At 74.2% G+C, this 55,328-nt stretch carries 57 protein-coding genes and 1 pseudogene (1 of these 58 only partly in view); 28 read left to right on the forward strand and 30 right to left on the reverse strand.

Translation table 11 applies throughout. From position 1 onward, the window contains the following. Positions 1 to 555, forward strand: the final stretch of a protein-coding gene (locus QSK03_RS26100; protein WP_285658212.1) for an LLM class flavin-dependent oxidoreductase. 588 nt of this gene lie to the left of the window's left edge; 555 of the gene's 1,143 nt are visible here — the last part of the coding sequence; the start codon falls outside the window, past its left edge; the stop codon is at positions 553 to 555. Beyond that, on the forward strand, positions 552 to 1,682 hold the full coding sequence (locus tag QSK03_RS26105; RefSeq protein WP_285658214.1) for a cobalamin-independent methionine synthase II family protein: 1,131 nt from the start codon (positions 552 to 554) through the stop codon (positions 1,680 to 1,682). The genes QSK03_RS26100 and QSK03_RS26105 overlap by 4 nt, the downstream gene beginning before the upstream one ends. 45 nt (positions 1,683 to 1,727) lie before the next feature. Here the strand turns inward: QSK03_RS26105 and phtC are convergent, their stop codons facing one another. The 7 genes from phtC to QSK03_RS26140 form a co-directional block, all read right to left on the reverse strand. After that, positions 1,728 to 2,441, reverse strand: coding sequence for a 3,4-dihydroxyphthalate decarboxylase (phtC, locus tag QSK03_RS26110; RefSeq protein WP_285658216.1), 714 nt, complete (start codon positions 2,439 to 2,441; stop codon positions 1,728 to 1,730). Further along, the gene (gene hcaB / locus QSK03_RS26115; protein ID WP_285658218.1) at positions 2,438 to 3,214 is read right to left on the reverse strand and encodes a 3-(cis-5,6-dihydroxycyclohexa-1,3-dien-1-yl)propanoate dehydrogenase; all 777 of its coding nucleotides are present in this window, start codon (positions 3,212 to 3,214) and stop codon (positions 2,438 to 2,440) included. Before hcaB ends, phtC begins: the two co-directional genes overlap by 4 nt. Further along, a complete protein-coding gene (locus QSK03_RS26120; RefSeq protein WP_285658220.1) occupies positions 3,207 to 3,452 on the reverse strand; it encodes a dihydrodiol dehydrogenase in 246 nt (81 codons plus the stop codon). Before QSK03_RS26120 ends, hcaB begins: the two co-directional genes overlap by 8 nt. Next, a complete protein-coding gene (locus QSK03_RS26125; protein WP_285658222.1) occupies positions 3,449 to 4,021 on the reverse strand; it encodes a 3-phenylpropionate/cinnamic acid dioxygenase subunit beta in 573 nt (190 codons plus the stop codon). Before QSK03_RS26125 ends, QSK03_RS26120 begins: the two co-directional genes overlap by 4 nt. After that, entirely contained in the window at positions 4,018 to 5,385 is a 1,368-nt protein-coding gene (locus tag QSK03_RS26130; protein ID WP_285658223.1) for an aromatic ring-hydroxylating dioxygenase subunit alpha, read from the reverse strand. Before QSK03_RS26130 ends, QSK03_RS26125 begins: the two co-directional genes overlap by 4 nt. A gap of 79 nt (positions 5,386 to 5,464) precedes the next feature. Continuing rightward, positions 5,465 to 6,244: an IclR family transcriptional regulator gene (locus QSK03_RS26135; RefSeq protein WP_285658225.1), complete on the reverse strand. Its 780-nt coding sequence runs from the start codon at positions 6,242 to 6,244 to the stop codon at positions 5,465 to 5,467. A gap of 95 nt (positions 6,245 to 6,339) precedes the next feature. Further along, a complete protein-coding gene (locus QSK03_RS26140; protein ID WP_285658227.1) occupies positions 6,340 to 7,725 on the reverse strand; it encodes an SLC13 family permease in 1,386 nt (461 codons plus the stop codon). Positions 7,726 to 7,797: 72 nt separating this feature from the next. On the opposite strand from QSK03_RS26140, the gene QSK03_RS26145 reads away from it, so the two are divergent. Then, entirely contained in the window at positions 7,798 to 9,474 is a 1,677-nt protein-coding gene (locus QSK03_RS26145; protein ID WP_285658229.1) for a thiamine pyrophosphate-binding protein, read from the forward strand. A gap of 96 nt (positions 9,475 to 9,570) precedes the next feature. On the opposite strand, the gene QSK03_RS26150 is transcribed toward QSK03_RS26145, so the two are convergent. Beyond that, the gene (locus QSK03_RS26150) at positions 9,571 to 10,254 is read right to left on the reverse strand and encodes a TetR/AcrR family transcriptional regulator (protein ID WP_285658231.1); all 684 of its coding nucleotides are present in this window, start codon (positions 10,252 to 10,254) and stop codon (positions 9,571 to 9,573) included. A 59-nt stretch (positions 10,255 to 10,313) separates the two neighbouring features. Here QSK03_RS26150 and QSK03_RS26155 point away from each other — a divergent pair, with 59 nt between their 5' ends. The 4 genes from QSK03_RS26155 to QSK03_RS26170 all read left to right on the forward strand — a co-directional run bounded on the left by QSK03_RS26155 (position 10,314) and on the right by QSK03_RS26170 (position 13,958). Beyond that, entirely contained in the window at positions 10,314 to 11,048 is a 735-nt protein-coding gene (locus QSK03_RS26155) for a DUF998 domain-containing protein (RefSeq protein ID WP_285658233.1), read from the forward strand. Positions 11,049 to 11,158: 110 nt separating this feature from the next. Beyond that, positions 11,159 to 12,034, forward strand: coding sequence for an MBL fold metallo-hydrolase (locus QSK03_RS26160; RefSeq protein WP_285658235.1), 876 nt, complete (start codon positions 11,159 to 11,161; stop codon positions 12,032 to 12,034). A 58-nt stretch (positions 12,035 to 12,092) separates the two neighbouring features. Then, complete coding sequence (ppk2, locus tag QSK03_RS26165; protein WP_285658236.1) at positions 12,093 to 13,055, forward strand: polyphosphate kinase 2; 963 nt, start codon at positions 12,093 to 12,095, stop codon at positions 13,053 to 13,055. 54 nt (positions 13,056 to 13,109) lie between these two features. Next, positions 13,110 to 13,958: an SAM-dependent methyltransferase gene (locus QSK03_RS26170; protein ID WP_285658238.1), complete on the forward strand. Its 849-nt coding sequence runs from the start codon at positions 13,110 to 13,112 to the stop codon at positions 13,956 to 13,958. Positions 13,959 to 14,073: 115 nt separating this feature from the next. Here QSK03_RS26170 and QSK03_RS26175 read toward each other — a convergent pair whose 3' ends face one another. Continuing rightward, entirely contained in the window at positions 14,074 to 14,517 is a 444-nt protein-coding gene (locus tag QSK03_RS26175) for an SRPBCC family protein (RefSeq protein ID WP_285658240.1), read from the reverse strand. A 38-nt stretch (positions 14,518 to 14,555) separates the two neighbouring features. On the opposite strand from QSK03_RS26175, the gene QSK03_RS26180 reads away from it, so the two are divergent. The 4 genes from QSK03_RS26180 (at position 14,556) to QSK03_RS26195 (ending at position 19,105) form a co-directional block, all read left to right on the forward strand. Beyond that, the gene (locus tag QSK03_RS26180; protein ID WP_285658242.1) at positions 14,556 to 15,791 is read left to right on the forward strand and encodes a cytochrome P450; all 1,236 of its coding nucleotides are present in this window, start codon (positions 14,556 to 14,558) and stop codon (positions 15,789 to 15,791) included. Positions 15,792 to 15,801: 10 nt separating this feature from the next. Beyond that, on the forward strand, positions 15,802 to 17,010 hold the full coding sequence (locus QSK03_RS26185; protein ID WP_285658244.1) for a homogentisate 1,2-dioxygenase: 1,209 nt from the start codon (positions 15,802 to 15,804) through the stop codon (positions 17,008 to 17,010). A gap of 127 nt (positions 17,011 to 17,137) precedes the next feature. Further along, on the forward strand, positions 17,138 to 17,875 hold the full coding sequence (locus QSK03_RS26190) for a DUF3159 domain-containing protein (RefSeq protein ID WP_285658246.1): 738 nt from the start codon (positions 17,138 to 17,140) through the stop codon (positions 17,873 to 17,875). 75 nt (positions 17,876 to 17,950) lie between these two features. After that, on the forward strand, positions 17,951 to 19,105 hold the full coding sequence (locus tag QSK03_RS26195; protein ID WP_352232046.1) for a lysylphosphatidylglycerol synthase domain-containing protein: 1,155 nt from the start codon (positions 17,951 to 17,953) through the stop codon (positions 19,103 to 19,105). On the opposite strand, the pseudogene QSK03_RS33235 reads toward QSK03_RS26195, so the two are convergent. After that, positions 19,051 to 19,218 (reverse strand): annotated as a pseudogene (locus QSK03_RS33235) (MarR family transcriptional regulator); the annotation flags it as partial. The gene QSK03_RS26195 and the pseudogene QSK03_RS33235 sit on opposite strands and share 55 nt — an antisense overlap. Before the next feature lie 122 nt (positions 19,219 to 19,340). Here QSK03_RS33235 and QSK03_RS26205 point away from each other — a divergent pair. Continuing rightward, entirely contained in the window at positions 19,341 to 19,988 is a 648-nt protein-coding gene (locus tag QSK03_RS26205; RefSeq protein WP_285658247.1) for a DJ-1/PfpI family protein, read from the forward strand. 9 nt (positions 19,989 to 19,997) lie between these two features. On the opposite strand, the gene QSK03_RS26210 is transcribed toward QSK03_RS26205, so the two are convergent. From QSK03_RS26210 to QSK03_RS26255, 10 genes are all read right to left on the reverse strand, one after another. Further along, positions 19,998 to 21,320 carry an FMN-binding glutamate synthase family protein gene (locus QSK03_RS26210; protein WP_285658250.1) on the reverse strand — a complete coding sequence of 441 codons (1,323 nt, stop codon included), beginning with the start codon at positions 21,318 to 21,320 and terminating at the stop codon, positions 19,998 to 20,000. After that, complete coding sequence (locus tag QSK03_RS26215; protein WP_285658252.1) at positions 21,320 to 22,039, reverse strand: glutamate synthase; 720 nt, start codon at positions 22,037 to 22,039, stop codon at positions 21,320 to 21,322. Before QSK03_RS26215 ends, QSK03_RS26210 begins: the two co-directional genes overlap by 1 nt. Next, complete coding sequence (locus QSK03_RS26220) at positions 22,027 to 22,956, reverse strand: class II glutamine amidotransferase domain-containing protein (RefSeq protein WP_285658254.1); 930 nt, start codon at positions 22,954 to 22,956, stop codon at positions 22,027 to 22,029. The genes QSK03_RS26215 and QSK03_RS26220 overlap by 13 nt, the downstream gene beginning before the upstream one ends. 53 nt (positions 22,957 to 23,009) lie before the next feature. Continuing rightward, complete coding sequence (locus QSK03_RS26225; protein ID WP_285658256.1) at positions 23,010 to 23,285, reverse strand: hypothetical protein; 276 nt, start codon at positions 23,283 to 23,285, stop codon at positions 23,010 to 23,012. After that, on the reverse strand, positions 23,282 to 23,956 hold the full coding sequence (locus QSK03_RS26230; protein WP_285658258.1) for a hypothetical protein: 675 nt from the start codon (positions 23,954 to 23,956) through the stop codon (positions 23,282 to 23,284). The genes QSK03_RS26225 and QSK03_RS26230 overlap by 4 nt, the downstream gene beginning before the upstream one ends. Further along, the gene (locus QSK03_RS26235; RefSeq protein WP_285658259.1) at positions 23,956 to 25,413 is read right to left on the reverse strand and encodes an APC family permease; all 1,458 of its coding nucleotides are present in this window, start codon (positions 25,411 to 25,413) and stop codon (positions 23,956 to 23,958) included. The genes QSK03_RS26230 and QSK03_RS26235 overlap by 1 nt, the downstream gene beginning before the upstream one ends. After that, complete coding sequence (locus QSK03_RS26240; RefSeq protein ID WP_285658260.1) at positions 25,410 to 25,589, reverse strand: hypothetical protein; 180 nt, start codon at positions 25,587 to 25,589, stop codon at positions 25,410 to 25,412. Before QSK03_RS26240 ends, QSK03_RS26235 begins: the two co-directional genes overlap by 4 nt. Further along, entirely contained in the window at positions 25,586 to 26,053 is a 468-nt protein-coding gene (locus QSK03_RS26245) for a hypothetical protein (RefSeq protein WP_285658261.1), read from the reverse strand. Before QSK03_RS26245 ends, QSK03_RS26240 begins: the two co-directional genes overlap by 4 nt. Next, positions 26,050 to 26,349 carry a hypothetical protein gene (locus QSK03_RS26250; RefSeq protein WP_285658262.1) on the reverse strand — a complete coding sequence of 100 codons (300 nt, stop codon included), beginning with the start codon at positions 26,347 to 26,349 and terminating at the stop codon, positions 26,050 to 26,052. The genes QSK03_RS26245 and QSK03_RS26250 overlap by 4 nt, the downstream gene beginning before the upstream one ends. A 225-nt stretch (positions 26,350 to 26,574) precedes the next feature. Beyond that, complete coding sequence (locus tag QSK03_RS26255; protein ID WP_285658263.1) at positions 26,575 to 27,354, reverse strand: FadR/GntR family transcriptional regulator; 780 nt, start codon at positions 27,352 to 27,354, stop codon at positions 26,575 to 26,577. 141 nt (positions 27,355 to 27,495) lie between these two features. Here QSK03_RS26255 and glnT point away from each other — a divergent pair, with 141 nt between their 5' ends. From glnT to purU, 6 genes are read left to right on the forward strand one after another with little or no spacing between them, the layout of a single operon-like run. Next, complete coding sequence (gene glnT, locus QSK03_RS26260; RefSeq protein WP_285658264.1) at positions 27,496 to 28,848, forward strand: type III glutamate--ammonia ligase; 1,353 nt, start codon at positions 27,496 to 27,498, stop codon at positions 28,846 to 28,848. A 10-nt stretch (positions 28,849 to 28,858) separates the two neighbouring features. Further along, positions 28,859 to 30,142 (forward strand): FAD-dependent oxidoreductase, encoded by a 1,284-nt coding sequence (locus QSK03_RS26265; protein WP_285658266.1) that lies wholly within the window; start codon positions 28,859 to 28,861, stop codon positions 30,140 to 30,142. 53 nt (positions 30,143 to 30,195) lie between these two features. Further along, positions 30,196 to 30,471, forward strand: coding sequence for a sarcosine oxidase subunit delta (locus tag QSK03_RS26270; protein ID WP_285658336.1), 276 nt, complete (start codon positions 30,196 to 30,198; stop codon positions 30,469 to 30,471). Beyond that, the gene (locus tag QSK03_RS26275; protein WP_285658268.1) at positions 30,471 to 33,305 is read left to right on the forward strand and encodes a 2Fe-2S iron-sulfur cluster-binding protein; all 2,835 of its coding nucleotides are present in this window, start codon (positions 30,471 to 30,473) and stop codon (positions 33,303 to 33,305) included. Before QSK03_RS26270 ends, QSK03_RS26275 begins: the two co-directional genes overlap by 1 nt. Next, positions 33,298 to 33,966 (forward strand): sarcosine oxidase subunit gamma, encoded by a 669-nt coding sequence (locus tag QSK03_RS26280; protein ID WP_285658270.1) that lies wholly within the window; start codon positions 33,298 to 33,300, stop codon positions 33,964 to 33,966. Before QSK03_RS26275 ends, QSK03_RS26280 begins: the two co-directional genes overlap by 8 nt. After that, positions 33,963 to 34,838, forward strand: coding sequence for a formyltetrahydrofolate deformylase (purU, locus tag QSK03_RS26285; protein ID WP_285658271.1), 876 nt, complete (start codon positions 33,963 to 33,965; stop codon positions 34,836 to 34,838). Before QSK03_RS26280 ends, purU begins: the two co-directional genes overlap by 4 nt. On the opposite strand, the gene QSK03_RS26290 is transcribed toward purU, so the two are convergent. After that, the gene (locus QSK03_RS26290; protein ID WP_285658274.1) at positions 34,835 to 35,248 is read right to left on the reverse strand and encodes a hypothetical protein; all 414 of its coding nucleotides are present in this window, start codon (positions 35,246 to 35,248) and stop codon (positions 34,835 to 34,837) included. The two genes, purU and QSK03_RS26290, sit on opposite strands and share 4 nt — an antisense overlap. Then, complete coding sequence (locus QSK03_RS26295) at positions 35,245 to 36,714, reverse strand: FAD-dependent oxidoreductase (protein ID WP_285658276.1); 1,470 nt, start codon at positions 36,712 to 36,714, stop codon at positions 35,245 to 35,247. Before QSK03_RS26295 ends, QSK03_RS26290 begins: the two co-directional genes overlap by 4 nt. Positions 36,715 to 36,802: 88 nt before the next feature. Here QSK03_RS26295 and QSK03_RS26300 point away from each other — a divergent pair, with 88 nt between their 5' ends. From QSK03_RS26300 to QSK03_RS26310, 3 genes are all read left to right on the forward strand, one after another. Continuing rightward, positions 36,803 to 37,369, forward strand: a complete 567-nt coding sequence (locus QSK03_RS26300; RefSeq protein WP_285658278.1) for a TetR/AcrR family transcriptional regulator — start codon at positions 36,803 to 36,805, stop codon at positions 37,367 to 37,369. A 107-nt stretch (positions 37,370 to 37,476) separates the two neighbouring features. Continuing rightward, the gene (locus QSK03_RS26305) at positions 37,477 to 37,980 is read left to right on the forward strand and encodes a nuclear transport factor 2 family protein (protein ID WP_285658279.1); all 504 of its coding nucleotides are present in this window, start codon (positions 37,477 to 37,479) and stop codon (positions 37,978 to 37,980) included. A gap of 19 nt (positions 37,981 to 37,999) precedes the next feature. Next, the gene (locus QSK03_RS26310; protein ID WP_285658281.1) at positions 38,000 to 38,566 is read left to right on the forward strand and encodes an NUDIX hydrolase; all 567 of its coding nucleotides are present in this window, start codon (positions 38,000 to 38,002) and stop codon (positions 38,564 to 38,566) included. On the opposite strand, the gene QSK03_RS26315 is transcribed toward QSK03_RS26310, so the two are convergent. Genes QSK03_RS26315 through QSK03_RS26335 form a run of 5 tightly spaced genes read right to left on the reverse strand, consistent with a single transcriptional unit; the run spans position 38,532 to position 42,182 of the window. Then, complete coding sequence (locus QSK03_RS26315) at positions 38,532 to 39,011, reverse strand: GNAT family N-acetyltransferase (protein ID WP_285658283.1); 480 nt, start codon at positions 39,009 to 39,011, stop codon at positions 38,532 to 38,534. The genes QSK03_RS26310 and QSK03_RS26315 overlap by 35 nt on opposite strands. A gap of 33 nt (positions 39,012 to 39,044) precedes the next feature. Continuing rightward, positions 39,045 to 39,806: an alpha/beta fold hydrolase gene (locus QSK03_RS26320; protein ID WP_285658285.1), complete on the reverse strand. Its 762-nt coding sequence runs from the start codon at positions 39,804 to 39,806 to the stop codon at positions 39,045 to 39,047. Beyond that, the gene (locus tag QSK03_RS26325) at positions 39,803 to 40,855 is read right to left on the reverse strand and encodes an MBL fold metallo-hydrolase (RefSeq protein ID WP_285658287.1); all 1,053 of its coding nucleotides are present in this window, start codon (positions 40,853 to 40,855) and stop codon (positions 39,803 to 39,805) included. Before QSK03_RS26325 ends, QSK03_RS26320 begins: the two co-directional genes overlap by 4 nt. Further along, entirely contained in the window at positions 40,852 to 41,715 is an 864-nt protein-coding gene (locus tag QSK03_RS26330; RefSeq protein ID WP_285658289.1) for an SDR family NAD(P)-dependent oxidoreductase, read from the reverse strand. The genes QSK03_RS26325 and QSK03_RS26330 overlap by 4 nt, the downstream gene beginning before the upstream one ends. Before the next feature lie 14 nt (positions 41,716 to 41,729). After that, positions 41,730 to 42,182, reverse strand: a complete 453-nt coding sequence (locus QSK03_RS26335; RefSeq protein ID WP_285658290.1) for a MaoC family dehydratase — start codon at positions 42,180 to 42,182, stop codon at positions 41,730 to 41,732. A 155-nt stretch (positions 42,183 to 42,337) separates the two neighbouring features. On the opposite strand from QSK03_RS26335, the gene QSK03_RS26340 reads away from it, so the two are divergent. From QSK03_RS26340 to QSK03_RS26365, 6 genes are all read left to right on the forward strand, one after another. Next, positions 42,338 to 43,966 (forward strand): class I adenylate-forming enzyme family protein, encoded by a 1,629-nt coding sequence (locus tag QSK03_RS26340; protein ID WP_285658292.1) that lies wholly within the window; start codon positions 42,338 to 42,340, stop codon positions 43,964 to 43,966. 33 nt (positions 43,967 to 43,999) lie between these two features. Then, on the forward strand, positions 44,000 to 45,160 hold the full coding sequence (locus QSK03_RS26345) for an acetyl-CoA C-acetyltransferase (RefSeq protein ID WP_285658293.1): 1,161 nt from the start codon (positions 44,000 to 44,002) through the stop codon (positions 45,158 to 45,160). Positions 45,161 to 45,162: 2 nt separating this feature from the next. Next, complete coding sequence (locus QSK03_RS26350; RefSeq protein ID WP_285658294.1) at positions 45,163 to 46,206, forward strand: acyl-CoA dehydrogenase family protein; 1,044 nt, start codon at positions 45,163 to 45,165, stop codon at positions 46,204 to 46,206. Continuing rightward, positions 46,203 to 47,393: an acyl-CoA dehydrogenase family protein gene (locus QSK03_RS26355; RefSeq protein WP_285658295.1), complete on the forward strand. Its 1,191-nt coding sequence runs from the start codon at positions 46,203 to 46,205 to the stop codon at positions 47,391 to 47,393. The genes QSK03_RS26350 and QSK03_RS26355 overlap by 4 nt, the downstream gene beginning before the upstream one ends. Before the next feature lie 470 nt (positions 47,394 to 47,863). Then, a complete protein-coding gene (locus QSK03_RS26360) occupies positions 47,864 to 49,987 on the forward strand; it encodes an HNH endonuclease signature motif containing protein (protein WP_285658296.1) in 2,124 nt (707 codons plus the stop codon). A gap of 92 nt (positions 49,988 to 50,079) precedes the next feature. Beyond that, the gene (locus QSK03_RS26365; RefSeq protein ID WP_285658298.1) at positions 50,080 to 51,270 is read left to right on the forward strand and encodes an MFS transporter; all 1,191 of its coding nucleotides are present in this window, start codon (positions 50,080 to 50,082) and stop codon (positions 51,268 to 51,270) included. Here the strand turns inward: QSK03_RS26365 and QSK03_RS26370 are convergent. From QSK03_RS26370 to QSK03_RS26380, 3 genes are read right to left on the reverse strand one after another with little or no spacing between them, the layout of a single operon-like run. Beyond that, positions 51,267 to 52,655, reverse strand: a complete 1,389-nt coding sequence (locus QSK03_RS26370) for an FAD-binding oxidoreductase (protein ID WP_285658299.1) — start codon at positions 52,653 to 52,655, stop codon at positions 51,267 to 51,269. The two genes, QSK03_RS26365 and QSK03_RS26370, sit on opposite strands and share 4 nt — an antisense overlap. Further along, positions 52,652 to 53,626, reverse strand: a complete 975-nt coding sequence (locus QSK03_RS26375) for a putative antibiotic biosynthesis monooxygenase (RefSeq protein WP_285658300.1) — start codon at positions 53,624 to 53,626, stop codon at positions 52,652 to 52,654. Before QSK03_RS26375 ends, QSK03_RS26370 begins: the two co-directional genes overlap by 4 nt. 28 nt (positions 53,627 to 53,654) lie before the next feature. Continuing rightward, entirely contained in the window at positions 53,655 to 54,221 is a 567-nt protein-coding gene (locus QSK03_RS26380; protein ID WP_285658301.1) for a nucleoside deaminase, read from the reverse strand. A 193-nt stretch (positions 54,222 to 54,414) separates the two neighbouring features. On the opposite strand from QSK03_RS26380, the gene QSK03_RS26385 reads away from it, so the two are divergent. Beyond that, positions 54,415 to 55,269, forward strand: a complete 855-nt coding sequence (locus QSK03_RS26385; protein ID WP_285658302.1) for a CBS domain-containing protein — start codon at positions 54,415 to 54,417, stop codon at positions 55,267 to 55,269. Positions 55,270 to 55,328 lie beyond the last annotated feature (59 nt).

The raw sequence follows: 55,328 nt of genomic DNA on the forward strand, positions 1-55,328 counted from the left end.
TCGCCGCTGCCCGTGCAGACGCCGTACCCCGTGACGATGAACGCCGGCAGCTCCCCCAAGGGCCGGCACTTCGGGGCGAAGAACTGCGACGTCGTCTTCGCGTCCTCCGATATCAAGAACCAGACCCCGGAGGGCATGAAGGACAAGGTCAACCAGTTCCGCGAGCTGGCCCGCACCGAGTACGGGCGCGAGATCCAGGTGTGGATCAACGCCTACATCGTGCAGGGCGACACCGAGGCCGACGCGCAGCGGTTCCTCCACCACTACGTCGACGAGCTCGGCGACTGGGAGGCGGCGTCGAACCTCGTCACCTCGCTCGGCGTGAACTCGCAGTCCTACGACCTGTCGACCATCGAGGACATGAAGCGCCACTTCATCGCCGGCTGGGCGGGCTACCCGATCGTCGGGACCGGCGAGCAGATCGTCGGCGCGCTGGGCGACCTCGTGGCGACCGGGCTCGACGGCATCATCCTGTCGTTCCCCCGCTATGTGCAGGACATGCGGCGCTTCCAGCAGGAGGTCTACCCGATGATCGTCGAGGCGGGCCTGCGGTGACGGGTGGTCCGCTCGACACGCTGCGGGTGGACAACGTCGGCAGCCTGCTCCGGCCCGCGGCGCTGGGCGACGCGTTCGCCCGGCACCGCCGCGGGGACCTCGAGGACACCGCGCTGCACGCGGCGCAGGACGAGGCGGTCCGCGACGTGCTCGGCGAGCAGGAGAAGGTCGGGCTGCCGGTGCTCACCGACGGCGAGTTCCGGCGCTCGACGTTCATGGAGAGCTTCGCCGAGGTCGCGGGCTACGCCGAGCTCGGCGACAACCTGTGGCGGGCGCACGCCCGCCGCGCGCTCGACCGGGACGCCCCGGAGCGGGCGGAGGCTCCGTCGGCCGCGAGCGCCACCGTCGCCACCGAGCCGCTGCGGCTGGTGCGCAACGTGCCGCTCGAGGAGTTCCGGTTCGCGCAGGGGTGCACCGATCGACCGGTGAAGTCGACGGTGCTGGGGCCCGACCGCGTGTTCCAGACCTTCGACGCCGCGGGCTCCCGCGACGTCTACCCGGACCGGTGGGCGTTCCTCGACGACGTCGTCGCCGTCGAGCGCGACATCGTCGCGGGCCTCGTGGGCGCGGGCTGCCGGTACGTCCACATGGATGCGCCGGGCTTCACCGCCTACGTCGACGCCCCGTCGATCGAGCGGTTCCGGGCCAAGGGCCTCGATCCCGCCGACCTGCTCACCCGCACGCTCGCGGCGGAGAACGCGGTGGTGGCGGGCTTCCCGGACACGACGTTCGGCGTGCACGTGTGCCGCGGCAACGAGCAGGGGCACTGGCACCGCGAGGGGCACTACGACGCCATCGCCGAGCAGCTGTTCTCCGGGCTCGCCCACCAGCGGATCCTGCTCGAGTACGACACCGACCGGGCGGGGACGTTCGAGCCCCTGCGCTTCGTGCGGCCCGGCGCGGTGGTCGTGCTGGGCGTCGTGAGCACCAAGTCGGCGCGGGTGGAGACGGTCGACGAGGTGGTCGGCCGGGTCGAGGAGGCGACCCGTCACCTCCCCCTCGAGCAGCTCGCGATCAGCCCGCAGTGCGGCTTCGCCTCGACGCTCGAGGGCAACGACCTCACCGCCGACGACCAGTGGCGCAAGTTCGACGTCCTCCTCCGCGCGGCGGAGCTCGTCTGGGGCTGACCGGCGTACGTGAGCAGTTGGCGCCCCTATCGGGGCGCCAACTGCTCACATGGGGAGGCTCGCGACCTCGTGGCGCCAGGCGGTGTCGTGGGTGAAGCCGGCGCCGAGGTCGGGGAGCTCCGCCAGGTCCTCGGGGGGCAGGTCGCGCGGCGTGCCGCCGGCCTGGGCGACCGCGAGCGCCATCGCGGCGAGGGTGTCGACGCTGCGGGCGCGCAGCACCGCCTCGGGCACCGAGGACCCGGTCGCCGTCAGGCCGTGCCCGCGCAGGAGCACGACCGGGCGGTCGCCCAGCGACGCGACCATCTCCGCCGCCAGCGCCCGGGTACGGATGAGCACGGCCCGCGGGTGCACCGGCACGCCGCCGGCGGCCAGGTGCGCGCCGGGGATGTCGAAGGCGCCGACGATCGGGCGGACCGCGAGGCCCGCGAGGTCGGCGGCCACGGTCGACGGCGGGTGGGCGTGCACCACGGCCGCCACGTCGGGGCGGGCGCGCAGCACCTCGGTGTGCAGCGGGAGCTCGGCCGGCACGGCCCACCCGCCGGCCGGGCCGTCGGCGAACTCGCCGTCCAGGGTCACGAGCCGCACGTCGCCGGGCTCGGTGAACGCGAGCCCCCGCTCCTCGGGGCCGCGGCAGCGCACCAGGCAGGTCGCGTCGTCGACCCGCAGGCTGACGTGGCCGAGGTAGCCCGGCGCGAGGCCGCGGTGGGCGAGGACGCGGCAGGCGGTGGCGATCAGCTCGCGCTCGGCGTCGAGCGTCACCCCTTCACCCCGATCCCGCCGTCGGGGTGGCTGACCTCGCCGGTGATCCCCCGCGCGCGCTCGCTCGCGAGGTAGACGTAGCTCCAGGCGTGGTCGGCGCCCGACAGCGCGACCTGCAGTGGCGTGCGGGCGGCCAGGGCGGCGGCGCGGTCCGGGCCGTCCAGCCGTTCCCGGTCGAGCCCGAGGCTGGCCGCGCCCCGCAGGTCGGTGTGCAGCGTCCCGCCGGGGGCGACGGCGTTGACGCGCACCGCGGGCGCGAGCTCGTGGGCGAGGCTGATGACGAGCCCGCGCACCGCGAACTTCGACGCCACGTAGAGCACCCCGCCGCGACCCGGGTGGTGCGCCGAGGTCGAGGTCGTCAGCACGACCGATCCACGCTGCGCGCGCAGCTGCGGCAGCGCGGCCTTGACGCCGTGCAGGTGGCTCTTGACGTTGACCGCGAACATCTCGGCGAAGGCGTCGTCGATGACGTCGGCGTCGAGGTCGCCGAGACCGCGGTAGAAGTCGAAGATCCCGACGCAGCTGACGAACACGTCGAGGCCGCCGAGGGCCTCGACGGTCGCGGCGACCGCCCGCTCGTTGTCCGCGCGCGTGGTGGCGTCGCCGGTGACGACGGGGACGCCGGCCGTGCGGAGGGCGTCGGCCTTGTCCGGGTCCTTCTCCAGCGCCGCGACGCACGCGCCCTCGGCGCCGAACGCGTCGACCACCGCGCGCCCGATCCCCGACCCGGCCCCGACGACCAGCGCCCGCCGGCCCGCGAGCCAGTCAGTCATCGTCGTCGGTCAGCAGCGGTCCGTACGGGTTGCCGATCATCGCCGAGAACACGTCGTCGGACTGCCAGGTCAGCGCCTCCAGCTCGAGCGGGCACAGCGACACCCACTGCCCCGAGCGCGGCGACTCGATCAGCAGCCGCGCGCCGTTGCGCGTCGCCACCCGCCGCACGCGGACCTCGGCGAACTCGTTGGCCAGGACGATCGGCTCCGGGTCCTCCGCGTCCTCCCGCCCGCTCACAGGAAGATCGCCAGGTTCTGGGTCCGCAGCACGGACTCGTCGAGGCTGACCGTGCGCGCGGCGAGCATCCAGTGCCCGACCGACGGGACGCGGCGGGCGGGGTCGCGGCGCAGCCGGTCCTCCCGGCCCGCCGAGATGATCGAGGGCTCGCGGACGTCGCCGCGGCTGCGGAACAGCAGGACCGCGGACTCGACGATCACCTCGTCGTCGGTGTGGTCGAGGGCGAACGTGCGGACGTTCGACACGTGGTGACGCAGGCGCGAGGGCGGGTCCTCGGTCCACGCGTGCTCGGTGGCGAAGCGCGCGACGCGGCGCGAGAGCGCGTAGTGGTCCTCGTCGAAGTGCGCCATGCCGGGCGCGGTGTCGAAGCCGGCGCCGCGGGCGGTGGTGACGCGCACCGGCGCGAGGTAGCGGACGTCCTCGGTGAGCAGCGACAGCCAGGTGTCGTAGTCCTGGGTGTCGAGCAGCGCCGCCTCGTCGACGAGGAACTGGTGCGCCTCGAGGTGGCGGGCGTCGCCGAAGGGCAGGCAGCGGTTGATCGTGCGCGGCGTCGGGGCGAGCGTGCTCACGTCACACCTCCGAGGTCGACGGGACCCGGTTCGGGCGGCGGGGTCTCGAGGGCGTCGGCCCACGCCCGCAGCATGGCGCGCTGGTTGTACTCGCCGAAGCCGACGTAGGCGACGCCCGGCCCGGAGAAGTGGGCGAGCGGCGGCGAGACCGGCTTGTCGTCGGCGAGCAGGCCCATGCGGTTGTTGAGACGCAGCCGGCGGGCCATCGAGCCGGCCGCCGTCGAGGTGATCGACACCCAGTTCTCGACGTCGTCCTGCTCGAACATCCCCGTCGACCCGAAGCACATGAGGTACGCCTTGTAGGACAGCTCCTTGAAGCGCTCCGGGGCGTTCCGGTCGACCGCGAACCACGAGAGCACCTCGGTCTCGTCGGCCGACACGGGCTGCCACTGGCGCAGCGAGATGAAGGGCACGACCTCGTCGTCCTCGCCGCCGGTGACCTTCGGCCAGTTGTGCACGAGGCTCAGGTTCGGGAACACCGAGGCCGCCGACACCATGAAGCCGTCGTCGCCGACCATCCGCAGCTGCGCGTCGCTCCACGTCGCGCGCATCCGCGTGATCATCTCGTCGGGATAGCCGACGTAGCGCAGCCGCTCGTCGAGCGTGCCGGGCGGCAGCTTGTAGGTCGTCCCGCCGCCGGAGCCCGCCCAGTAGAGCGCCCCCTCCTTGCGCTTGGACGCCTTCGGCTCCCGGAACAGGCCGATCTCCACGACGCTCGAGTGCGTGTGCGGGGTGTGGTAGCTGTCGCCGGCGAAGTTCTCCGCGCCGATCTTCCAGTTCGCCTTGACCCGCCAGCGCTGCGGGCCGACGAGCTCGATGCCCTCGAGGCTCTGCTGCGTGTAGAGGTCGAGGTAGAACGCGAAGTCGCCGAGGTACTCGCGCAGGGGCGGCGCGTCCGGGTCGAGGCTGACGAAGACCAGGCCGTTGTAGACGCCCAGCGACGGCGCGGGCAGCAGCGTCTGGCCCTTCCGGCGGAAGCCCTCCTCGCCCCCGTAGGCCTCGCCGTGGAACGGCAGGCCGACGAGCCGGCCGTCGTTGCGGTACGACCACCCGTGGTACGGGCAGCGGAAGTGCGACGCGTTGCCCATCTCGGCGCGGCAGACCTGCATCCCGCGGTGCAGGCACATGTTGAACATGGCCCGCACGACGCCGGACTCGTCGCGGCTGACGATGAACGAGTCCTCGACGACGCGGCGCACGACGTAGTCGCCGGGCCGGGGGATCTCCGACTCGTGGGCGACGAACACCCACGAGCGCCCGAACACCCGCTCGCGCTCGAGCGCGAAGATCTCGTCGTCGTTGTAGATGTGCGCGGGCACCATCCCCCGCCGGACGTCCTCGAGGACCGCCGTCTGGTCACCCATTCCGACCTCTTCTCTGCTCAGCAGAGGGTCTTTCCTCTCAGGAGAGAGTGACGGGCGTGGCCGGGCGCCGTCAAGGTGCTCAGAGCAGGAGGGTGTCGATCTCGCGGGCCGCCTCGCGGACGGCCTCGAGCATCGCCGACCACCGCGGCTCCGCGAGCCGTCCGGTCGGGCCCGAGGCGTTGATCGCGTGGCGCGGGCTGCGGGCGCCCGTGAGTGCGACGGCGATCGAGCCGACGCCCTCCTCGCTCTCCTCGGCGCTGGTCGCGTAGCCGGCGGCGCGGATCGCGGCGAGCTCGGCCAGCAGCTGGGTACGGGTGCCGATCGAGTGCGGCGTCATCCGCTCCAGCTCCTCGGACGGGAAGAGCGCGCGCACCTCCTCGTCGTCGAGGGTCGCGAGCATCGCCTTCCCGTTCGAGGTGCAGTGCGCCGGCACCGACCGCCCGAGGCGGCCCCCGACCCGCAGCGCGCGGCTGCTCTCGATCGAGTCGATGAAGTGCACCTGGTCGCCCTCGAGCCGGCCCAGGTGCACGGTCTCCTCGAGCTCGACGTTGAGCTTCTCCAGCACCGGCCGCGCGCGGGTGCGCACGTCGAGGCGCCGCAGGATGCCGAGCGCCACGCCGTCGAGCGAGGGCCCGGGCACGTAGCTGCGCGTGGCGGCGTCCTGCCGGACGAACCCGCGGTACTGGAGCATCGCGAGCAGCCGGTGCGCGGTCGAGGTGGCGACCCCGAGGTAGGTGCTGACGTCGGTGAGCCGCAGCCGCGGCCGGTCGCCGAGCAGCAGGAGGACCTTGAGCGCGTTGTCCACCGAGTCGATCGGGTACTGCGGCGTCGACCCGAACTCGGGAGCCTCGGCGTCCATGCCCCGAGCCTACGGACTCTCTGCTGTGCAGAAGATCCCCCGCGCACGTGAGCGAACTTCCGGGCTATAGCCCGGAAGTTCGCTCACGTAGGCACTCACGACGCCGGGAGGATGAACGCCAGCCACGTGACCACCGGGGCGACGAGGATCAGCGTGAGGCCCCAGGCGAGCAGGGTGCGGAACACCTGGGGTCGCCCCTCCTCCGGCGCGTTCGCGAGCGTCAGCGCACCCACCGAGGAGAAGGGTGTGGAGTCGACGACCGTCGCCGAGATCGCCAGCGCGACGATCACGCCGCCGGCGGCGATCTGCCCGCTCAGGAGGAACGGCGCCGCGAGCGGGATGAGCACGCCGAGCAGCCCCGCGCTCGAGGCGAAGGCGGAGGTCGCCGCCCCGACCAGGCAGAGCAGGAAGGCCACCAGCAGCGGCGTGCCCAGCGACGAGATGCCGTGCCCGACGACGTCGATCGTCCCGAAGCGCTGCAGCGCCGCGATGTAGGTGACGACGCCGCAGATCAGCAGCACCACGGTCCACACGATGCGCTTGTCGGCACCCGCCACGCGGTCGGGGAAGACCAGGTGCAGCAGGGCCGCCGCGCCCAGGGCGAGGAAGCCGATCTCCGCGCCGAACACCAGCGCGCCGACGGCCACGCCGATGATCACGATCAGGGTGATCCACTGGTCGATGCGCAGGGCCTCGCGCGGTGGGGCGTCGGCGACGGTCGTGGTGGTCGTGACCGTCTCCGTGGTCCCGGCCGCCGCCGTGGCCGTGCCGCCACCGCCGTCGGGCCCGCTCGACGGAGCCGACGGGGCCGGTGCCGCCCCCGACCCGGCACCGGCCACCGCCGCGCCGTCCACGGCGGGCTCGGCCCGGCCCTCGCGGATCAGGGCGGGGCCGCCGAAGAGCAGGTAGGCGACGGCGCCGAGCACGAGGTTGGCCGCGAGGTTGCCGAAGAACAGCTCGGCGGCCGAGAGGTCGAGGTGGGCGGCGTCCGCGGCCCGGTTCACGATCACCGCGAGGCCGTTGAGCGGCGAGAAGTTCCCGGCCGACGACCCGTGGATGACCATGAGCGCCGACAGCCGGCGGTCGACGCCGTAGCGCTCGCCGATCCCCATGCACAGCGGCGCGAGCATCGCGACGCCGGCCGGGCCGAGCGCGCCGGCCATCGTCGGGATCGCGGCGAAGACGAAGAGCATCCACGGCACCAGCGCCGGGCGGTCGCCGAGCAGCCCGCAGGCCCGGTCGACCAGCCACTGCAGCGTGCCGTTCACGCTGGCCAGCCCGAAGAGGTAGGTCACGCCGACGAGCAGCACGAACAGGTCGGGCGGGAAGCCCGACAGCACGTCCTTGACGCTCTCGCCGGCCACGAGCGTGCCCACGAGGAAGGTGGCGATCAGGGCGAGGACCCCGATGTTGACCGGGCGCAGCGTGCCGATGACGAAGATCAGCACGAGACCGATGATCCCGATGACGTGGATGGACACGGTGATCGCTCCCCGGATTTCGGAGCAGAAGTCTTCTCTGCGGTGAAGAAGAGTGTCTGGCAGGCTCGACTCGTGTCAACCGTCACAGCGAGCCCCAGCACCGGCGCCGACCTCGTCGTCGCGTGTCTCGCGGCCGAGGGCGTCGACCTCGTCACCGGCGTGCCCGGCACGACGGTCATGGAGGTCATCGACGCCATCGCGCGGCGCGACGACGTCCGCTACCTGCACACGCGCCACGAGCAGGTCGCCGGGTTCCTCGCCGACGGCTCGTCCCGGGGCGGGCGCCTCGGGGTGGCGCTGGTGTCGCGCGGACCGGGCGCCGCGAACGCGGCCATCGCCGTGCAGAACGCCTACGACGAGTCGGTGCCGATGCTGCTGCTCGTGGGCCAGGTCGCCGACCGGATCGTCGAGCGCCGCGCCTTCGAGGAGGCCGACGTCGTCGCCACCTTCCGGCCGATGACGAAGTGGGCGCTCGAGGTCCGGCGGGCCGACCGCATCCCAGAACTGCTCCAGCGCGCGGTCCGCACCGCGGTCTCGGGGCGGCCGGGTCCGGTGGTCGTGTCGTTGCCGCTGGACGTCCTGCAGGACACCGTCGACGAGGACGTCGTCCCGGCCCGCCGGTGGCGCCCCTACCCGCCGGCAGCGGACCCGTCCGGGGTCGCCGAGGCCGTGGGGGTCCTCGCGGCGGCGGCGCGCCCGGTCGTGATCGCCGGCGGCGGCGCCGCGCACGCCCCGGACGACCTCACGGCGCTCGCCGACCGACTCGGGGCGCCGCTGGTGACGACCTGGCTGCGGCAGGGCGCCGTCTCCCACGACCACCCGGCCTTCCTGGGCGCCCTCGGCTACGGCGTGCACGACGTCACCTGGCGGGCGGTGCAGGAGGCCGACGTCGTGGTCGCCCTCGGGTGCCGGTTCTCCGAGTTCTCGACGCGGCGCTGGACGCTGCTGCACCCCGGCACCCGGCTGGTCCACGTCGACGTCGACCCCGTCGAGCTGGGCCGGGTGTACGTCCCGGACGTCGGCCTCGTGGCCGACGCCGGGGTGGCCGCCCGGGCGCTGGCGTCAGCGCTCCCTCCCCCCGACGACGCGCGCCTCCGGCGGCGGACCGCGCTGCGGGCGGAGTACGAGAAGGCCTCGGCGCCCGACTCCCCCGTCCTCGACGACGACGAGCCGCGCGGCCTGGTGTCGAGCCGCGCGGCGATCGCGGCGCTGACCCCGCTCGCCGCCCGCGGCGACGTGCTGCTGGTGCAGGACGCGCCGAGCTTCGGGCCGTGGACCCACCGCTACCTGCGGCTCCCCCGGCCCGGCCGGTTCGCCGGGTCGGCGGGCGGGGCGATGGGCTGGGGGTTCCCGGCGGCGATGGGGCTCGCGCTCGCGCGCCCCGAGCTGCGCACGGTGTGCGTCAGCGGCGACGGCAGCTTCTGGATGGTCGCCCAGGACCTCGAGACCTGCGTCCGCGAGGGCCTCGGCGTCGTCACCGTCGTCATGAACAACAACGCCTACGGCAACACCCGCGACCGCCAGCGCCTGGCGCACGACGGCCGCTACCTCGGGGTGTTCTACGGCAACGCCGACCTCGCCGCGTTCGCGCGCTCGCTCGGGGCGTTCGGGGTGCGGGTCGAGCGCGACGAGGACCTCCCGCCCGCCCTGGACGCGGCGCTCGCGCAGGACGGGCCGGCCGTCGTCGACGTCGTCCAGCACCCGATGTACGGCCTGCCGCCCGGCCTCGAGCCCCCGGCCGCGCGGTGAGGCGGCGCGCACCGCGGGGCGGACCGCCGGACGCCGCTCTCCAACTCGATCTCCCGGGATGTCAGGAGTCCGGCGCCGGCCACGGTCGTCGGCGGTCTAGGGCCCCGGTGGGTGCGCGGCGAGGAACACGTCGACGGCGTGGTCCGCGCGCCGCGCCGCCGCGGCGTCGTCGAGAGCGGGCGCCTCGGGGTGGAACATGCCCTCGTCGAGCACTCGCCCGACGAGCAGGAACGCGAGGTCGTCGGCGGCCGCCGCGGGATCACCCACCGACAGCAGACCCCGCCGGTCGAGCTCCGCGAGGTGCCCCGCCAGCGCCGCCAGCACCCGCGACGGCGTCCGCGCCCAGTACGTCGCGGCGAGCTCCGGGAACCGCGCGGCCTCGCTGATCACCAGCCGCCGCAGCGCGAGCACCTGGGGGTGCCCGACCGCCGCCAGGTAGCGGCGCGCGACCGCCCGCAGCGCCGGCTCGAGCTCCGCCGCGGACGTGACCCCGTCGAACGCCGCGCCCAGCTCCTCGACGAAGGCGTCGGCGGTGGCGCTCACGCCGAGGACGATCTCGGCGAACAGCGACGACTTGTCGGCGAACTGGTTGTAGACGGTCTGCTTGGAGACGGCCGCGGCCGCGGCGATCTGCTCGGTGCTCGTCGCCCGGTAGCCCTGCGCCAGGAAGAGCGCGGTCGCGGCCTGCACGATCGCGGCCCGCTTGCCCGCCGTCGGGGCCGCGCGGGCCGTCGGTACGCCCGGTCCGACCCGGACCAGCAGGCCCTCGGCGTCGGTCACCACGCCACCTCCGCGGGAAGACTGGACCGCACGGTACCCAGCTCAGTACCGTTCGGTCCATGAGTACCGATCAGTCCAACGAGCGGGGCACCGGACCGTCGGGCAGCCCGCTCGTCGGGCGGGGGGACGCCGACCGCACGGCGGCGATCACGCGGTCGCTGCTCGGTTACGGCGTGATCGTCGGACCGTTCTACGTCGTGGTCGGCCTGGCGCAGGCGCTCACGCGTGAGGGGTTCGACCTCACCCGCCACGACCTGAGCCTGCTGGCCAACGGCCCGCTGGGCTGGATCCAGATCGCGAACCTGGTCCTCTCCGGCCTCATGGTGATCGCGGCGGCGGTGGGCATGCGGCGCGCCCTACGGGTCCTCGGGGGCGGGCCGGGCAGTGTCTGGGGTCCGCGCCTCGTCGCCGGCTACGGCATCGGGATGGTGGGGGCGGGGGTGTTCGTCGCGGACCCGATGAACGGCTTCCCGCCCGGCACACGCGACGACGGGCCGGAGGCGCCGAGCATCGCCGGCCTCGGGCACCTGCTGTTCGGCGGCCTCGGGTTCCTCGCCCTCGTCGTCGGCTGCTTCGTGCTCGCCCGCGCCTACCGCGACCGGACCGGCCTCGCCTGGTTCTCCCGCATCACGGGCGTGCTCTTCCTCGTCGGCTTCGCGGGCATCGCGACCGGGAGCGCCACCCCGGTGGTCGTGCTCGGCTTCTGGGTCGCGCTGATCGTCGCGTGGACGTGGCTCGCGCTCGTCTCGCTCGACCTCTACCGGCGCACCCCGCTGCTCACCCCGGCCTCCTGAGGCGTCGCCCGTCGTCCAGCGGTGCCGGACACCGCCCTGGACCACCGGGTACGGACGGCGCTACTCGTGTCCCTGGACGGGGGGCGTCCGACCGGAAGGTGGAGTCCGCCATGCCCGACTACTCGATCCGCCCCCTGTGCTTCTCGCACGTCGACCTGCCGCGTGAGTTCTTCGGCGGGGTCCCGATCCACAGCGGCGAGGGCGTGTCCGCCTCGCCGATGATCTACGTCCTGCTCAGCGGGCAGGACGACGGTGACGACAGCGGCACGGTCCACCACTACCTCGTCGACGCGGGCTTCCACGCCGACAAGTGGATCCACCGGTTCGGCTTCTACGACTGGGAGCCACCCGAGACCGTCCTGGCCAAGGTCGGGGTGGCGCCGGAGCAGATCGAGAAGGTCTTCCTGACCCACATGCACTTCGACCACGCCAACAACGTCGGCGCGTTCGCCAACGCCGAGGTGTACGTGCAGTGGGACGAGTACCAGGGCTGGCTGAAGGCCCTCGCCCTCCCGGACCTCTACACCCCGCTGGGCGAGGAGAGCTGGATCACCTCGTCGTTCGACCGCGATGACGCCCGCGTGTTCGGCGAGCTCGCCCGCGACCACCGGCTGCTGTTCGTGGGCGACGGCGACGAGCTCGCGCCCGGCATCCGCGGCCACCTCTCGAAGGACGGGCACACCTTCGGCACCCAGTGGGTCTCGGTGGACACCTCCGGCGGGCACTACGTCGTCGCCGGCGACGCCGTCATGTGGTACTCGAACGTCGAGGAGATGTGGCCCAGCGGCTACACCAACGGCAACACGTACTCGATGCTCATGACCTACGGCGCGATCCACCAGTACCTCGGCGGTGACGTCGACCGGATCGTGCCGGGCCACGACACCCTCGTGTTCGACCGGCACCCCAGCTGGAAGATCGGACCCAACGAGGTCGCCGAGGTGCACGTCGCCGCCTGGGACGCCTCGCGGCGGCCGGGCCCCTGATCGCCCCGGCGGGCACCGCGTTCACCCGCCCGCCACCTGGCCCGGCGACGATGCGCCGATGACCGAGGACACCGACGGACGCCACCCCGACGGCCCCGACGACGCACTCGACCTCGACGGGGTGTCCGTGCAGGACCACGGCGACGACGACCCGCTGCTGCTGGGCGCCGACGGCACGCCGGTGGACACGTGGCGGGAGGGCTACCCCTACACCGAGCGCCTCTCGCGCGAGGACTACGAGGAGCAGAAGCGGCTGCTGCAGATCGAGCTGCTGAAGTTCCAGAGCTGGGTCAAGGACTCGGGCAACAAGGTCGTCGTGCTCTTCGAGGGCCGCGACGCGGCGGGCAAGGGCGGCACGATCAAGCGCTTCATGGAGCACCTCAACCCGCGCGGCGCGCGGGTGGTCGCCCTCGAGAAGCCCACCGAGCGCGAGCGCACCCAGTGGTACTTCCAGCGCTACGTCGAGCACCTGCCCGCGGCCGGCGAGATCGTCCTGTTCGATCGCAGCTGGTACAACCGCGCGGGCGTCGAGCGCGTCATGGGCTACACCGAGGCGCGCGACTACATGGAGTTCATGCGTGCGGCCCCCGACCTCGAGCGGATGCTCGTGCGCAGCGGCATCAGCCTCGTGAAGTTCTGGTTCTCGGTCTCGCGCAACGAGCAGCGCACGCGGTTCCTCATCCGGCAGGTCGACCCGGTGCGGCGCTGGAAGCTCAGCCCCACCGACCTGGCCTCCCTCGGCAGGTGGGACGAGTACACCGCGGCCAAGGAGGCGATGTTCTTCTACACCGACACCGCCGACGCGCCGTGGACGGTGGTCAAGAGCAACGACAAGAAGCGCGCCCGCCTCGAGGCCATGCGCTCGGTGCTCTCCCGGTTCGACTACCCCGAGAAGGACCACGACGTCGTCGGCACCCCCGACCCGCACGTCGTCGGCCCCGCCGCCTCGCTCTTCGAGCACGGGGAGAACGCCGACGCGCCCCCACCCCCGGCGATGCGTCCGCCGCGGACCTCGGGCTGAGGCGCCGGCCCGCCTACGATCGGGGCAGTCAGCGCGAGCGAGGGAGGCCGCCGGGTGACCGCGCGATCCGACGAAGGTGACGTCCCGACCGGCGCCCCGTGGCCGGAGCACGAACGGGCGCTGGAGGCGGGGATCGACTTCGACCGCGCCAACGCCGCCCGCATCTACGACTACCTGCTCGGCGGGGCGTGCAACTTCGCGGTCGACCGCGAGCAGGCCGCGAAGATCCTCACGCAGAACCCGGACATGGGCTACGTGTGCCGCGCCAACCGCGACTTCCTGCGCCGGGCCGTCGAGTGGTGCCTCGCGCGGGGCATCACGCAGTTCCTCGACCTCGGCTCCGGGGTGCCCACGGTCGGGAACATCCACGAGGTCGCCCTGTCCCACGGCGCCGACGCCCGGGTCGCCTACGTCGACTTCGAGCCCGTCGCCGTCGCCCACGCGCGCGAGATGATCGAGGGCTTCGAGCACGTCAGCGTCACCCGCGCCGACATGCGCCACCCGGAGGCCGTGCTGGACGCGCCGGGGGTCCGCGACCTGATCGACACGAGCCGCCCGGCGGCGCTGCTCACGGTCGCGGTGCTGCACTTCGTCCCGGACCCCGAGCTGCCGTCGATCCTCGCCCGCTACCGCGAGGCGCTCGCCCCCGGCAGCGTCCACGTCATGACCCACGGCAGCGCCGACCACGACGATCCCGAGCTGGCGGCGAGCACGCGGGCCATCCAGGACGGCTATCGCGGCAGCGCGACCGAGGTCGTGCTGCGCAGCCGCCCGCAGATCCACGAGCTCCTCGGCGGCCACGACCTCGTCCCGCCCGGCATGGTCGACATCGTCGACTGGCCGGAACCGACCCCGGGCGCGCGCCCGACCGGCGGCTACGCCGCGATCGCCACGCTGCCCTGAGCGGGGGCGTCACCGACGAGCCGATGACCGGGCCCCGCGACGATCAGGAGCGCCTCGTCCACCGCGACCGACGTATCGGGGTGCACAGCGCACTCCTGATCACCGCGACTGCGCCTCAGCAGCCCTCGGCGAGCGCGGCGAGGCGATCGAGCGAGGCCCGCAGGCTGTCGGTCGTGGTCGCGTGGGCCCGGGCGAACCTTCCCTCGTCGGTCAGGTGCGTCCAGTCGTAGGTGTGCGTCACTGCGGTGCGGCCCGGCCCGAGGGGCTCGAGCTCCCAGCGCCACAGGTGCCCGGGCGGCGGCGACCCGGCCTCCGACGGGCGCCAGGCGATGAGCCGTCCCTCGGCGAACTCGACCACGTGGTTCTCCCGCAGGCCGCCGTTGGTCAGCACCGTCGAGAACGTGTCGCCGACGGCGTGGACCCGTTGGCCCGGCGCGGCTTCGGCGAGGTTGTCGTTGCCGTCCCACACCGGCTGGCGGGCCGGGTCGGCGATCAGCTCGAAGATCGCGTCCGGGGCGGCGTCGACCTCCCGGCGTGCCGTGACGACCTTCTCGCTCATGGGTTCCTCCTCGGTCGGCGAGTTGCCACGATCGCAGGGTGAGCGACGTCGACGTCTTCGACCCGGCGGTGTTCGCGCGCGCCGTCCCGCACGAGGCGCTGCGGCGGCTGCGCGACGAGGAACCGGTGGCGTGGCAGGACGAGCACGCGGTCGGCGAGTGGCCGGCCGGGCCCGGGTTCTGGGCCGTCACCCGCTACGACGACGTCCGCACCGTGCTGCGCACGCCCGAGGTGTTCAGCTCCTCCCTGGGCGCGACGCAGATCCGCGACCCCGAGCCCGGCGACCTCCCGTTCATCCGGCGGATGATCCTCAACATGGACCCGCCGGAGCACGGGCGGCTCCGCAAGCTGGTCACCGCGGCCTTCACCCGCCGGCGACTCGAGCGCTTCGCCGACGACGTCGCCGCCCGCGCTCGTCGCCTGATCGACGAGGTGGCGGGCGACGGCCACTGCGACCTGCCCTCGCAGGTCACCGACGACTTCCCGCTGACCAACCTCGCCGAGCTCATGGGCGTCCCGGAGTCCGACCGCGGCCTGCTGCTCGCCTGGACCAACCGCGTGATCGGCTACCAGGACCCCGAGCACGCCGACGTCGTCCGCGACGAGCACGGCAGGCCCGTGAACCCGCGGTCGCCGGCGATGCTCGCCGAGATGTTCGCGTACGCGGGCGAGCTCGCCGACCACAAGCGCCGCCACCCCGCCGACGACGTCATGACCGCCCTGGTGGAGGCCCGGGTCGACGGGGAGTCCCTCGACGACACCGAGCTGGCGATGTTCTTCTTCCTGCTCACGATCGCCGGCAACGACACGGTGCGCTCGGCGCTGCCGGGCGGGGTCCTGGCGCTCGTGGAGCACCCCGAGCAGTACCGGCTGGTGCGGGAACGCCCGGACGTCCTGCCACAGGCGATCGAGGAGATGCTGCGCTGGCACCCGCCGGTGCTCACCTTCCGCCGCACCGCCGCCCGCGACACCACCCTCGGCGGGGCCGAGATCGCCGCCGGCGACAAGGTCGTCGTCTACCACGTCTCGGCGCACCACGACGAGCGGCACTTCGCCGACCCGTTCCGCTTCGACGTCACCCGCGACCCGTGCGACCACCTCGCGTTCGGGCAGGGTCCGCACCTCTGCCTCGGTGCCCACTTCGCCCGCCTGCAGCTGCGGGCGTTCTTCGGCGCCTTCACCGGGGCGCTCCCGGAGGTCGCCCTCGACGGCGAGCCCCGCCGGCTCACCTCGAACTTCATCAACGGCGTCACGCGCCTACCCCTGCGCTGGTGAGGAGACGGACATGCCCTTCTACCGACGGGTCGGGGACGTCCCGGAGAAACGGCACACCCAGCACCGCACGCCCTCGGGCGCCCTCTACGCCGAGGAGCTGATGGGCGAGGAGGGCTTCAGCTCCGACTCGTCGCTGCTCTACCACGTCGGGATCCCCTCGGCGGTGGTCGACGCGACGCCGTGGACCCCGGGCGACCTGAGCACCTCGATGAACCAGCCGCTGCTCCCGCGCCACCTCGCCCTGCACGGGCTGTTCCCGGGCCAGGAGTGGAAGTCCGCCGACCCCGTGACGAGCCGGCGCCTCGTGCTCGGCAACGCCGACGTCCGCATCTCCTACGTCGTCGCGGGCGAGACCTCGCCGCTCTACCGCAACGCCGTCGGCGACGAGTGCGTCTACGTCGAGGCCGGCGAGGGCCGGGTCGAGACGGTGTTCGGCACGTTGGCGGTGACCGGCGGCGACTACGTCGTGCTCCCCCGCTCGACGACCCACCGCTGGCTGCCGTCGGGCGACGCGCCCCTGCGCTGCTACGTGATCGAGGCCGACTCGCACGTCCGGCCGCCCGCGCGGTACCTCTCGCGGTACGGGCAGTTCCTCGAGCACGCCCCGTACTGCGAGCGCGACCTGCACGGGCCCGACGACCCGGTGGTGGTCGAGGAGGCCGACGTCGAGGTCCTGGTCAAGCACCGCGACGCGCGCGGCGGGATCGCCGGCACCCGATACGTCGTGCCCACGCACCCGTTCGACGTCGTCGGGTGGGACGGCTGCCTGTACCCCTACACGTTCAACGTCGCCGACTTCGAGCCGATCACCGGACGGGTGCACCAGCCCCCGCCCGTGCACCAGGTGTTCGAGGCGGCCAACCTCGTGATCTGCAACTTCGTGCCCCGCAAGGTCGACTACCACCCGCTCGCGGTGCCCGTGCCCTACTACCACTCCAACGTCGACTCCGACGAGGTCATGTTCTACTGCGGCGGCGACTACGAGGCCCGCAAGGGTTCGGGCATCGGGCTGGGCTCGGTCAGCCTGCACCCGGGCGGGCACTCCCACGGTCCGCAGCCGGGGGCCACCGAGCGCGCGCTCGGCGCGGAGCGCTTCGACGAGCTCGCGGTCATGGTCGACACCTTCCGCCCGCTCGAGCTGGGCGAGGGCGGGCTCGCCGCCGACGACGGGCGCTACGCCTGGACGTGGGCCGGCCGCGGGCCCGACGGGCCCCTCTGACCGATCCGGGTCGGCGCTCTCCCGGCACCGCTCGCGTGACTCCGGTCACGTCGGCCTTGAGCGTGCCGCCACGGCACACCTTTCGCTGGTCGCAGCTCACCTGCCGACCGCGAAGGAGCCGGAACCGATGGGACCCGACCTCTGCCAGGCCGACCGCCGGACCGCGTACCCGACCCCCGACGGTGCCGACGTCACCCGGCCCGTGGCGGTCCCGGCCGCGCCGATCGAGCAGATCGCCGCGACCGAGCGGATACCGGCCGCGCGGCCGACCGTGCTCGACCAGCTCGGCGGGAAGTGGGGCTTCTTCTGGTCGAACGTGCCGGTCGTGGCCTTCGCCGTGGCGAACGCGGTCGCCGGCCTGACGCTCGCGATCGCCGTGTCCGTCGGCGCGGCGGTGCTGATCACGGTCATCCGGCTGCTGCGCGGCGAGGCCTTCCCGACCGCGATCGGCGGGGTGCTCGGCGTCGCCGTCGCCAGCGGCATCGCCGCGTGGGTCGGGTCCGCCTCCGGCTTCTTCCTCGTCGGCATCTGGACCGCCCTGACCGGGACCGTCGTCACCCTCGGGTCGGTGCTGGTCCGGCACCCGGTCACCGGCGTGATCTGGAGCCTCGTGCACGGCCGGCGGCACGCCTGGCGCGACGACCGCCCGACCCGGCGCGCCCACGACGTCGCCACCCTCGCCGCGGCCGCGGTGTTCGGCGCCCGCTTCGTCGTGACCCGGTGGCTCTACCTCGCCGACGCCACCGGCCGGCTCGCGGTCGCCAAGGTCGCCATGGGCCTGCCGCTGACCGTGCTCGCCGGCCTCGTCGTCTTCTGGGCGTTCCGCCGCAGCACGCAGCGGCTCGTCACCGGGACTGGGCGATGACGGCCCCGCCCGGCCACCCGGGCGGTGCTCGCCGGCCCGCTGAACCTCCCGGGCCCCGATGCCGTGATCAGAGATGTGCCGCTCCGTGCGCTCCACCTGGTCGCCGGGATCGCGGTGGTCCTGGCCGTGGTCGCGCACCTCGGCACCGGGGCGGTGCTCGCGGGCGTCGATGCGGTGTCACCCGGCACGGTCGTCGCCGCCCTCGGCGTCGGGCTGGTGACGACCGCGGCGTCGGCGGCGCGGTGGTGCGTGGTCGCGCGCGGGCTGGGTCTGCCGATCCGGTTCGGCGGCGCGCTGGGCGACTGTTATCGCGCCCAGTTCCTCAACGCGGTCCTGCCGGCGGGGGTGCTCGGCGACGTGCACCGCGCCGTCGACCACGGCCGTCGCGTGGGTGACCGGGATGGCGCGGCCCGGGCCGTCGTCCTCGAGCGGACGGCGGGTCAGGTGGTCGTCGTCGTGGTCGGCGCGGCCGTCGTGCTCGCGAGCCCGGGGCCGGTCCGGGGCGTGCTGACCGGGGCGGCGGGCGACGTCCTCGCCGACCTCGGGCGATCGGTCCCGGCGGCCGTCGCCGTCGCCGTCGCGGCGGTCGGTGTCGCCCTGCTCGGCCTCGCCGCCGTCCCCCGCCTGCGGCGCGGCCTGCTCGCCCTCGCCGCCGGCCTGAGGGCCGGGACGAGGCAGGGCCTCGGCACCCTGCGGACCGGGCCGGTCGTCACCGGCCTGTCCCTCGTCGCCATGACGGGCCACGTCGGACTGCTGGCGGTCGCGGCGTCCGCGGTCGGGGTGCGGGCGGCGCCCGGGGAGCTGGTGCCGCTGCTGGTGCTGTCGCTCCTCGCGGCGGGCCTGCCCCTGAACCTCGCCGGGTGGGGCCCGCGCGAGGCCACCGCCGCCGTGGCGTTCGGCGCCGCCGGGCTCGGCGCGGGGACCGGGCTCGCGGTGCTCGGGCTGCGCCGGGCTCAGTCGCCGTCTCCGCGAAAGAGCGCGAGCAGGGCGTCCGTCATGACCTGGTGGCGCTCGTCGTCGAGCCGGGTGCGGAGGTCGTCGTCGACGGCGGCGACGACCTCGCGCCCGGCCTCGCGCAGCCGGTGGCCCTCCGCGGTGACGTGCAGCGCGGCGGTGCGCCCGCGCCCGGGGTCGGTGTCGCGCGCGACGGCGCCGCGCCCTTCGAGGGCGGTGAGGGTCGCCTGCATGCTCTGGGGCGTGACGCCGGTCCGGCGGGCCAGCTCGCTGTAGGAGATCCCCGGGCTGCCCGCGAGGTGCCCGAGCGCGGAGAGGTGCCGCATCGCGATCCCCTCCGCCGCCAGCCCGTCCTCGACCCGCTCCCGGATCCGCCGGCCGAGGGCCATCAGCAGGAACGCGGCGCTGATCGGCGGCGGTTCTCCCCCCTCGGTCACGACACTCCCTCACGACGCTGGTTGCCGTCCCACCGTAGGTTGTTACAGTCAAGCTGAAACCAAGGGAGGCAGGCATGCGGGTGCAGGTGATCCTGTTCGACGGGTTCGACCCCCTCGACGTCCTCGGGCCGTTCGAGGTCTTCCACGCGGGCGGCGGGCTCACGGGCGGTGGCGTCACCGTCGAGCTCGTCAGCGCCGAGGGTCCGCGGACGGTCCCCAGCGGGCTCCCCGCGATCTCCCTCACCGCGACCGCCACGCTCGACCCCGGCGCCGCCGACGTCGTGGTGGTCCCCGGCGCCGCGGGCTCGCTCTCCCTGGATCCCGAGGTCGAGGGCGGCATCGGCCGTCTCCTCGCGCGCGCCGGGTCGGGGTCGCTGGGGCCCGCGCTGCGCGAGGCGGTGCACCGGGAGGGCACGACCGTCGCGACGGTGTGCGGCGGCTCCCTGCTCGTCGCGTGGGCCGGGCTCGCCGATCACCGTCCGCTCGTGACCCACGCCCACGGCGCAGACCTCGCCGGCACCGCGGCCCGACCGGTCGACGCGCGGGTCGTCGACGACGGCGACCTGGTCAGCGCCGGCAACGTCACGTGCGGCATCGACATGGCCCTCTACCTGCTCGAGCGGGAGGTCGGCCCGCAGGTCGCCCACGCCGTGGAACAGATCATCCGGCTCGAGCGGCGCGGCACGGTCTGGCGTCCGACCGGCATCGCGGTGGGTGCGTGACCGCCCTGGTCAGAACCCGCGGCCCGGGATCCAGTCGGTGCCCGCGAGGGGGACGCGGGCCATGGCGGCGGCCTCGATGGTCAGGGCGACGAGGTCCTCGGGTTCGAGGTGCTGCACGTGGGCCTTGCCGCAGGCCCGGGCGAGGGTCTGGGCCTCCATGGTCAGCACCCGCAGGTAGTTCGCCACCCGGCGCCCGCCCTCGACCGGATCCAGCCGCGCGGAGAGCTCGGGGTCCTGGGTGGTGATCCCGGCCGGGTCGCGGCCGTCCTGGAAGTCGTCGTAGTACCCCGCCGCCGACCCCATCGCCTCGTACTCCGCGGCGTACTGCGGGTCGTTGTCGCCCAGCGCGATCAGCGCCGCGGTCCCGATCGCCACCGCGTCCGCGCCCAGCGCGAGGGCTTTGGCGACGTCGGCGCCGGTGCGGATGCCCCCGGACACGACCAGCTGCACCCGCCGGTGCATCCCCAGCTCCTGCAGCGCCGCCACCGCCTGCGGGATCGCCGCGAGGATGGGGATGCCGACGTGCTCGATGAACACCTCCTGGGTGGCCGCGGTGCCGCCCTGCATCCCGTCGACCACCACCACGTCGGCGCCGGCGGCCACTGCGAGCTTCACGTCGTAGTAGGTGCGGGTGGCGCCGACCTTGACATAGACCGGCTTCTCCCAGTCGGTGATCTCGCGCAGCTCACCGATCTTGATGGCCAGGTCGTCCGGGCCGGTCCAGTCCGGGTGCCGGCACGCCGAGCGCTGGTCGATCCCCGCCGGCAGGGTGCGCATCTCCGCGACCCGCTCGGAGATCTTCTGGCCGAGCAGCATCCCGCCCCCGCCGGGCTTCGCGCCCTGACCCAGCACCACCTCGATCGCGTCCGCGGCCCGCAGGTGATCGGGGTTCATCCCGTACCGGCTGGGCAGCAGCTGGTAGACCAGCGTCTTCGACTCGCCCCGCTCCTCGTCGGTCATCCCCCCGTCGCCGGTGGTCGTCGACGTCCCCACCTCCGAGGCACCCCGCCCCAGCGCCTCCTTGGCCTGCGCCGACAGCGCCCCGAAGCTCATCCCCGCGATCGTCACCGGGACGTCGAGGTGCAGCGGGCGGGTGGCGTGCCGGTCACCGAGCACCACGTCGGTGTCGCAACGCTCGCGGTAGCCCTCCAGCGGGTAGCGCGACATGGATGCCCCCAGGAACAGGAGGTCGTCGAAGTGCGGCACGGCGCGCTTGGCGCCCCAGCCCCGGATGTCGTACACCCCGGTCCGCGCGGCGTGCTGGATCGCGGCGATGCTCGCCCGGTCGAACGTCGCGGACTCCCGCAGCCCCCGCTGCGACGGATCCTGCACTAGTAGCTCCCCGTGTGCTCGCTGGTGAAGTGGTACAGCCCGCGGGCCGAGCCGTAGCGGCGGAACTCGCCCGGGTCGTGGTCGAGACCCGCCGCGGCGAGCAGCTCGGCCAGCTCGGCGCGGTGCTCGTCGCGCAGCGGCTTCTCGACGCAGTCCGCGCCCAGCGCCCCGACACTGCCCCGCACGTAGAGCCGCGCCTCGTAGACCGAGTCGCCGAGCCCGTCACCCGCGTCGCCGCAGACCACCAACCGGCCCGCCTGCGCCATGAACGCGCTCATCGGGCCGACCGACCCGCCGACCACGATGTCGATGCCCTTCATCGAGATGCCGCAGCGCATGGAGGCGCTGCCGCCGACGACCAGCAGGCCGCCGCGCCCGGTGGCCCCGGCCGACTGCGACGCGTCGCCGCGGACCCGCACCGAGCCCGACATCATGTTCTCGGCGACGCCGGTGCCCACCGACCCGTCGACCACGACGTGACCGCGCTGGTTCATCCCGGCGCAGAAGTAGCCGGCGTGGCCGCGCACGTGCACGTCGATCTCGTCGTGGATGCCCGCGGCGATCGAGTGCGCGCCCTGCGGGTTGAGCACCTCGTAGGACGACGCGCTCGGGGCGTGCACCTCGGCGTTGAGCGCGCGCACCCCCACGTCGTGGAGGTCGATCGTCACGGGCCGGGCCGGGTCCCGCTCCCCGGCCTCGGCACGGCTCAGCGCCGCCACGTGTAGACCCTGCCCGGGTCGGGCTCGAAGATGCGGGCCTCGCCGATGCCCGGGAGCTCGGCCAGGGCCCGGAACTCCGAGGCCATCGCCACCCAGCGCGGGTGCTCGGCGATCACCGCAGGCTTGCAGGCGATCTCGTCGCGGACCACGGCGAACCCGTCGGCGGTGGTGACCAGCAGCGTGTAGAAGCCGTCGAACGTCTCCCCCAGCCGCAGCAGGGCCTTCTCGAGGTCGTCGCCCTCGGCCAGGCAGGCCGCGACGAAGCGCGCGCCGACCTCGGTGTCGTTCTCGGAGTCGAACGTGACGCCCTGGCGCACCAGCTCGCGGCGGATCGTCGCGTGGTTCGAGAACGACCCGTTGTGCACGAGGCACTGGTTCGGGCCCACCGAGTACGGGTGGCACCCCTCGGGATTGATCGCCGACTCGGTGGCCATGCGCGTGTGCGCCAGGCCCTGCCAGCCCGCGACGTCGCGCAGGCCGTAGGTCCGGGCGAGGTCCGACGGGTGGCCCGCGCCCTTGTAGACCACGACGTCGTCGCCCCGGCCGACGACGAGCGCGTCGGGGGCGGCGGCGTGGACCGCGGCGGCGAGGGCCTCGCCGCCGACCGGCGCGGTGAGCACCGTGGTGTCCCCGGCCGGGGTCGCCGTGACGGCGGGGCGGCCGCGTCCAGGGTCGAGCTCCGCTCCGCTTCGTCTCCCGAACAGCAGGGCCGCGACCGCCCGGTCGAGATCGCCCGGCGCCCGCAGGACCGACACGGCCTCCTGCCCCGGGGGGTTGCGGGTCTCGTCGCCGTAGACGGCGACGCCCACGGAGTCGGGTCCGCGCTCGGAGACGCCGCAGAGCATGTCGTCGAGCAGTCGGCCGAGCTCCGGTCGGAGCGCGGGGTCGCGGAGGTGGAGACCGATGATGCCGCACATGGGGACTCAGCCTTCCTGCGTCGGAGGACCGGGGCGAGCGTACCGAGACGAAACTACGTTGCCTGACGAGAGACGTCGAGAGCGGACGCGGTGGCGCGCCGCTGCGCCCACAGGTAGGCGTCGAGGACGCTGATCGCGTAGACGAACAGCCCGCCGGCGAGGTGCCCGACGAACGACGCGGTCGGCGGGGCGAGGTGCCAGGTGATCACGCCCATCAGGACCGCATAGAAGGCGAACATCAGCCCGCGCCGCGGCAGCCCGAGCAGGACCTGGCCGCAGCCCGGCAGCACGACGGCGACGAGCAGCACCATCCACGGACGCACGCTCATGACGACCTCACTTCCTCCCGGGCCACCGCGTCCCCGACCGCGTCGAGCACGGCGACCGCCTCGGCCAGCACCTGCGGGTCCAGGCGCGGCCGGTCGAAGACCACCCGGCGGGTGGTCCGGTAGCTCGCCTGCTCGGCCTCCGCGACGCGCAGCACCGCCCGCACCCCGCCCCGGCCCACGGCGAGCTCCTTGCACGCGGGGTCGGCCAGGAGGGCCGCCGCCGGGGCGAGCACCCGCGTCGGCGGCACGCCCTCGGGGGCGGCGCAGGAGATCCGCACCGGGCGCGGGACGTCCGGCGGCGCGGGGATCTCGTGCGCGAACCCGGCGTCGGGCGAGAAGAACTCCGTGCCCTGGGGCCGCAGGAGCACGTTCAGGGTGCCCCCGACGTCGAGCGGCCGGTGCAGCACGACCTCGACCCACAGCACCGGCAGCTTGCGCAGCGCGACGGAGTCGAGGATCGGCCGCAGCGTCACGGGCCGGCCGTCGAGGCGCCCGGTCAGCACCGGGTGGCCGTCGACGCCGTCGCCGTGCCGCCGGGCCCCGTCGAGCAGGGGCACGACCCGGGCGAAGAGGCGCATGCGCTCCGCGGCGTCGCGGCGCCGCGCGCGGCGCTGCAGCACGACCAGGGCCGTGACCGCCGCCGCGACCACCAGCAGGACCGTGGTGCCCATCAGTACCCCTGCGGCCGCGGGAGGTCGGCGGTGAACTGCCCGCCGCGGCGCACGTACTTGTACCGGCGCAGCACGAACCAGATCGACGCGAGCAGGTAGAACGACAGGATCGAGAGCAGCGCGACGCCGTACCCGAGGAAGGTCGCGAAGAACACGACCGCCGCGAGCGCCACCAGGGCGATCGCCGGCGCCGGGTGCAGCGGCAGCGTGTAGGCCCGCGGGATCGTGCCGAGCGGCCACAGCCTCCGGAACCGGATGAAGCTCGGCCCCATGAAGCTGTACATCAGCAGCCCCGACAGGATCGAGAAGGTGATCACCGTCGAGAGCAGCGTCGGCTGGTCGAGCAGCACCGGGAGCAGCGCGAAGGCGATCGCCACCGGCACGAGGAACACGATCGACCGGAACGGCGTGTGGTACCGCGGGTGCACCGCGCCGAACCACTCGGGCAGATAGCGGTCGCGGCCCATCGAGAACCACGCCCGCGAGGCGTCGTTGATGCAGCCGTTGGCCGACGCCAGCGTCGCGCACAGCGTGCCGAGCAGGAGCAGCACCACGAGCACGCCGTGGCCGGACACCAGCGCGGCGTCGAACAGCGGGGTGATCGCCGTGCCGAGGTAGTGCCACGGCAGCGTGCCGGCGCAGACGTACCAGGTCAGCGACGCGGCGATGATCAGCGTCATGATCCCGGCGAGGCTGCCCAGCGGCACCGACCGCGGCGCGGAGCGGCACTCCTCGGCGGCCTGCGCGGTGCCCTCGATCCCGAGGTAGAACCACATGCCGAACTGGAAGGCCGCGATGACGCCGATCCAGCCGTAGGGCAGCGAGTTCGTGACGTCGCCCGCGAGGCCGGCCAGGTCGAGCTCGGCTCCTGGCGACCACCCCTGCAGGCCGACGAACAGCACGAGGATGGTCACGAAGGCGAACCCGGTGATGACGAGGTTGAGCGTCAGCGACGCGAACACCCCGCGGTAGTTGAGGAACGCGAGGGCCAGGATCGCGAGCACCGCGAAGGGGTACGGCGAGAGCTCCTGCTCGCTGCCCAGCAGCCCGGACAGCGCGGTGAGCAGCGAGCTCATCACGTTGGCGTTGGCCGCCTCGAGCATCGTGTAGGCGAGCGTCAGGTACAGCCCGACGTTGAACGCCATCAGCGGCCCGACGGTGTGCTTGGCCTGCGCGTACTGTCCGCCGGCCGCCGGGATCGCCGAGGTGACCTCGGAATTGATCATGACGATGCAGGTGTAGAGCAGGCCGACCACCCAGCAGGCGACCAGGGCGCCGTACATGCCGCCCTTCTCGACCGCGAAGTTCCAGCCCATGAACTCGCCGACGAGCACGATGCCGACGCCGAGCGCCCAGATGTGCATCGGCGCCAGGACCTTGCGCAGGGCCGGGCGTTCGGCAGCGGGGGCGGCCTCGGTCGCCGGGGCCGTCGCCGGGGCGTCCTCGGTGGCGCTCATGCCGACCTCACCTCCGTCGCCTCACCGGCGGGCGGGTCCTCCAGCGGGTCGGGGGCGTTCACGAGCGACGCCTCGTCGTGTCGTCGGCCGACCTTCAGCATGTCGAGCACCAGCCATCCCGCGATGAGCGCGCTGAGCACCCACGCGATCAGCTCCACCACGGCCACGGAGCTCATGAGCGACCTCCCGTCGGACCGGGCCCGAACTTCTCCTCGATCACCTCGCGGTACTCGCGGAACGAGACGCGGTAGACGAAGCCGAGGTAGAGGGCGAGGAGCACGACGGTCCCCAGCAGCGCGAGGACGTCGATGTCGTACTTGTCGGCGGACGGCTGGTTGGCCTCGACGCCCGCGGAGATCGTCGGCAGGTCGGCGACGCCCGTGTCGATCATCTTCTGGTACTGCGTGCGCTCACCCGGCGTCAGCGGCAGTTCGGCCAGGGGCCGGGCCTGCGCCTGCGTCTCGTCCTCGGACCCGCTGATGTAGGTCGTCGCGAAGAGCGTCACGAAGATCAGGGCCAGGACGACGACGGCGTCGAGGAGCTGGCCGCGCACGGACTGCCGGGGCGGCTCGTAGGGCGCTCTCGGGCCCGGGGCGGGCGGCGTGGGCGTGGTGCCGGCCTCCCCGGCCTCCCCGCTCACGACGCGCCTCCCGCGCGGGCGGCCTTCTGGGCGTCGAGGTGCTCGATGTCCGGCCGGTAGACCTGGTCGCGGGCCGCCCGGTAGCGCCGGATCAGCGCCGCGGCCGAGGCGGTGTTGAGCCCGCCGAGGGCGATCAGCGCGACGGTGAGCACCACGAACAGCGGGGTGCCGGGCACCGTGGGCGCGGCGGCGACGAGGACGAACACCAGCACCACCCACATGGCGACGGTGCACCCGAGGGCGAGGAGTCGGTCGCGGCGGACCAGCGCCGCGATGCGGTCGTCGAGGCTCTTCATCGTGCCTCCGTTCGCTGCGCACCCGCGGACGGCGGCGGCCCGCGGGCGGCGCGTCCGGGGACGGTCGCGGCGGCGTGCTCCGACGTCGTGCGGTCGCAGTCCGTGCCCGGCGTGGGGCGCGGCTCGAGGACGGGTCCGTGGTTTGGTCTCATCGGTAGACCAAGGACGGGAGGACAGTACGAGACCCACGCCACAGCGTGTCAAGCCCACATGAAGGACCGCCGGTCAGGCGAGCGGCCACGCGCCGTCGTCGCCGGCGCCGTTCCCGACCCCGTCCCCGGACCCGTCCCCGACGTCGTCGCCGACCCCGTCCTCGACCCCGAAGACGATGATCCGCAGCTGGCGGCGGGCCCCCTCGAGGTGGTCGCGCATCGCCTCGGCCGCACCCTCGGCGTCGCCGGCCCGCACCGCCTCGTAGATCGCCTGGTGATCACGCAGCGTCTCCTCGACCGGCTCCCGGAACGGCAGCAGGTCGCGCGGGCTGAACAGCTCGCCGCGGGCGGTCTCGACCGCGTCGGCGAGGCGCTCGTTGCGGGCAGCCCGGGCCAGCGCGACGTGGAAGCGCGAGTCGGCCTGGCGGAAGGCGGTGCGCCCGATGACACCGCGCAGCGCCCCGAGGGACTCGCGGATCGGGGCCAGCGTGGCCTCGGTGTGCCGCTGGGCGGCCAGCGCGGCGGTGCGCGTCTCCAGGGCGATGCGGAAGTCGACGATGTCGTCGATCTCGCCGGCCTGCTCGCGCATCCGGGCCCGCCAGGCCTCCGCCGGGCGGCGCAGCTCGGTGACGTAGGTGCCGCCCGTCGAGCCCCGGCGCACCTCGACGTAGCCGTCCTCGCGGAGCAGCCGGATCGCCTCGCGCAGGCTGATCCTCGCGATGCCCAGCTGCTCGGCGAGATCGCGCTCGGGGGGCAGTCGCTCGCCCGGGCTGACGTCGCCGCGGTGGATGCGCATCCGCAGGTGATCCGCCACGGCCTGGGCCAGCGTCGTGGTGGTGACCTGCCGGGCCATGGCGCGAGGGTACCGCGCCCCGTCACCGTGCGTGTTGGAGCGCCGACCACGCTCCGCAGGCAGGTGTGACGGGGTTGACACTCGACCGCACCGCCGTGTTGCCTGACCAATGGTTCCAAGTCCAAACCTTGGGAGGTCGGCATGGCCGATGCACGGAACGAGCTGCGGGAACGCGCCGAGGCCGACGGCATCGAGTTCTTCCTGGCGCTGTTCGTCGATCTCCACGGCAAGCCGTGCGCGAAGGCGGTGCCGTTCTCGTCGTTCGACCTGCTGATGGACGGCGGCGCCGGGTTCGCGGGCTTCGCCGCGGGCGACCTCGGCCAGTCGCCGGCCGATCCGGACGTGCTCGCCGTGCCCGACCCGGCGTCGTACACCCCGCTGCCCTGGAAGCCGGGCGTCGCGGTGGTGCACTGCGACCCGCACGTCGACGGCGCGCCGTGGCCCTACGCGCCGCGCGTGATCCTGCGCCGCGCGCTCGAGGAGCTCTCCGCGAAGCGCGGGTGGGTGTTCAAGACCGGCACCGAGCTGGAGTACAGCCTGCTGCGCCGCGGGGAGGACGGGACGCTGGGCCCGGCCGACCCGGACGACACCGCGGAGAAGCCCTGCTACGAGGTCAAGGGCCTGACCCGCATGTGGGACCACCTCTCGACGGTGTCCCGCAACCTCAACGCGCTGGGCTGGGGCAACTACGCCAACGACCACGAGGACGGCAACGGCCAGTTCGAGAACAACTGGGAGTACGCCGACGCGCTGACCACGGCCGACCGCGCGATCTTCTTCCGCTACATGATCCACATGCTGGCGCACGACGCCGGCTACGTGGCGACGTTCATGCCCAAGCCGTTGCGTCACATCACCGGCAACGGCATGCACATCCACCAGAGCCTGTGGACCTCGGACGGCCAGGAGCTGTTCGACGACGGCGCCGACGCGATGGGGCTCTCCCGCCTCGGCTACCACTACCTCGGCGGGCTGATCGAGCACGGCCGCGCGTCGGCCGGGATCATCTGCCCGACCGTCAACTCCTACAAGCGCATCGGGGTGGGCGCCCCGACCTCCGGGTCGACCTGGGCGCCGGCCTACGTCGCGTACGGCGGCAACAACCGGTCGGTCATGCTGCGCATCCCCGAGGGCGGGCGCATCGAGCACCGCGGGGTCGACGGCTCGGCCAACCCCTACCTCGCCGCCACCGTGCTGCTCGCGTCCGGCCTCGACGGCATCGACCGGGAGATCGACCCGGGCTCGCGCACCGACGACAACCTCTTCACGGTGCACACCGACGAGGTCCGCGCCCGCGGCATCGAGCACCTCCCGAAGACGCTGGACCGCGCTGTGGAGGAGCTCGTCGCCGACGACGTCCTGCGCGCCGCGCTCGGCAAGACCTCCGGCGGCGACTTCGTGGACTACTTCGCCGCGGTCAAGCAGCAGGAGTTCGACGACTACCACGCGGCGGTCTCGGACTGGGAGGTCCGGCGCTACCTGACGCAGGCCTGAGGAGATCCGGTTGAGCGGCGGCAACGGAAACGGACGTCCCGAGAAGCTCCGCGGCTACTCGGCGTGGAGCCTGCTGCGGCGGGGTCTGACGCACGAGGACTGGCCGCGCGCCTGGCGCGAGCACGAGCTGCGGTCGAGCTACGACGCGGTGATCATCGGCGGCGGGGTGCACGGCCTCGCCACGGCCTACTACCTGGCCCGCGACCACGGCATGCGCAACATCGCGGTGTTGGAGAAGGCCTACGTCGGGGGCGGCGGGTCGGGGCGCAACACCGCGATCCTGCGCTCGAACTACCTCACGCCCGAGGGCGTGCGGTTCTACGACCGGTCGGTGAAGCTCTACGAGCACCTCGCCGCGGACCTGAACTTCAACGTCATGTTCTCCCAGCGGGGGCACCTGACGCTGGCGCACAACGACGCCTCGCTGCGCACGATGCACTGGCGCACCGAGGTCAACAAGCTGCAGGACGTCGACTCCGAGGTGATCGGGCCGGACCGGATCGCCGAGCTGGTGCCCTACCTCGACGTCTCCGACGAGACCCGCTACCCGATCCTCGGCGCGCTGTACCACCCGCCCGGCGGGATCGTCCGCCACGACGCCGTCGTCTGGGGCTACGCGCGCGGCGCCGACGTGCACGGGGCGCACATCCACCAGCAGACCGAGGTCACCGGGATCGACGTGTCCGGCGGGCGGGTCACGGGGGTGCAGACGAACCGCGGGCGGATCGCGACGCCGGTGGTGCTCAACGCGACCGCGGGCTGGTCGTCGCTGATCTCGGACATGGCCGGGGTGGCGATGCCGGTGCAGACCTCGCCGCTGCAGGCCGCGGTCACCGAGCCGGTGCGCCCGTTCCTCGACACCGTGGTGGTGTCGGGGACGCTGCACGTCTACGTCTCCCAGACCGACCGCGGCGAGCTGGTGTTCGGCGCGAGCGTCGACCCGTTCGCCTCGTACTCGATGCGGGGGTCGCTCGAGTTCACCGAGGGCATCGCCGGGCACGTGCTCGAGCTGATGCCCGCCCTGCACCGGATGCGCCTGCTGCGCCAGTGGTCCGGGCTGTGCGACATGACCCCGGACTACTCGCCGATCATGGGCCCGACCCCGGTGGAGGGCTTCTACGTCGACGTCGGCTGGGGCACCTACGGGTTCAAGGCCGGACCGGTGTCCGGCGAGGCCATGGCCGCGTGCCTGGCCACCGGCAAGCCCCCCGAGATCATCTCGTCGTTCGGGCTCGACCGCTTCCTCTCGGGCCGGCTGGTGGGCGAGAAGGGCGCCGCCGCCGTCGGCCACTAGCCACCTCCAGGCACCTCCCCTCTCGCGTCTTCCCTGATGAGGCGATCACCGTGATGCTGCTCCCCTGCCCCTGGTGCGGGCCCCGCAACGCCACCGAGTTCCGCTTCGGCGGCGAGGCCGGCCGGCGGCCCGACCCCGCCTCCGCGTCGCCGGAGGAGTGGCGGCGCTACCTGTACTTCCACACCAACCCCGCCGGCTGGTCGACCGAGACCTGGTACCACGGCGCGGGCTGCCGCCGGTTCCTCACCGTCGAGCGGCACACGGTGACCCACGAGGTCCGCGCGGCGCGGGACACGGCCACCGGCACCACCGGGGAGGGCATCTCCTGATGAGCATCCTGCCGACGACGCGGCGCACCGCGACCCCGACCTCGCAGCGCCTGGGACACCGCGCGGGCGAGGTGATCGACCGGTCCCGGACCGTGTCGTTCACCTGGAACGGGCGGCCGCTGTCCGGGCACCCGGGCGACACGATCGCCTCGGCGCTGGCGGCGGCGGGCGAGCGCGTGCTCTCGCGCAGCTACAAGTACCACCGCCCGCGGGGGCTGCTGACCGCCGACTACCTCGACCCGGGCGCGTTCTTCCAGGTCGGCGACGAGCCGAACGTGCGCGGCGCGCACCGGCTGCTCGAGGCCGGCATGGCGGTGTCGTCGCAGAACACCTGGCCCTCGCTGCGCTTTGACCTCAAGGCGGCGAACGGGCTGGCCGGGCGGTTCCTGGCGACCGGCTTCTACTACAAGACCTTCATCAAGCCCGAGCCGTTGTGGCCGCTCTACGAGAAGGTCCTGCGCACCTTCGTGCACGCCGGCGCGATCACCCCGGACCCCGGCGCCGCGTACTACGACAAGCGCCACGCCCACCCCGACGTCGTGGTCGCCGGCGGCGGCCCGGCCGGGATGGCCGCCGCCGTCGCCGCGGCCCGTGCCGGGGCGTCGGTGATGCTGGTCGAGGAGGACCACCAGCTCGGCGGGCACCTGCGCTGGGGCGACGGCGCCGCGCTCGCCCGCCTGCGCGCGCTGCGCGCCCAGGTCGCGGCGCAGCCGGGCATCGAGGTGCTCACCGACGCCGTGGTGACCGGCCGCTTCGACGACAACTGGATCCCGATCGTGGCGCGCAGCCTGCCCGGGATCACCGAGCGCCTGGTCAAGGCCCGCGCGGCCGTGCTGGTGGTGGCGCCGGGCCTGATCGAGCGTCCCTACGTCTTCGCCGGCAACGACCTGCCCGGGGTGATGCTGTCGACCGCGGCCCGCCGGCTGGTCAACCTCTACGCCGTGCGCCCCGGCTCGCGCGCGGTGGTGATGTCGGCGAACCCCGAGGGCGACGCCGCCGTCGCCGACCTCGAGGCGGCCGGCGTCGAGGTGGCCGCGGTCCTCGACGCCCGCCGGCAGCAGGGGGTCGCGCGCGCGCACGGCCGGGGCGGACTGCGGGCGGTCGAGACCACCGACGGCCGCCGCATCGAGGCCGACCTGCTGGTCACCGCGACCGGCTGGACCGCGCCGACGTCGCTGCTCAACCAGTCCGGCGACCGCCCGGTCTACGACCAGGCCGCCGCGCGCTTCGTGCCCGACCCCGACCGGATGCCCGCGAACGTCCTCGCCGCCGGCGGCATCGTCGGCGACGGCACCGTCGACCAGCTCGTCGAGCAGGCCGACGCCGTGGGGCGCGAGGCGGCCCGCCGCGCGACCGGGGGGTCCGCCGCAGGCACCGTGCCCGGACTGCGGCCCGCCCCCCACCCCGAGCTGTTCGCCGCGGGCACCGGGGGGTTCGTCGACCTCTGCGAGGACGTCTCGGCCAAGGACATCACCACCGCAGTGGCCGAGGGCTACGACTCGGTGGAGCTGGCCAAGCGCTACACCACGGTCACCATGGGCCCCACCCAGGGCAAGCTCGAGACCGTCAACGCGGTCGCCCTGGTCGCGCACGCCACCGGTCGCAGCATCGCCGAGACCGGCACCACCACCTGGCGCCCCGTCTACGCGCCGGTGACCCTGGGCGCGCTGGCCGGGCGGCCCCGCGAACCGGTCCGCTACTCGCCGATGCAGCCCTGGCACGAGCGCCACGGCGCGACGCCGCTGGTGGCCGGGCAGTGGATCCGCCCCGAGCACTACGGCGACCCGGCCGCCGAGGTCACCGCCGTGCGCACCGCGGTCGGGATCATCGACGTCACCCCGATCGGCAAGCTCGACCTGCGCGGCCCCGACGTCGCGGAGCTGCTCAACCTGCTCTACGTCAACAAGTGGTCGAAGCTCGGCGTCGGGCGCGTGCGCTACGGGGTCATGTGCGCCGACGACGGCGTCGTCCTCGACGACGGGGTCACCGGCCGCCTCGGCGAGGACCACTACCTGATGTCGACCACGAGCTCCGGCGCCGCGACGGTGTGGGAGTGGGTCGAGAACTGGCTGCAGACCGCCCACCCCGAGTGGCAGGTGCACGTCACCCCGGTCACCACCGCCTACGCCAGCATCAACATCGCCGGACCGCGGTCCCGGGACCTGCTGTCCCGGCTCACCGACCCCGAAGACGTCGACCTCTCCGCCGACGCCTTCGGCTACATGAACGTGCGCACCGGCACCGTCGCCGGCGTCGCCGACTGCGTGCTGTGGCGCATCGGCTTCACCGGCGAGCTCTCCTACGAGATCCACGTGCCCGCGTCCTACGGGCTGCACGCGTGGGAGCGGCTCGTGGCCGAGGGCGCCGACCTCGGCGTGCGTCCCTTCGGCGTCGAGGCCCAGCGCATCCTGCGCCTCGAGAAGGGCCACGCCATCGTCGCCCAGGACACCGACGGGCTCACCCAGGGCTTCAGCGCCGCCCTCGACGGCCTGATCAAGCTCGACAAGGACGACTTCGTCGGGCTCCCCGAGCTGCGCTGGCAGCAGGGCCGCGACAGCCACCCCCGCCTGGTCGGGCTGCAGCCGCTCGACGGGACGGTCGTGCCCCCCGAGGCCAGCCAGATCCTCCGCACCGACGGGAGCATCGCCGGTCGGGTGACCTCCAGCCGGATGTCCCCGACGCTCGGGCGCGCGATCGGCCTGGCGCAGATCGACCCCGAGCTCGCCGAGGTCGGCACCCGCGTCACCGTGCGCCTGCCCGACGGGCGCGACGTCGCCGCCGAGGTGACCGGCCTCGTCCACGTCGACCCCGAAGGAGAGCGCCAGCGTGTCTAGTCCCCTTGCTCGCAGCCCGATCCCGCCGGGACCCGCGACCGAGCGCGACGGCTGGGAGGTCGACGCGCGCGTGCCCGGCGGCCCGCTGACCCTCTCCGACGAGACGCCGCTCGCGAAGGTCCACGTGCGCGCGCCCTTCGACGGGGCGAGCCGCGCGGCCCTGGGTGTGGGTTTCCGGCGCACCCGCCGCGCCGACCTCGGCGCCGGGGAGGTGCTGGTCGTCGGCTCCGGGCCCGGCGAGTGGCTCGTCCTGGGTGCCCCCGGGACGGCCGGCGCGCTGCGGGCGGCGGTCGAGCAGCGGCTGGCCGGCACCGGGGAGTTCACCTCGGTCCTCGACCTCACCCACGGGCGGGCCCTGGTACGCCTCCACGGCGCCGCGGCACCGGCGGTGCTCGCCGGCGTCTGCGCGATCGACCTCGCCGACGCCGTCACCCCGGACGGGTCGGCGTTCCGCACCTCGGTCGCCGGGGTGGTCACCGACGTCGTGCGTGACGACCTCGGCGGCACGCAGCGCAGCGGAGCTGCCGCGTCGGACAATGGCGGGGTGCGCTCCTACCTCCTGCACTGCGAGCGGTCCTCCGGCCGCTACCTGGCCGACGCCCTCCTCGACGCCGGCCGGCTCTCCGGTCTCGCGATGACCGGCTTCCGGGGGCTCGCGTGACCGCGCCCGACTCCCCGGACACCGACCTCGGCCGGCTGCTGGTCTCCTGCCGGGACCGGCCCGGGCTGGTCGCGGCGATCAGCGCGTTCCTGCACGCCCGCGGCGCCAACATCGTGCAGTCCGACCAGGACACCACCGACCCGTCGGGCGGCCTCTTCGTCACGCGGGTCGTGTTCCGCCTGCCCGGGCTCCTGACGCGGCTCGACGAGCTGACCCGGGAGTTCACCGACGAGGTCGCCACGCCGTTGGAGATCACGTTCCGCCTGCGCGCGGCCGCCCGGCGGACCCGCGTTGCGATCTTCGTCTCGCGTCTCGACCACTGCCTGCTCGACCTGCTGTGGCGCCACCGCCGCGGCGAGCTCGGGGTGGAGATCGTGCAGGTCGTGTCGAACCATCCCGACCTCGCCGACGAGGTCGCCCGCTTCGGCGTGCCGTTCGCCCATGTCCCGGTGACGGCCGAGACCAAGGACGTCGCCGAGAAGCAGCAGATCGAGCTGCTCGCCGGCCGGGTCGACCTCGTCGTCCTCGCGCGCTACATGCAGATCCTCACCGGCGGGTTCCTCGACGCGCTCGGGGTGCCGGCGATCAACATCCACCACTCGTTCCTGCCCGCGTTCGTCGGCGCCGCCCCGTACGCGCAGGCGAGGACCCGCGGGGTGAAGATCGTCGGCGCGACGGCCCACTACGTCACCGAGGACCTCGACGAGGGCCCGATCATCGAGCAGGACGTCGCGCGCATCTCGCACCGCGACACCGTCGTCGACATCACCCGCCGCGGCGCCGACGTCGAGCGCACCGTGCTCGCCCGCGCCGTCGCCGCGCACTGCGACGACCGCGTCGTGGTCACGGGCGGGACGACGATCGTCTTCTAACGGAGCGGTCCGGCAGCCTCGGCGGAGGCGAACCAGCGCGCGATGTCGTCGGGCGTCGAGTCCGGCCCGCGGTTGAAGACGAAGCGCGCGTGCGGCAGCTCGGCGTGCACGAGGTTGACGATCGCCTCGAAGAGCTGGGTGTTCGCGGCGACGAGGCGCACCCCCGCACCGATGAGGACGGCGTCGTACGGGGTCGCGCGCACGGCGTCCCGGAGGACGTCGACGGCGGTCGCACCCGTGTCGATCAGGATGTTGTCGACGGCGAACCCGGCCGCGCGCAGGCCCGCGACGTTGTCGTCGTTCGCGCGGCGCAGGGTCTCCGGCGTCAGGCCCTCGAAGCGGGCGAAGTCGGGCGAACCGAAGTCGATCACGGCCGGGTCGAGCCCGGTCTGGAGCACGCGGATGGTCATCGGAGGGCCTCCCTGCCGCTGGTGCTGCCGGTGGTCGGTGCGGTCCACGCCGCCAGGGCGCGGCGCCACCCGTCGTCGCCGCGGCGACCCGCCCAGGCGACGTAGCCGTCGGGCCGCACGAGCAGGGCGGGTCCCGGGTCGGCCCGCTCCGCCTGCACCGGGGTCGTCGTGGCGAGCGCCGGCGTGCCCTGCTCCCGCACGAGCAGGAACCCGCCGTCGCGGAGGCGGGACGCGACGGTGCCGCCGGTGAGCGGCACGGTCGCGGCGCGCGTGCCCACGAGCGGGTGCTCGCCGCGGCGGCGCGGGTAGCGCAGGCCGACGCCGGAGAAGCCGCCCGCGACGAGGTCGGCGAACGGGCGCCACCGGAGCAGCCGTCCGCTGACGGCGTTGCGCACGGCCCGCGCCGGGCGGGGGTGCAGGGTGACCGCGCGCATCATCGCGCCGCTCTGGAACAGCACCCGGCGCCCGATCGGGTGCCGCTCGGCGTGGTAGCTGTCGAGCACCGCGTCGCCGGCCCCGCCGAGGACCGCGTCGAGCTTCCAGGCGAGGTTCACCGCGTCCTGGATGCCGGTGTTCATCCCCTGTCCGCCCATCGGTGAGTGCACGTGCGCGGCGTCGCCGGCGAGCAGGACCCGTCCGCGGCGGTAGCGGGCGACCTGGCGCTCCTCGCAGTGGAAGCGGGACCGCCAGCTGACGTCGAGCACCCCGACCTCGCGGCCCAGGGCCCGGTCGAGCACCGCGCCGACCTCGGCGTCGTCGACCGGGGCGTCGTCGGGCAGCTGCCGGCGGCGGTCCCAGGTCATCGACCGGTACCAGCCGTCGCCGTAGGGCGCGAGGAACCCGAACGCGTCCGGGGTGCTGCCCAGGGTCAGGCCGGGCCCGGTCGGCGGGTGCGCGAGCCGGACGTCGGCGAGCACCACCGACGACAGCACCGCGCGGCCCGGGAAGTCGACGCCGAGCAGTCCGCGCACCGTGCTGTGCGCGCCGTCGGCGGCGACGACGTACGACGCGCGCCAGGTCGTCGCCTCGTCCCCCGCCCGCGCCGTCACGGTCACCCCGTCCGCGTCCTGCGCGAGGTCGACGACCTCCCGGCCCCGCACGATCGTCGCGCCGGCCTCCCGGGCGCGGTCCTCGAGCAGCCGGTCGACGGTCGTCTGGGGCGTGACGAGCACGCCCGCGTACGGGGAGTCGAGGTCCGCGAGCCGCACGGCCGCCCCGGGCCACAGGTCGACCCGCGGGACGAGGTCGCCGTGGTCGAGCAGCCGGGCGGTGACGCTGCGCCCGCCGACCGTGCGGCTGTCGAGCACCTCGAGGGTGCGGGCCATGACGGCGAACGCGCGGCTCGCCGGGTTGCGCTGCGACCACCGGTCGAGCACCACGACCGACCGCCCCGCCCGCGCCAGGTCCCCCGCGGCCGTCATCCCCGTCGGGCCGCCGCCGACCACCACGACGTCGATCACGTCCATGGCCTCTCCCTCTCGGTCAACGCTTGTTGACTTCGACCGTAGGCGCGTCGGACCGGCAAGTCAACGCGCGTGGACTTACGCTCGGCCCGTGACACCGCGACCCCGTGACGCCGCCGGCACCCGCCGCGCGATCCTCGATGCGGGGCGCGCCCAGTTCGCCCGCGACGGCTTCGAGCGCGTGACCATCCGGTCGGTGGCCGCCGAGGCGGGCGTCGACCCCGCGCTGGTCATGCGCTACTTCACCAACAAGGCCGGGCTGTTCGCGGAGGCCGCCGCGCTCGAGGTGGTCCTGCCCGACCTGACGGGTCTCGGGCCCGGCGCGATCGCCGACGCGCTCGTCGACCGGTTCTTCGAGCTCTTCGACGACAGCCCGACCTTCCTCGTCCTCCTGCGCGCGGCCGCCACCAGCGGAGAGGCCGCCGAGCGGCTCCTCGCGGTCCTGCTCGAGCAGGCCGGCCCCGCGCTCGCGACGGCCGCGGTCGACCGTCCCGCCGAGCGGGCGGCGCTCGTCGGCTCGCAGATCCTCGGCTTCGCGTTCGTGCGCTTCGTGCTCGGCGCCCCCGCGCTCACCGCGATGGACCGCGCCGAGGTGCGCGCCTGGATCGGACCGACCCTGGCGCGCTACCTCACCGACCGCGACCTCGGGCCGGCCTGATCCGTCCCGCTCAGTGGGATCCGCGCACGGGGACGCGGTGGCGGCCGTGCCAGCGTGGCGTCACCGCGGACGTCGCCACCGGGCGTCCCCGACCCGGAGGAGACGCCGTGGCGCGACTCGAGGTCCAGCCGCCCGACCCCGGTGCCCTGGAGGCGGCGCGGGCCGCGTTCGCCGGCCTGCAGCGCGGCGCCGCGACCGGCGCGTGGGGCGACTTCGTCGACCTGCTCGCCGACGACGTGCGGATCATGATCCCGGTGCCGTCCACCGAGCCCGGCGCCCCCGAGGGCGTGCTGCGCGGGAAGGCGACGGCCGAGGCCATGTTCGGCTCCCATCACGAGGAGCAGGTCCGCGGCGCGCGCCTCGAGGGGCACCGCGTCACCGCGAACGGGCCGCTCGTCTCGATCGAGGCCCGCGTCGAGGGGAACCTCGGCGGCGAGGAGGTCGCCAACCACTTCGTGTTCGTCTTCGAGGTCGTCGGCGGGGAGATCGTCTCGATGTACGAGTACGCGGCCTGGACGGCGAAGAGCGCCGAGAGCGGCTGGGGCGACCCGGCGTTCGCGCGCGAGGCGTTCGACGCCCCGGTGCTCCCCGGACCGGTGCTCCAGACCTAGATCGCCTACCGTCGCGGGGGTGCCCGAGACCCACGGCGGTTGGACGGTCCACAGCGAGCGATCGGTCTACGACAGCCCTTGGGTGGGGGTGCGGCTGGCCGACGTCGACGCCCCCGACGGGGCCCGGTTCGACTACCACGTCGTCGCCCTCAACCGGATCGCCGTCGCCGTGGTCATCGACCGGAGCGACCGCGTCCTGCTGCTGTGGAAGTACCGCTTCCCGGTGGCGCAGTGGGGCTACGAGCTGCCCGGCGGGATGGTCGACGCGGGCGAGGACCCGGCCCACGCCGCCGCGCGGGAGACCGCCGAGGAGACCGGTCGGCGGGTGCTCGGCGAGCCCGAGCACGTGATCACGATCGAGCCCCTGCCCGGCCAGGTCCGGGCGCGCATCGACGCCTACCTCTGGCACGGCGCCGAGCCCACCGGCGGCCCGATCGACCCCGAGGAGGACGGGGTCGCGACGTGGGTCGAGCTCGACCGCGTCCCCGAGCTCGTCGCCGAAGGCCGGATCCTCGGCGCCGCCACGGCGACCGCGCTCCTGCAGTACCTGGTCAGACGAGGTGGCGCAGCATCCGCGACTCCGTGACCGACGGGTCGGTGGGCAGCGGCTGGCGCTCGCCGGTGAGGGTGAAGCCGAGGCGCTCGTAACAGCGGCGGGCCCGGACGTTGCCGTCCACGACCCACAGCGCGAGCCGTCGCCCGCCGTCCGCGCGGGCCCACGCGACGACGGCGTCGACGAGCAGGTCGGCGACGCCCTCGCCCCGGCGGGCGGGCTCGACCCACATGCCCACGAGGTGCCGGCCGTCGGCGTCGCCGGGCTCGGGGATGCCGCACGCCAGGCCCACCGCGGGGTCGCCCGCCGCGAACCAGGCGTTGTCGGTGATCCGCGTCCGCCACGTCGCCTCGTCGAACGCCTCCTCCCGCGCCAGCGTCGAGGCGAACGCGCCGGGGGCGTCGGCGAGCGCCCGCAGCCGGGTCGCCCGGGCGGCGCGCCAGTCGTCGGCGGTGAGGCGGCGGACCGGGTGGATCACCCCGTCATCGTGCGCCGGGCCGTCGGCGCGTCCTCACGCGGGCGCCGTCACCTGGAGGATCGTCCGGCCGACGAGCTCCGGGTCGTCGTACATCGGCACGTGCCCGACTCCGGGCAGGCGGACGAACTCCGCGTCGGGCACGGTCCGTCGCAGCGGGTGGCCGTAACGGCGCCACGGCACGACGTGGTCGTGCGCGGCCCAGGCGATGCGGACCGGGCACGGCAGGGGGGTCAACGGACCCAGTGGCCCGTGCGCCGCGGCACCCGCGAGCAGCGGGCGGATGACGGCGCACCCGACGAGGTCGTCGATCATCGCCGCGAGGTCGTCGTCGGGGACCCGTTCCCCGTGCTCCATCACCGTGCGGAGCAGGGCGCGACGGCCGCGACGCCGGTGCACCGCGCGCCGCGCCCCGCCGGTCGCCCCGAGCGCGAGGCCGATCCGGAAGAGCCCGACCAGCCGGCGCAGGTCGAGCGGACCTGCCCAGCCGCCGGCGGGCGAGAGCGCCACGACCGAGCGGGCCCGCCCGCGGCGGGCGAGCTCGAGGGCGACCCAGCCGCCCAGCGAGTTGCCGACGACGTGCGCGGTCGCGAGGCCGGCGTCGTCCATCTCGGCGCCCACCGCGTCGACGAGGGCGGCGACGCTCGCCGGTGTGCCGTCGGGCAGCGGCACACCACCGCGGTGCCCGGCGAGGGTCGGGACGTGGACGTCGTGGTGCCGCGCGAGCTCGCCGAGCACCGGGCGCCACGCCCCCGCCGACATCGCGGCGCCGTGGAGCAGGACCAGCGGCTCGCTCACCGGCGCGCCGCGTACCGGACGACGCCGTCCTCCTCCGCGGCGGCGAGCACCTCCCGCTCGACCAGGAGATCCAGGTGCGCCACGATCTCCAGCACCGCCAGCGCGGCGTGCTCGGTCTCCAGCTCGTCGAGGCGCTTCTCCCGGCGTGTCCACCGCATCCGCGCGGCGACCCCGTACCCGGTCGACGCCCCGTCGCGCACGTGCCCGGCGGCCTCGGCGAGGCGCTGCTCGTGGTGGGCGAGGAGCTCGTCGACGCGGGTCCGGACGCCGACGGTGACGGGGCCGTGCGCCGGCAGCAGGAGGGTCTCGGGCAGGTCCCCGACCAGGCGCAGCGAGTCGAGGAAGCTGCGCAGCGGCGCGGGCTCGGGCGCCCGTTCGTAGCCGATCGAGGGCGTGATGTGCGGCAGGACGTGGTCGCCGGCGAACAGCGCCCCCGCGCCCGGGTCGCGCAGGGCCACGTGCCCGCGGGTGTGGCCTGGCGTCGCGAGGACCTCGACCGCGCGGGGGCCCACGGCGACCTCCTCACGGTGGTCGAGCCACCGGTCGGGCGCGCCCCAGGGCGCGGTGTCGAGCGCGAGGCTCTGCTCGGCCACGCGGGCCATCTCGTCGGCGAGCCGCGGCGCGCCGGCCCGGCGCAGCATCCCCGGTTGCGGCGGGTCGCCGGGCGTGCGGGCGAAGGCCTCGACGGTGTGGCGCTCGCCGCGGCCGAGCGCGATCGTCGCCCCGCAGCGTGCCCGCAGGTCGACGGCCTGCGTGTAGTGGTCGTGGTGGGCGTGGGTGACCACGACGCGCGCGACGTCGTCGAGCGCGCGCCCGATCTCGCCCAGCCCGTGGCGCAGGGCGGCGAGGCCGACGGGATCCGACCACCCGGCGTCGACGAGCACGATCCCGTCCGGCCCCTCGGCGGCGTAGACGTTCACCGCCCGCAGGCCGGTCGAGGGCAGCGGCAGCGGGATGCGCCAGACCGCGGCGGCGACGGGGTACGCACCCGGCGCCGTCCAGTCGTCGGGCTGGTCGGGCAGCGTCGGGGCCGATCGCGGCGCGTTCACCCGACGGGGTTCACGCCGGGGACGGCGGTGGAGAGATCGGTGATCTCCGCCCACCGGTCGCCGACCTGCTCGATCGAGGGCACGTCGGCGAACGTGACCCCCTTCGTCATGAACTGCGCGACCTGGTGGACCTGTCCCCCGCCAGCGACGAACACCCCGCCGCTGTCGGTGCACTCGTCGGCGAGCAGGTGGCCCACCACCGGGGCGACGTGGGCCGGCGAGAGCTTCTCGAGCACCTCCGGCGGGGCGATGTCGGCGGTCATGCGGGTGGCGGCCATCGGCGCGATCGCGTTGGCGAGCACGCCGTACTTCCGCCCCTCGATCGCGAGAGTGCGGACCAGCCCGATCAGCCCGCCTTTGGCGGCGCCGTAGTTGGCCTGCCCGAAGTTGCCGTAGATCCCCGACGTGGACGCGGCGACCACCACGCGCCCGTGGCGCTGCTCGCGGAGGTGGGGCCACGCGGCGCGGACGACGTGGAAGGCGCCGTCGAGGTGCACCTCCTGCACGGCCGCCCAGTCGTCCCCGGTCATCTTGTGGAAGGCGGCGTCGCGCAGGATGCCGGCGTTCGCGACGACGCCGTCGACCCGACCGAACGCGTCCAGCGCGGTCGCCACGATCGCGGCGCCGCCCGCCTCCTGCGCGACGCTGTCGTACGACGCCACCGCCTCGCCACCGGACGCGCGAATCTCCGCGACGACGGCGTCCGCGGCGGCGTGGCCCGCCCCGCTGCCGTCGCGGGCGCCGCCGAGATCGTTGACGACGACCTTCGCGCCCGCCGCGGCGACCACGAGCGCGTACGCGCGCCCCAGCCCGCCGCCGGCCCCGGTGACGGCCACGACGCGGCCCTCGACCCCTGCCATGCGTGTCTCCCTGCTCAGATGAAGAAGCGCCCGACGCTCTCGACGACGCACGCCGGCTTGTCCGACCCCTCGATCTCCAGCACGGTCGCGAACACGACCTGCACGGCGCCCTCGAGCTCGGTCACCTCGGCGATCCGTGCCGTCGCGCGCAGGCGCGCGCCCACCGGCACCGGCGCGGGGAAGCGGACCTTGTTGAAGCCGTAGTTGATCCCCATGCGCACGTTCTCGATGGCGTAGAGCCTGCTGAGCAGCACGGGGAGCAGCGAGAGGGTCAGCAGGCCGTGCGCGATCGGGCGCCCGAACGGACCCGCGGCCGCGCGCTCGGGATCGACGTGGATCCACTGGTGGTCGCCCGTCGCGTCGGCGAACGTGTCGATCGTCTGCTGGTCGACGGTCATCCACTCGCCGGGCCCGAGCGTCTCGCCCTGCGCGGCGACGATCTCCCCGACCGACGCGAACGTCCTCACGGCCCGACCTCCCGTCGATGTTTCTAACGAGCGTTAAGACACCAGGCGTGCGGCGTCCCGGTCAAGTCGTGACGCCGTTGTTTCTCTTGCCCCGTTCCCCTATTCCCGAATAGAAAAGTGGGCCGGACCACTGGGCACCGACGCGGAGGCTCGCCGTGACCCTCGATCACCCCCCGATCGCCCCGTCGACGACCGGCCGCACGCTCGCGACGTCGCGGTGGGACGCCGACGACGCCGTCGACCTCGCCGAGGCGACGATCGCCGACCTCGTGCGCGACCGGGCGCGCGAGCACCCCGACGTGCTCGCCCTGGTCGGCGTGCGGCACGACGGCTCGGCCCTGCGCGCCTCGTACACGGAGCTGCTCACCGCGGCGCGCGAGGTGGCCGCCGGACTCCGGCGGGTCGCGGCGCCCGGGGACCACGTCGCGCTCTGGGCCCCGAACGTCGCCGAGTGGCCCGTCATCGAGTACGGCGCGGCGCTGGCCGGCGTGGTGCTCGTCGCGCTCAACCCGGTGCTGCGCGGCCCCGAGCTGGATTACGCGCTGCGCCTCTCGCGCGCCTCGGTGCTGATCCACGCCGACGTGAGCCGCGACTACGACATGGCGGCGGTCGCCCGGTCCGTCGTCGACGACCTGCCCGCGCTGCGCCACCGCATCAGCCTCGGCGACCCCGACCGGCTCCGCGCGACGCCGGGCGACGACGCCACGGTGGATCCGGCGTCGCCCGCGATGATCCAGTTCACCTCGGGCACCACCGGCCATCCCAAGGCGGTCCTGCTCGCGCACCGCTCGCTGGTCAACAACGCCCGGCTCACCATGATCACCGGCGAGGTGCCGGCGCGGAGCGTGGGCATCGCCCCGCTGCCGATGTTCCACACCGCCGCGTGCGTCATCTCCACCCTCGGGCCGGCCTGGCTCGGCGGCACCCAGGTGCTCATCGAGAAGTTCGCGCCGGGCGAGGTCCTCGCGGCCATGGCCGCCGAGGACGCGGACGTCCTGTTCAGCGTCGCGACCGTGCTCGGCGCGGTGCTCGAGGCGGCCCGGGGCGCGGACGGGCCCGCTCCGCAGCTCTCGACCGTGCTCGTCGGAGCCTCGACGGTGCCCGGCTCGATGATCGAGGCCGTCGAGCGGACGTTCGGGGCCTCGGTGCACAACCTCTTCGGCCAGACCGAGCTCTCGCCGGTGCTCTCACTGACCCGGCGCACCGACACCCGCGAGGACCTCACGACGAAGGTCGGGCGGCCGTTGCCCCACACCGCCGCGCAGATCGTCGACCCCGTCGGCGGCGAGGTGGTGCCGATCGGGCAGCAGGGCGAGATCTGCGCCCGCGGGTACAGCCAGATGATCGAGTACTTCGACGACGCCGACGCCACCGCGAGCACCGTGGACGCCGAGGGCTGGCTGCACACCGGCGACCTCGGCACGATGGACGACCGCGGGCTGATCACCGTCACCGGGCGACTCAAGGAGATCATCATCCGGGGCGGCGAGAACATCGCCCCGGCCGAGATCGAGATCGCGCTCGCCGCCCACCCGCAGGTGCTCCGCGTCGCCGTCCTCGGCCTGCCCGACGAGCACTGGGGCGAGATCGTCGCCGCGGCGGTCGTCGTCCGCGACCCCGCCGCCGAGGGCGTCCGCGACGACCTCGAGGCCTTCGCCCGCGAGCGGCTCGCGACGTACAAGGTGCCCGCCCGCTGGTTCCTCGTCGACGACCTGCCGACCACCCCGTCGGGGAAGGTGCAGAAGTTCGCCCTGCGTGACGAGCTGGTCGGGTCTGTTTTATAGTCTGCATTAGAAAGTTCGACGCGGAGGTGCTCCATGACAGCCGGCGAGGCGTACATCGTCGACGCGGTGCGGTCCCCGGTGGGCCGCCGGAAGGGCGGGCTCGCCGGGATCCACCCCGCCGACCTCGGCGCGCACCCGATCCGCGAGCTGGTGACGCGCACCGGGATCGACCCCGAGGCGATCGAGGACGTCGTCTACGGCTGCCTCGACACCATTGGCGCGCAGGCCGGCGACATCGCCCGCACGGCCGCGCTCGCGGCGGGCCTCCCGGAGAGCGTCCCCGGCGTCACCGTCGACCGGCAGTGCGGCTCGTCGCAGCAGGCCGTCACCTTCGCGGCGCAGGCGGTCATGGCGGGCACCGCCGACGTCGTGATCGCGGGCGGCGTCCAGCTCATGAGCCAGTACCCGATCCTGTCGTCCTTCACGGCGGGCGAGCCCTACGGTGCGACCGACCCCTGGACCGGCAGCGAGGGCTGGGAGTCCCGCTACGGCACCCAGGAGATCTCGCAGTTCCGCGGTGCGGAGATGATCGCCGAGAAGTGGGGCCTGTCCCGCGAGGACATGGAGCGCTTCGCCCACGAGAGCCACCAGCGGGCGCTGCGGGCCGTCGCCGAGGGCCGGTTCGACCGCGAGATCGCGCCGATCGCGGACGCGAAGGCCGACGAGGGTCCCCGGACGGACACCACGCTCGAGAAGATGGCGGAGCTCAAGGCGCTGACCCCGGGCGGGCGGCTGACCGCGGCGGTGTCGAGCCAGATCTCCGACGGTGCCGCGGCGCTGCTCGTCGCCTCGGAGCAGGCGGTCCGGGACCACGGGCTCACGCCCCGCGCCCGTGTCCACCACGTCTCCGCCCGCGGCGGCGACCCGGTGATGATGCTGACCGCGCCGATCCCGGCCACCGCGTACGCGCTCGGGAAGACCGGCCTGACGATGGACGACATCGACACCGTCGAGATCAACGAGGCGTTCGCGAGCGTCGTGCAGGCCTGGATGGCGGAGACCGGCGCCGACCACGCGAAGGTCAACCCCAACGGCGGCGCGATCGCTCTGGGCCACCCGCTCGGCGCCACCGGCGCGCGACTGATGACCACGATGCTGCACGAGCTCGAGCGCACCGGCGGGCGCTACGGCCTGCAGACGATGTGCGAGGGCGGCGGGCAGGCCAACGTCACGATCATCGAGCGGCTGGGCTGAGCTTGGCGCTCTACGCCCCGGAGCACGACGACCTGCGGGCGGCGGTGCGCGGGCTGCTGGAGAAGGCGGCCGACAGCGCCGCGGTCCGCCGCACCGTCGCCGCCGGCGGGTTCGACGCAGCGCTGTGGCAGCGGATGAGCGGCGAGCTGGGGCTGGCGGGCCTCGCGATCCCGGAGGAGCACGGCGGGTCCGGCTACGGCCCGGTGGAGCTCGGCGTGGTCCTCGAGGAGATCGGGCGGGCGAACCTGCCGTCGCCGTACCTGACGACGGTGCTCGCCGGCGTGGCCCTGAGCACGGCCGGGGCGGCCGACGACCTGCTGCCGGTCGTCGCGGCGGGTGAGCGGCTCGCGACGGTCTCCTTCGGGACCGGGTGGACCCTCGACGGCGACCGCGTGACCGGCCTGGTCGACCACGTCCCGGACGGGACGACGGCCGACCGTCTCGTGCTGGTCGGCGCTCCCGGGGGCGTCGTCGTCGACCTCGCCGGCGCCGACCGCAGACCGCTGCGGACGATGGACCTCACGCGCGGGCAGGCGCGGATCACGCTCGCCGGCGCCCCGGCGCGGCCGTTCGCGGCGCCGCACGGCTGGGCCGGGCGCGTCGGGGCCGTCGCCGCAGTGCTCGTCGCGTGCGAGCAGGTCGGCGGGGCCGACCGCGTGCTGGAGACGGCGAGCGCGTACGCCGGCGAGCGCGTGCAGTTCGGCCGGCCGATCGGCTCCTTCCAGGCCGTCAAGCACCTGCTGGCCGACATGCTCGTCGCCCTCGAGCTCGCGCGGTCGACACAGCAGCACGCCCTGGGCCTGCTCGCCGCGCCCGGGGCCGATCCCGCGGCCGTCGACGCCGCCGCCCGCAGCGCCCGCGTCGCGTGCTCGCGGGCGTTCGTGCAGATCAGCAGCGACGCGATCCGGGTGCTCGGCGGCATCGGCTACACCTGGGAGCACGACGCGCACCTGTACTTCCGGCGCGCGCGGGCGTCCGCCGCGCTCTTCGGCGCCGGGGACGATCTCGACCGCCTCGCCACCCACGCCGGGCTGGTGCCCTCGTGACCGACGACTTCCGGCGGCGCTGCGCCGCGTTCTTCGCCGCCCACGGGCAGCACCCCGAGGCGGTCCCGAGCCGCTCGCGCGACCCCGCCGCCTACGTCGCGGCCGCGCGGGATCACCAGCGCGCCCTGCACGGGGCCGGGCTCGCGGGCATCACGTGGCCGGCGGCCTACGGAGGCCTCGGCCTGGGACCGGAGTTCCGGCGGGTGTTCGACGAGGAGGCGGCGGGCTCCGAGACCTTCGCCGATCTCTTCACCATCGGGTTCGGCATGTGCGGGCCCGTGCTGCTGGCGCTCGGCACCGAGGAGCAGCGGCGTCGCCACCTCCCGCCGATGCTGCGCGCCGACGAGGTGTGGTGCCAGCTCTTCTCGGAGCCCGGCGCGGGCTCCGACCTGGCCTCGCTGTCCACGGCGGCGACGCCGGACGGCGACGGGTGGGTCGTCACCGGGCAGAAGGTGTGGACCACGTACGCCCACCACAGCGACCGCGGCCTGCTGCTCGCGCGCACCGACCCCGGCGTGCCCAAGCACCGCGGCCTCACGATGTTCGTCGCCGACATGGCCGCGCCCGGGATCACCGTGCGGCCGCTGCGCCAGGCCACCGGCGACGCCGAGTTCAACGAGGTCTTCCTCGACGACGTCCGGCTCGGGCCCGACGACGTCGTCGGCGAGGTCGGGGGCGGCTGGCGGGCCGCGACCCTGATGCTGGCCAACGAGCGGGTCGCGCTGAGCGACAACCCGATCGGCTCGCCGGTCACGCTCGACGCCGTCGTCGCCCTGGCCCGCCGCCACGGCCGCGCGGACGACCCGGTGGTGCGCCGCCGCCTCGGCGAGGCCTACGTCGCCCAGCAGGAGGTGGACCTGTTCGCCCGCCGGATCGCCGCCGAGGTCCGGGTCGGCAACGACCCCGGGTCGCTCGCCTCGGTCGGCAAGCTCGCCGCGGCGCGCGTCGCGCGGCAGGTCGCGGCGCTGGCCCTCGAGATCGCGGGCCCGGAGGCCGTCGCCTGGGATCCCGACGACCCCGACGGCGGGCTCTGGGCCTACGGCGAGCTCTACGCGCCGTCGCTCTCGATCGCCGGCGGCACCGAGCAGATCCAGCGCACGATCCTCGGCGAGCGCGTGCTGGGCCTGCCGCGCGAGCCGCAGGCGGACAGGGACGTCCCGTTCCGGGACCTGCGCCGGTCGGGGTGACGGGTCACGAGGGCAGGTCGTAGACCGTTGCGTCGTCAACAATATTGGTGCAACCCCGGAAGATCGCGACATCCACTGACCGGAGCAGCCACCGCACGTTCCTGACCTGCGACGATGCGTGGCGGGAGGGATCTCCCGGGCCTCCTGCCCCGCGTCGCGGGGCCCGACGTACCCGGTCTGACCGGACTCGGAGCCGAGCGCCGGGTCCGTCCATCGGCACCGGCGTCCGCAGGCGCAACGTCTCCTCACCATCGTCGGGCCCCGCGAGGATGCGGGGTCGTCGAGTGGGAACGGCGACCTCGCTGTCACGGACATCAGCGAGGCGTACCCCGTTCTCCGCCGAGACCGGATTCGCGATCAGCCCTGGCCTTTCGCCATGGCTCGATCGTTACGATTCTGTGATCCGTTGAGCCGGTCCCCGGGGCCTTCTCACGGCCGCCGTTGTCGGGGGTCGGTTCTACCGTCTTCGTGTGAGCATTGACCACGATGTCCGGTCCGGCCTCCCGGCCGCGCTGGACGCTCTCGCCCCCGGGGCGGAGCTGGTCGCCGCCCTCGAGGAGCTCTCCCCCGCCGCGCTCACCGGCGACGACCTGGCGGCCTACCTGCGTGCCTGCGCGCGGGAGCAGAGCCGGGGCACCGCGCGCGTCCTCGACGCGATGCACCACCTGGGCCGCGCCCGGGCCGACACCACCGTGCGCCTCGCCTCGACCGACGAGTTCTCGGGCGACGAGGTCTGCGGCGTGCTCGGGTGGTCGCGCACGATGGCCGATCGCAAGCTCGACCTGGCCGACGACCTCGCGGTCCGGCTGCCCGAGGTGGGCGACGCGCTCTGGGAGGGCCGGCTCGACGAGCCCAAGGCGACGCGGTTCTGCGAATGGACGCGCGATCTCACCGACGAGCACGCCCGCGCCGTCTGCGAGGAACTGATCGCCGAGGCTCCCGGGATGCCGGTGGGCGAGCTGATCCGGCGCATCGAGAAGAGCGCCGCGTCCATCGATCCGGAGTGGGCCGAGCGTCGCGCGAAGCGCGCCCAGAAGCAGGCGCGGGTGATGCTCTCGTCCAACCCGACGGGCACCGCGACCCTGGCGGTCTGCGACGTCTCGGCCCCGTCCGGGCTGGCGATGCGCGATCGTGTCGACGCCCTGGCCGCCGCCGTTCGCGCCTTGGGCGTGCTGATCCCGGTCGGCACCCTGCGCGCCGCGGTGGCCGAGCGGCTCCTCGACGGCTCCATGGCCGGTGTCGACGACCACCGCGTGGCCCTCATCCTCGCCGCCGAGTACCACCAGGCCGGCCAGCCGGCGCCGGACGACGATCCGGATCCGGACGAGGGCGGCGGCGGTCCGAGCGGTGACCCGGACGACGACCCGGACGAGGACCCGGACGACGGCCCGGACGACGGCCCGGACGACGGCCCGGACGACGGCCCGGACGAGGGCCCGCACGGGCCGGCCGGGCCGGATGACGGACCCGCGGACGGCGGCCCCGATGGCGGCGCTGCTGACAGCCCCGGTGACGACAGCCCCGGTGACGACAGTCCTTTGGACGACAGCCCATGTGACGGCTCGGACGATCACGGCGCAACATCCGATGGCCCGAGCGATGATCCGCTCGAGGGTGCCCGCGGGCAGGGCGTCCTTGACCTCCCTGATCTCCCCGATCCCACCGTGATCGGGCCGGAACGCGGGCCGGGCGGCATCCGGACCGGGACCTGCGAGGTCCGGCTGCGGCTCACCACCGCCCTCGGGCTCGACCGGTTCCCCGGCTGCGTCCCTGGTTACGGCACGGTGCTGGCCCACGACGCACGGACGCTGGTCCTGCGACACCACGACGGCGAGTGGCGCGTCGTGCTCACCGACGACGACGGCCGCCTCGAGCACCTGTTGCTGGCCCGACGACGACCGCGCCGACCACCCGGCCCCGGGAGCCGTGATGATGCTCGGCACCGGGGGACAGGGGCACAGCCTCGCACCACGATCGTCGAGCTCCAGGTCCCGACGATGGTACTGGCTGCCCTGAACCCCGATGATCACGGCGACTGGGGCCCGCTGCTCACCGAGCTCCAGCAGCGGCTCCGTGACCTCGGCGACCGAGCACCAGGGTCGCCGCCGCCCGAATCGGCCGCCGATCTCGCCCGCCGCCGGCCCCGCGCCGAGGTCGCGCGCTGGCTCCAGGTCCGCGATCGGCACTGCGTCGCGCCCTGCTGCCGACAGCCCGCCCACAAGGCCGAGCTCGACCACACCCTGGACCGTGCGCTCGGCGGCCCGACCGCGTCGTGGAACCTCGGCGTCTGGGACAAGCACCACCACCGCGCCAAGCACCGCGCCGGCTGGCAGGTGCGCCAGCCGCGGCCCGGACACTTCGCGATCCGCACGCGCGCCGGCGTCCACCACACGACCAGGCCGAAACGCATCATCGACCCGCTGCCCGAGCCTCGCCCCACCGCTCGGCCGCGCCCGCTGCCGGACGATCCGATGTGGGACCCCGACGAGGGCGACCCGTTCGACCGACGCCACCGGCCTACGGTCGCGGCGACCACCCCGCCGATCCCGGCCGGCGCCGTCACGCACCCGGCCGACGACCCGCCGCCGTTCTGATCAGTTCTGATCATTGCTGCAGCGTCACATCCGACGCGGTGTGGCGGCCTAGACTGGAGCCTCGTGACGCTCGACGGGACGGCCTGAGGCCTGTGCTCAGGGCCCGACGACCGTCCGGCGCGACCTTCACCACGGCGTCCGTCTCGCTCGTCGCCGTCTGCGCCGCGGCCGGGGTCCCGGCGCCGCTCTACGTCGTCTACCAGCAGGCCGACGGCGTCTCGACGGTGGGGCTGACCGGCGCCTTCGCCGTCTACATCCTCCCGCTGCTGGCTGCCCTGCTGTGCTGCGGCAGCCTCTCCGACCACCTCGGCCGGCGGTGGGTGTCCGTGCCCGCGCTGCTCGTCGGCGCAGCCGGCTGCCTCGTGCTCGCGACCGTGGACTCGGCCGCTCCCCTGATCATCGGGCGGGCGATCCAGGGGCTCTCGATCGGGCTCGCCCTCAGTGCGCTCGGCGCCTTCGTGGTCGACCTGGCGCCCCCGTCGCGTCCGGGCCTGCCCGGCGCGATCACCAGCGGGGCGCCGCCGGGCGGCATCGCGATCGGCGCCCTCACCTCGGGGGTCGCGGTGCAGCTCGCGCCGGACCGTGCGCCGGTCCTGTCGTTCCTCGTCACGGCCGGCGTCCTGACCGCCGCAGCCGCGGCCGTCGCGTTCCTGCCGGAGACCGTCACGCGCACGCCCGGCGCCCTCCGCTCGCTGCGCCCGGTGGTCCGGGTCCCGCCGACGGCCCGCGCCGTGTTCCCCGCGGTGTGCCTGCTCGTCGCCGCGACGTACGTGCTCGGCGGCTTCACCCAGGCGCTGGCCCCGTCGATGGCGGTGTCGGTGCTGGGTCGCCACGACCTGTTCAGCGGCGCCCTCGCGGTCGCCGTCTACCACCTCGCCGGGCCCGTGGCCGGGCTCGGCGCCAACCGCTTGCGCCCCGTGCGGGCCCTCGCCGGCGGCGCGACCGTGCTCGTCCTCGGGATCGCCGGCTACGTCGCGGCGATCACCGTGGGCAGTTTCGCCGCCTACATCGCCGCCGCGGTCGTCGCGGGCGCGGGCTTCGGCGTCGCCTTCGCCGGCGCCATGCGGGTCCTGCTGGAGCGGAGCCCGGAGGGCACGCACGCCGGCACCCTCGCCGCGATCTACCTGTTCTGCTACTTCGCGGCCGCGGTCTCCAGCCTGCTCGCCGGGGTCGCGGTCGAGGTCTGGGGCCTGGCCCCCGTGGCGACGGTGCTCTGCGGGCTCGTCGCCCTCATGGTGGGAACCGGCGCCACCGGGTCGGTGCTGCGGATGCGGGCCGGTTAGAGCCGCAGCACCCCGAGCACCCCGTCCGGGTCGTGGCGCTGCTGCAGCGCGCGGAGTCGCGGCAGGTTGTCGCCGTACGCGGCCGCGATCTCCTCCTCCGCGTCGGGACCGGGACGCACCTCGACGCCGTAGACGCCCAGCGTGTGGTCCGCGAGCGCGCGCACCGTCTCCCTGGCCCATCCCCGGCAGGCGTCGTCGTCGGCAGATTCGGTCCAGATCGCATTGAGCGGGACGTTCCACTCGCCGGAGCGGCCGCGGAACGCGGTGGCGGTGTCGTCGACATCGGCCAGGGCACCGCCGGTGTGCTGGAAGTCGATCCGGCAGGCTCGGGTGGGTGCCGCCCGGATCCGCTCGGCGAGGGTCCCGGCGACCGCGGCGTCGAGCGTCGGGCCGGTGAAGACGGACTTGCCGAAGAACGACCCTCGCGGTCCGTCGCCGGCCCGGGGCAGGCGGACGGGGTCCGGCTCGGCGCCCCCGTCGCCCGGGATCGCGAACTCGGGCAGGCCCGCCAGGTACCGCCCGCTCGTCTCCGACCGGTAGAGCGGGGCGGAGCCGGCGACCGCGGACGCCGCCGCGCGGGCCCGCGCGATGGCGGCCTCCTGCCCGCTCGCGCACGCGGTGTACACGAACAGCACCGGTGCGTCGGGCGCGAGCGGCGACCACCCGAGAACCGCACCCATCGTGGTGTCCCGCGGTAGCTCCGGGGCGACACGGAAGTAGGTCGCGAGCGCATCGATCCCGACCACCGCACGGTCCACCCACATCGCGCCGAGCTCGTGGGTCCGCAGGACCGCCGAGGTGACGACGCCGACGGACGGCGCGCCTCCCCGCACGGCCCACCACAGGTCGGACTCCTCCCCCACACTCCGGTCCGACAGCGACATGACGTCGCCGGACGGGAGCACCAGCTCGACCTCGACGAGATGGTCGAGCGTGAGGCCGAGCGACCGTGTCAGGTACCCGACGCCGCCCAGTGTGGCGAGTCCGAGACCGGCGTGGCCGACGATCCCGACCGGCACGACACGGCCGGCCGGCGCGAGGGCCTCGAGCATCGTCCCCATCGTCGCCCCGCCCTCCACGACGACCCGGTCGGCGTCCGGGCGGACGCCGGCCAGACAGGCCGAGAGGTCGAGCACGACGGCGTCGTCGGCGACGCAGTTCGAGCTCAGCCCGCCCCCGCGGACCGTGACCCGGGCGCCGGTGGCCGTCGCCACCTTCATCGCGGTGGCCACGTCGTCGACGGTGCGGGGCGTGACGACGCACGACGGGTGCCGCCGTGACGCCGCGGGGAAGAAGACCCGTCCGAGCCGGTCGCGGTAGCCGGCCGACCCCCGCTCGTGCACCTGCGGGCCCAGGGCGGCCCGCAGGTCGCCGACCGCGCTCACGGCAGACTCCAAATCTCGACGGTGACGAGCCAGAAGACCACGGCGGCCACCGCGAGGAAGGCCACCGAGACGACCAGCCCGCGCACATCGGTGCGGGGCCGGTCGGCCTCGGGCCGCGGGGTCAGCCACCAGCCCAGCGCTCGCGTCACCCCGGGCATCACCACCCAGGTCAGCAGCGCGACCGACGCGACGTTGCCCACGAGCAGGCCCGCCCACAGCGGCGCCGACGGCCACAGTGCGCCGAGGCCCACGGTCAGCAGCACGACCGTCGGGTAGAGCCCGACGAGCACCGAGAGGGCCTGCTTCCACGACGGCGGGCCCGCGGTCACCCCGTCGCCGTCACCCACCGGGAACCAGCTGCCGAAGGCGCCCGAGATCGTGCGGAGCTTGAAGTCCCGGAACCGCTCGCCCTCGGCGAGCAGGTCGCGGCGGGCGTCGGACGCGAGCCAGAGCTCGAGGTCGTCCGCCGTGGCGAACCGGTAGACCGCCGTCCACTCGTCCTGCACGCCCGGCACCGGGCGGAACAGCTCCGACCCGAGGAACCCGGGAGACCGGCTCTCGGCGACGGTCATCCGGTGCTGCCAGTCGAGGAACGCGGCCTCGTCCCGCGCGGCGACGGGGTGGGAGACGACCACCGTCGCAGGCCGCGACCCCTCGCCCTCCCCCACCAGCACCTGCTGGCTCGGGAGCTCGTCGAGCAGGTCCGCGCCCTGCTCGACGAGCCGCCGGCGCTCCGGGCTGTCCAGCCACCGGCGCAGGTGCTCGACACCGTCGAAGCGGTAGACGACGGTGGCGTCGCCCTGCCGGTCGGCCGGGGTCTCCTCGGTCCCGAGGTAGCCGGGGAACGTCGCCGCCGCCGCGGTGAGGCCGTCCTGCCACCGGCGGTACTGCTCGTCGCGGCCGGCCTTCATCCGCTGCCCGACCACCACGGTGGCCGGGCCGGCCTGGGTCGCCGCCTGCGTCTCGCGCATCAGGGCACCTGCGTCCGGGACGGCGCGATCAGTAGGGGTGGCGGTCGGCCTTCTCCGACCACGCCGCGTAGGCCTCGGCGCCCAGGTCGGGGCGGAACTGCTCGACCTTGATGCGCCGCGCGTGCAGGGGGCGGGTGAAGTCCTCGTACTGGAACGCGTCGTCGAAGCCGATCGCCTTCGTGGCGTCGAGGTCGTTCGCGAAGTACACCGCGTCGAGGCGGGCCCAGTAGATGGCGCTCATGCACATCGGGCACGGGGCGCCGCTGATGTAGATCTCGTGGCCCATGAACATCCGGGCGCGCTCGGGCACGACGTCGGCCGAGCCCTCGGGACGCGGCACGAGCGTCAGGGTCGAGGTGTTGCGGTGGCTCGCGGCGATGGACGGGGCCTCGGGGTTGAGCACCGCCGCCGCCTTGCGCAGGGTCTCGATCTCGGCGTGGGCGGTCACGTCGCCGGTGAGCAGCACCCGGTTCTGGCCGCGCGCGACGATCTCGCCGTCCTTCGCGATCACGGCGCCGAACGGACCGCCCCACCCGTTCTCCACCGACTCCTTCGCGAGTCGGCACGCCTCGGCCATCAGTTCGTCGTGGGTCATCTCGGTACCTCCGGTGTCGGGGCATGCCGCGGCGACGACGCAGGCGTCGTCGGCGGAAGGAAAGTGGAGTCGGGCAATCGGACTAGTGCGTTCGTCCGTACGTTGCACGGTAGGTGTCACCTACCGTGCACACAAGAGATCTCTGTCCACTCGAACGGGCGACATCGGCGTGGTGATGTCTCACACTGAGCACATGGTGCTGCGGGCGCGTGACGTGATGACCAGCCGCGTCGTGTCGGTCCGGCCGGACACGACGATCGAGCGCGCCCGCTACCTGCTGACCGAGAACCGGTTCAGCGCGCTCCCCGTCGTCGACGACCGCTACCGCCTCGTCGGCATCGTCACGACCTACGACCTCTTGCGGGCCGACGGCTCGTCCCGGGACGCCGTCGAGGTGGGCGACGTCATGACCCGCGACCCGCTGTCCCTCGCGCCGGACGCCACCGTGCCCGTGATCGCCCACCGACTGCGCCACTACGGCGAGCTGCGCGTGATGCCGATCGTCCAGGGCGGGATGCTCGCCGGCGTCGTGTCGCGGGGCGACCTGCTCACCCCCGAGCCGTCGTTCGGACCGATCGGCCGGCTCCTGTCACGCACGAAGGAGCGACCCCGGACCGCGCCGAAGTTCTGGGACGGCGAGGTCCGTGCCGGCGCGACGGCGGCCGACATCATGACCCCGTCGGTGGACGTCTACGACCTCACCGAGGACATGCCCGTGGCCGAGGCGGCCGCCCTGATGCGCGCGCACCGCTTCAGCGCGATGCCGGTGCTCGACGCGGACCGCCGCGTGCGCGGCATCCTCAGCGAGGCCGACCTCGTGCCCGACACGCTCTCGGGGCGACGCACCCCGCCGCCGAGCACCGTCGGCGCCGCGATGACGACCGACGTCGTCTGCGTGCGTGCCACGTGCCCGGTGCACGACCTCGCGCACACGATGGTGAACAACCGCCTGCGGACGCTGCCCGTCGTCGACGCCGACGACCGCCTCGCCGGCATCGTCAGCCGGGGCGACGTGCTGCGCGCGACGGCGGCGGTCCCGACCGAGTAGGAGTCGTGGGCGCCGCTCAGTGCCGCCCCCGGCCCGAAGAACTCGGTGAGCGTGACGGG

Source organism: Actinomycetospora sp. NBRC 106375, from assembly GCF_030269665.1.
Classification (GTDB): Bacteria; Actinomycetota; Actinomycetes; order Mycobacteriales; family Pseudonocardiaceae; genus Actinomycetospora.

Excerpts from the sequence above, each read along its gene's own strand:
- QSK03_RS26255 (WP_285658263.1), bottom strand. The coding sequence starts at position 27,354 with ATGGCCCGGCAGGTCACCACCACGACGCTGGCCCAGGCCGTGGCGGAT.
- QSK03_RS26250 (WP_285658262.1), bottom strand. The coding sequence starts at position 26,349 with ATGAAGAGCCTCGACGACCGCATCGCGGCGCTGGTCCGCCGCGACCGA.
- glnT (WP_285658264.1), top strand. The coding sequence starts at position 27,496 with ATGGCCGATGCACGGAACGAGCTGCGGGAACGCGCCGAGGCCGACGGC.
- QSK03_RS26130 (WP_285658223.1), bottom strand. The coding sequence starts at position 5,385 with ATGGGTGACCAGACGGCGGTCCTCGAGGACGTCCGGCGGGGGATGGTG.
- QSK03_RS26235 (WP_285658259.1), bottom strand. The coding sequence starts at position 25,413 with ATGAGCGCCACCGAGGACGCCCCGGCGACGGCCCCGGCGACCGAGGCC.
- QSK03_RS26345 (WP_285658293.1), top strand. The coding sequence starts at position 44,000 with ATGACAGCCGGCGAGGCGTACATCGTCGACGCGGTGCGGTCCCCGGTG.
- QSK03_RS26290 (WP_285658274.1), bottom strand. The coding sequence starts at position 35,248 with ATGACCATCCGCGTGCTCCAGACCGGGCTCGACCCGGCCGTGATCGAC.
- QSK03_RS26275 (WP_285658268.1), top strand. The coding sequence starts at position 30,471 with ATGAGCATCCTGCCGACGACGCGGCGCACCGCGACCCCGACCTCGCAG.
- QSK03_RS26385 (WP_285658302.1), top strand. The coding sequence starts at position 54,415 with ATGGTGCTGCGGGCGCGTGACGTGATGACCAGCCGCGTCGTGTCGGTC.
- QSK03_RS26380 (WP_285658301.1), bottom strand. The coding sequence starts at position 54,221 with ATGACCCACGACGAACTGATGGCCGAGGCGTGCCGACTCGCGAAGGAG.
- QSK03_RS26175 (WP_285658240.1), bottom strand. The coding sequence starts at position 14,517 with ATGAGCGAGAAGGTCGTCACGGCACGCCGGGAGGTCGACGCCGCCCCG.
- QSK03_RS26225 (WP_285658256.1), bottom strand. The coding sequence starts at position 23,285 with ATGAGCGTGCGTCCGTGGATGGTGCTGCTCGTCGCCGTCGTGCTGCCG.
- hcaB (WP_285658218.1), bottom strand. The coding sequence starts at position 3,214 with ATGACTGACTGGCTCGCGGGCCGGCGGGCGCTGGTCGTCGGGGCCGGG.
- QSK03_RS26160 (WP_285658235.1), top strand. The coding sequence starts at position 11,159 with ATGCCCGACTACTCGATCCGCCCCCTGTGCTTCTCGCACGTCGACCTG.
- QSK03_RS26205 (WP_285658247.1), top strand. The coding sequence starts at position 19,341 with ATGCGGGTGCAGGTGATCCTGTTCGACGGGTTCGACCCCCTCGACGTC.
- QSK03_RS26230 (WP_285658258.1), bottom strand. The coding sequence starts at position 23,956 with ATGGGCACCACGGTCCTGCTGGTGGTCGCGGCGGCGGTCACGGCCCTG.
- QSK03_RS26240 (WP_285658260.1), bottom strand. The coding sequence starts at position 25,589 with ATGAGCTCCGTGGCCGTGGTGGAGCTGATCGCGTGGGTGCTCAGCGCG.
- QSK03_RS26190 (WP_285658246.1), top strand. The coding sequence starts at position 17,138 with ATGGGACCCGACCTCTGCCAGGCCGACCGCCGGACCGCGTACCCGACC.
- QSK03_RS26330 (WP_285658289.1), bottom strand. The coding sequence starts at position 41,715 with ATGGCAGGGGTCGAGGGCCGCGTCGTGGCCGTCACCGGGGCCGGCGGC.
- QSK03_RS26135 (WP_285658225.1), bottom strand. The coding sequence starts at position 6,244 with ATGGACGCCGAGGCTCCCGAGTTCGGGTCGACGCCGCAGTACCCGATC.
- QSK03_RS26185 (WP_285658244.1), top strand. The coding sequence starts at position 15,802 with ATGCCCTTCTACCGACGGGTCGGGGACGTCCCGGAGAAACGGCACACC.
- QSK03_RS26155 (WP_285658233.1), top strand. The coding sequence starts at position 10,314 with ATGAGTACCGATCAGTCCAACGAGCGGGGCACCGGACCGTCGGGCAGC.
- QSK03_RS26375 (WP_285658300.1), bottom strand. The coding sequence starts at position 53,626 with ATGCGCGAGACGCAGGCGGCGACCCAGGCCGGCCCGGCCACCGTGGTG.
- ppk2 (WP_285658236.1), top strand. The coding sequence starts at position 12,093 with ATGACCGAGGACACCGACGGACGCCACCCCGACGGCCCCGACGACGCA.
- QSK03_RS26220 (WP_285658254.1), bottom strand. The coding sequence starts at position 22,956 with ATGTGCGGCATCATCGGTCTCCACCTCCGCGACCCCGCGCTCCGACCG.
- QSK03_RS26295 (WP_285658276.1), bottom strand. The coding sequence starts at position 36,714 with ATGGACGTGATCGACGTCGTGGTGGTCGGCGGCGGCCCGACGGGGATG.
- QSK03_RS26270 (WP_285658336.1), top strand. The coding sequence starts at position 30,196 with ATGCTGCTCCCCTGCCCCTGGTGCGGGCCCCGCAACGCCACCGAGTTC.